The sequence below is a fragment of the Pseudomonas sp. OTU5201 genome (assembly GCF_038440135.1).
In the GTDB taxonomy this organism is placed as follows: domain Bacteria; phylum Pseudomonadota; class Gammaproteobacteria; order Pseudomonadales; family Pseudomonadaceae; genus Metapseudomonas; species Metapseudomonas resinovorans.
On sequence record NZ_JASATC010000009.1, the window covers coordinates 57,672 to 113,203 of the forward strand.

The window sequence follows — 55,532 nt, forward strand, 5'->3', positions numbered from 1 at the left end:
TCAGCAACTTCTCGTTGGGGATGGTGATCAGGGAGTCGACGCTTTCAGCCAGCGAACGGATGCCCTCGTCGGCGATCTGCATGCGCTTGCGGCCTTCGAACGGGAACGGACGGGTCACCACCGCAACGGTGAGGATGCCCATTTCCTTGGCCACTTCGGCGATGATCGGCGCCGCACCGGTACCCGTGCCGCCGCCCATGCCGGTGGTGATGAAGACCATGTCAGCGCCCTGCAGCACTTCGGCGATGCGCTCGCGATCTTCGATGGCAGCCTGACGACCGACTTCCGGATTGGCACCGGCGCCCAGGCCCTTGGTCACACCCGGGCCGAGCTGCAGAACGGTGCGCGCACCGATGTTCTTCAGCGCCTGGGCATCGGTGTTGGCGCAGATGAACTCGACGCCTTCAATGTTGCTCTTGGCCATGTGGTTCACGGCGTTGCCACCGCCACCACCGACACCTATTACCTTGATGACCGCTGTTTGCGGAACATTATCTACGAGTTCGAACATATCCCCTCTCCTTCCTTTTTTAGTTTTTTGCCTACTGCGTACCGCGGTTAAAAATTGCCCTGAACCCAGCGTTTGAGCCGTTCCAGTACAGGAGCCTTGGCGTCTTCGGAGTAGCCGAAGCTGCCTGTGGAAGCAGGCATGCCGTCGGACTGCTTCTGCAACCCGTACATCAGCAGGCCCACGCCCGTGGAATAGATGGGGTTGCGCACGACATCGGCGAGCCCCTTGACGCTGTGCGGCACGCCCAAGCGCACCGGCATGTGGAAAATCTCTTCGGCCAGCTCTACCGCGCCTTCCATCTTTGCGGTGCCACCAGTGAGGACGATGCCGGCTGGGATCAAGTCTTCGTAGCCGCTGCGGCGCAGTTCGGCCTGGATCAGGGTGAAGAGCTCGTCGTAACGGGGCTCGACCACCTCAGCCAGGGCCTGGCGCGACAGTTCGCGCGGCGGACGGTCGCCGACGCTAGGCACCTTGATGGTTTCTCCAGCACCAGCCAGCTTGGCCAGGGCGCAGGCGTAGCGGATCTTGATCTCTTCGGCGTACTGGGTCGGCGTACGCAGGGCCATGGCGATGTCGTTGGTCACCTGGTCGCCAGCAATCGGGATCACCGCGGTATGGCGGATGGCGCCCTCGGTGAAGATGGCGATGTCGGTGGTGCCACCACCGATATCCACCAGGCAGACACCCAGCTCCTTCTCGTCATCGGTAATCACCGAGTAGGCCGAAGCCAGCTGCTCGAGGATGATGTCGTCCACTTCCAGGCCGCAGCGGCGCACGCACTTCTCGATGTTCTGGGCGGCATTTACCGCGCAGGTCACCACATGCACCTTGGCTTCCAGGCGCACACCAGACATGCCCAGCGGCTCGCGCACGCCTTCCTGGTTGTCGATCACGTAGTCCTGGGCCAGGGTGTGCAGCACGCGCTGGTCGGCAGGAATGGCCACCGCCTGGGCGGCGTCCAGCACACGCTCGATATCGGCGCCGCTCACTTCTCGGTCGCGAATCGCCACGATGCCGTGGGAGTTCAGGCTGCGGATATGGTTGCCGGCGATGCCGACGAACGCCGAGTGGATGCGGCAACCCGCCATCAGCTGCGCCTCTTCCACGGCGCGCTGGATGGACTGCACGGTGGACTCGATGTTCACCACCACGCCCTTCTTCAGGCCGCGCGACGGATGGGTGCCAATGCCAACGATTTCCAGTTGGCCGTCGGCTGCGACCTCGCCCACCAGCGCCACCACTTTGGAGGTGCCGATGTCCAGGCCGACGATCATCTTGCCGCTCTGTACGCTTGCCATGGTTCTAACCTTCTCTCTCAATTCACTGCACGGCGACCGCTGCCGCCGCTGGGGCCTCGACCGGCGTCCGCCAGGCCACTGCAAGGCCGTTGGGGTAGCGCAGGTCGACGCGCTCGATGTTCGCTATCTGATCCTTCAGCGTTTTCTCGTAGATCGAGATGAAACGCCGCATCTTCTCCACCAGATGATCCCGCCCCAGCAGCAGCTCGACGCCCTGGCCGGTGGACAGGAACCAGCTACCGCGCTCACGCAGTTCCAGCCGGACGATGGAAAAGCCGAGCGGACGCAGCATCTGGCTGAGCATCTGGTATTGCTGCATCACTTGCTCCTGGGCCCGCTGCGGCCCCCAGAGCTGCGGCAGCTGTTCATAGTGGGCCAGCTCGCGCGGAGCAAAGGCCTGGCCCTGGTTGTTCAGGAGTGCCTCGTCGCCCCAACGAGCAATGGGCAGTTGTTCTTCCAGCCGGACCATCACCTGGTCCGGCCACACCCGGCGTACCTCTGCGTGGGCGATCCACGGCATCTGCTCCAGCTCGCGGCGCATGCCCGCCAGATCGATGCTGAAGAAACTCGCGGCGATGTACGGCGCGATTCGCTGCTGCACCGCCTGCTGGCTGATGTAGCTCAAGTCGCCCTGCACATTGACCTTGGCGATGGGCCGGTCGGCGTAAGGCAGCAGTCGCTGCGCCGCCTCATAGGCGCCGAAGCCGAGCACCGCCAGCATCACCGGCCAGACCAGTTTCCGCAGGAAGCCGAAGCTGGGCTTGGGTAGGCGCTGCGTCAGCGGTTCCTTCGCCACCATCCGACTGGCGCCACGCGGCATCGGCTTGCGCGGCGGAACGGCGCGACCGATTACGGGTTCCTGACGACGGATAGTGGCGCTTCGCATGGAATCAGCCCCTTGCCTCGACGCTGTCGGTCAGAATCGCCAGCACCAACTGCTGGAAATCCAGGCCCGCAGCGCGCGCGGCCATAGGCACCAGGCTGTGGTCAGTCATGCCGGGTGCGGTGTTGACTTCAAGGAGCCAGAAACGCCCTTCAGCGTCCTGCATCACATCGGCCCGGGCCCAGCCCTGGATGCCGAGGGTCTCGCAGGCGCGCGCGGTGAGCAGCTTCAGTTCCTCTTCCTTGTCCGCATCCAGGCCACAGGGGATCTGGTAGCGGGTATCACTGGCCAGGTACTTGGCGTCGTAGTCGTAGAAGGTGTGCGGAGTACCGAGACGGATGGGCGGCAGCACCTCGCCGCGCAGCCAGGCGATGGTGAACTCCGGCCCATGGATCCACTGCTCCACCAGCACCTGCGGGTCGTAAGCGCCAGCATCACGCCAAGCCTCGATGAGTGCCTCGACGTTCTCCACCTTGGCCATGCCGATGCTGGAGCCTTCGTGGGCGGGTTTGACGATCAGCGGGAAGCCCAACTCGGCGGCAGCCTGGCGGCAATCCTGCTCGCTGGCGAGTACGGCGTGGCGCGGCGTCGGGAGACCGAGGCTGACCCACAACTGCTTGGTGCGCAGCTTGTCCATCGCCAGGGCTGACGCCAGGATGCCGCTGCCGGTATAGGGAATGCCCAGGCACTCCAGCAGACCTTGCATGCTGCCGTCTTCGCCGCCACGGCCGTGGAGGATGATGAAGGCGCGGTCGATCTTCTCTGCCTGCAAGCGCTGCAGAAGGTCATCACCCACATCGATGCCGAAAGCATCCACACCCGCGGCCTGCAGAGCCTGCAGCACCATGGCGCCGGACTTCAGCGACACTTCGCGCTCAGCGCTCTTGCCGCCGTAGAGCACGGCAACCCGACCGAACGCAGCCGGTTCGAGGGTGGATTTCAATTGCGCGCTCATTTCGTCTTCCTCTTGGCGGCGTCAGCAGGCTGACCGCCAAACAACGGGTTCTGAATCAGTTGTGGCGCCAGCGCGCCGATGTCACCGGCACCCTGGCAGAGCAGAATGTCGCCGGGACGCAGCAGCGGCTTGACCAGCGGCGCCAGGTCAACGCCACGCTCGATATAGATCGGATCCAGTTGGCCGCGCTGACGGATGCTGTGGCAGAGCTGACGGCTGTCGGCGCCGGGGATCGGCTCTTCGCCGGCCGGGTAGACCTCCATCAGCAGCAGCACATTGGCTTCGCCCAGCACCTGTACGAAATCGTCGTACAAGTCGCGGGTACGGCTGAAGCGGTGCGGCTGGTAGACCATCACCAGGCGACGCTCCGGCCAGCCACCGCGAACGGCCTTGACCACCGCAGCCACTTCGCGCGGATGGTGGCCGTAGTCATCCACCAGCATCACGCTGCCGCCTTCCACTTCCAGCTCGCCGTAGACCTGGAAGCGCCGGCCCACCCCTTGGAAGCCGGACAGGCCCTGGACGATAGCTTCATCGCTGATGCCCTCGTCGGTAGCGATGGCAATGGTGGCCAGGGAATTGAGTACGTTGTGGTTGCCCGGCATGTTCACCGAGACATCCAGCGGCTCGCGGTCCTTGCGCAGGACGGTGAACCAGGTGCGCATGCCTTCCTGGCGCACGTTGATGGCGCGCACGTCTGCGTCCTCGGAGAAGCCGTAGGTCACAGTGGGGCGTGCCACCTGCGGCAGAATCTCGCGGACCACCGGGTCGTCTACGCAAAGCACGGCCAGGCCGTAGAACGGCAGGTTGTGGAGGAACTCGACGAAGGTTTTCTTCAGCTTGTTGAAGTCCCCCTCGTAGGTACTCATGTGATCGGCGTCGATATTGGTGACCACTGCCACCATCGGTTGCAGATGCAGGAAGCTGGCGTCGCTTTCGTCGGCCTCAGCCACGAGGTAACGACTGGTGCCGAGCTGGGCATTGGTACCCGCGGCGTTCAGTCGGCCACCGATGACGAATGTCGGGTCGAGGCCGCCAGCGGCGAAGACCGACGCAATCAGGCTGGTGGTGGTGGTTTTCCCGTGGGTGCCGGCGACGGCGATGCCATGGCGGTAGCGCATCAGCTCGGCGAGCATTTCGGCACGCGGCACGACCGGGATGCGGCGCTCCAGGGCAACCGCAACCTCGGGGTTGGACTTGTTGACGGCGCTGGAGACTACCAGCACGTCGGCGTGCTCGGCATTCTCGGCGCGGTGACCGATGAAGATCTGCGCCCCGAACTTTTCCAGGCGCTCGGTTACGGCCGAGGTCTTGAGGTCAGAACCGGATACCCGGTAGCCAAGGTTCAGCAACACCTCAGCGATCCCGCACATACCCACACCGCCAATACCGACGAAATGGATACGACGGATGCGACGCATCTCCGGCTGCGGCATGGCTTTCTGACTTTCAACCATTGGCCACCTCCAGGCAGATCTCGACCACAGTACGGGTGGCGGCAGGTTTGGCCAGACGGCGGGCGGTAGCGCCCATGGCCTTGAGTTTCTCGGGCTGCATCAGGACCTCGGTCAGCTGAGCGGCCAACTTGGCCGCGTCAGTGGAATGTTGCGGAAGAAGGACAGCCGCGCCCTCCTTCGCCAGATAATCGGCATTGCGCGACTGGTGATCGTCGATCGCATGGGGCAGCGGCACCAGGAACGATGGCAGTCCAGCGGCTGCCAGTTCGCTCACGGTCAGGGCACCCGCACGGCAGATGACCAGATCGGCCCAGGCATAGGCACGAGCCATATCCTTGATGAAGGGCGCGACCTCGGCTTCGACCGCAGCTTCGCGATAACGCTCCGCGGTGATCTCGTCATGTTTGCGCCCGGCCTGGTGGAACACCTCGGGACGCAAGTCCGCCGGTACTTTGGCCAAAGCTTCAGGCAGCAACTTGTTCAGCGGTTCGGCGCCCAGGCTACCGCCCAGCACCAACAGGCGCGGCTTGCGACCTGCCAGCGAATCACGCGGCGTCTCCAGGAACAGCTCCTCACGCACCGGGTTACCGGTGGTCCGCCGTTTGTCGCTTTTCCCGAAGGTTTCGGGGAAGGCTTCGCACACGCGGCTGGCAAATGGCGCCAGGCTGCGGTTGGCGGTGCCTGCCACGGCGTTCTGCTCGTGGATGATCAGTGGCACACCGGACAGGCGAGCGGCCAGACCACCTGGACCCGTGACATAGCCCCCCATGCCGAGCACGCAGATGGGTTTCAGTTCACGCACGATGCGACGTGCCTGGAACAGCGACTTCAGCAACTCGAACGGTGCCTTGAGCAGGGACTTCAGCCCCTTGCCACGCAAACCACTCACCTGAATGAGATGCAGCGGCAAACCGGCCTGGGGTACCAATTCGTTCTCGATACCTTTCGGCGTGCCCAGCCAATGCACCTTGAAGCCGCGCGCCTGAAACTCACGGGCGCAGGCCAGGGCCGGGAACACGTGGCCGCCGGTGCCGCCGGCCATGATCAGTACATTGCCGCTCATGGGCGCACCTCCTCGTCGAAGAAATCGCTCTCGACGAACTCCACTTCCTCATTGCCCAGTTGGGTACGCCGCTCCCACTCGATACGCAGCAGCAAGGCGAGGCTGACGCAGCAGATCACAAGGGAACTGCCGCCGTAGCTGAGGAACGGCAGTGTCAGCCCCTTGGTCGGCAGCAAACCGACGTTCACGCCGATGTTGATCAGCACCTGGCCGATCCAGAGGAAAGCCAGGCCATAGGCGACATAAGCGGAGAAGTACTGGCGCGCCTTCTCAGCCCAGAGACCTATATAGAGGGCGCGGACGCTTACGAAGACGAACAGGCCAACGGTGGCCAGGGCACCGATCATGCCCAGTTCTTCGGCCAATACCGCGAAGACAAAGTCGGTGTGGGCTTCCGGCAGGTAGAACTGCTTCTGGATGCTATTACCCAACCCCACGCCGAACCATTCCCCTCGACCAAAGGCGATCAGTGCCTGGCTAAGTTGATAGCCGGCACCGTACTGGTCAGCCCAGGGGTCGATGAAGTTGGTCAGACGCTGCATCCGGTAACTCTGACTGGTCATTACCAGCACGCCGGCGGCGAGTACCGCACCGACCAGAGGGATGAAGCGCAACAGGTTGATGCCACCAAGGAACAACATGGCGATGCAGGCGCCCACCAGCACCACGGTGGCACCGAAGTCCGGCTCGGCCAGCAGCAGCACCGCAATCGGACCCAGCACCAGCATCGGTTTGATGAAGCCGGTGAGCTTCTCGCGCACCTCATCCTGGCGACGCACCAGGTAACCCGCGATGAACATCACGGTGAACAACTTGGCCAGCTCAGACGGCTGCAGGTTGAACAGACCGAAGCCGATCCAGCGTTTCGCACCGTTGATCTCACGACCGATGCCAGGCAGCAGCACCAGGATCAGCAGAACGATGGCAGCCAGCATCAGCCGGGCGCCGTGACGCTGCCAGAAGGCCATGGGTATTTGCAGAGTGACCAAGCCCGCACTGAGGCCAATCGTCAGGTAAATCAGATGACGGATCATGTGGTACAGCGGGTTGCCGGACGAGGCCGCCGCGACCTCCGACGAGGCCGAGGTGATCATCACCAGGCCCAGGCCAAGTAGCGACAGGCAACCGGCCAGCAGCGGGAAGTCGATGTCGATGCCGCGGCGGCTGCGCAGCGGCGAGGGAGCGGCGAGTAGACGGGCCAGCATCAGGAGAGCCCCCCCACGGCTTGCGCGAACAGACGACCGCGTTCTTCGAAGTTCTTGAACATGTCCAGGCTGGCGCACGCCGGCGAGAGCAGCACGGCATCGCCGGCTTCGGCCAGCTCGGCGCAACGCTGCACGGCGTCCTCCAGGGTGCCGACCCGCACCAGAGGAACTGCGTCACCCAGAGCCTCGGCAATCAACTCGGCATCGCGCCCCAGCAGCACGACGGCGCGGCAGAAACGTGCCACCGGCGTCTTGAGTCCGGAGAAGTCCGCACCCTTGCCATCTCCACCGGCAATCAGCACCAGCTTGCCGTCGATGTCAGCTCCCAGGCCTTCGATCGCCGCCAGGGCCGCCCCGACGTTGGTGGCTTTGGAGTCGTCGTAGTAGGAAACGCCGTGCAGCTCACGTACCCACTGGCAACGATGGGCCAGACCGGCGAAGGTCCGCAGGGTGTCCAGCATGGGTTCGAACGGCAGGCCCACGGCATGTCCCAAGGCAAGGGCAGCCAGGGCATTGGACTGATTGTGGGCGCCGCGGACTTTCAGCTCGCGCACGGACATCAGCTTGTCGAATTGGTAGGCCAGGTACTTCTCGCCCTCTTCTTCGATAAGGCCGAAAGATTTGAAGTCAGGCTTGTTGAGGCCAAAGGTCCAGCAGGGCACCTGGTCAGCCACCAGCGGGCGCGACAGCGCATCGCCACGATTGACCACAACCTGGCGTGCGCCACGAAAGACACGGTGCTTGGCCAGATGATAGGCCTGCATGTCCGCGTATCGGTCCATGTGATCTTCACTGACGTTGAGCACCGTTGCCACCTCGGCGTTCAGCCGATCGGTGGTTTCCAGCTGGAAGCTCGACAGCTCCAGTACGTAGAGCTCGATGTCGTCGGCCAGCAAATCCAGTGCCGGCGTGCCGAGGTTGCCGCCCACGGCGACGCGCTTGCCGGCAGCCTTGGCCATGTCGCCCACCAGCGTGGTGACGGTGCTCTTGGCGTTGGAGCCGGTGATGGCAACAATCGGCGCCTGGGCATGTCGGGTGAACAGCTCAATATCGCCGGACAGTTTGGTGCCGCGTCGGGCGGCTTCCTGCAACGCCGGCGTGGCCAGCGCCAGGCCAGGGCTCACATAGAGCTCGCTGGCGCGACTGAGGAAGTCCGGATCAAGCTCGCCACAACGCACTTCCACCTGCGGGAATTGACTCTGGAGCGTCGCAAGTTCCGGCGGGTTCGCACGCGTATCGGCCACGGCAAACGGAACGCCTTGACGCGCCATGAAGCGCACCAGGGACATGCCGCTCTTGCCGAGGCCGACAACGATGCGGAACTGGTCGGAAGCGATCAGCGTCACTCTCGGTTACCTCAATTTCAGGGTGGCTAGGCCGATCAACACCAGAATCACAGTGATGATCCAGAACCGTACGATGACCCGGGGTTCGGGCCAGCCTTTCAGTTCGAAGTGGTGATGAATAGGAGCCATGCGGAAAACGCGACGACCGGTCAGCTTGAACGACGCGACCTGGATCATCACTGACAGGGTTTCCATGACGAACACGCCACCCATGATGAACAGCACCACTTCCTGGCGCACGATCACGGCGATAGTGCCCAGGGCCGCCCCCAGAGCCAGGGCTCCCACGTCGCCCATGAAGACCTGGGCCGGATAGGTGTTGAACCAGAGAAAGCCGAGGCCGGCACCCACCAGGGCGGCACAGAACACAATCAGTTCTCCCGCACCCGGTACATACGGGATGAGCAGGTACTCAGCGAATTTGATGTTGCCCGACAGGTAGCAGAAGATCCCAAGTGCGCCGCCGACCATGACGGTGGGCATGATGGCGAGCCCATCGAGACCGTCGGTCAGGTTCACCGCATTGCTGGAACCGACGATCACGAAGTACGTCAGCACCACGAAGCCGATGCCCAGCGGGATCTCGATGTTCTTCACCAACGGCAGGATCAGGGTGGTCTCGGCCGGAGTGCTGGCGGTCATATAGAGGAAGATCGCGGCGGCAATACCAAACACGGACTGCCAGAAGTACTTCCAGCGGCTCGGCAGGCCACGGGAGTTCTTCTCAATCACCTTGCGGTAGTCATCCACCCAACCGATGGCGCCGAAGGCCAGCGTCACGGCCAGCACCACCCATACATAGCGATTGGACAGGTCGGCCCAGAGCAGGGTACTGATGCCAATGGCAGTCAGAATCAGCGCGCCCCCCATGGTCGGCGTGCCGGATTTCGACAGATGCGATTGCGGGCCGTCGTTACGCACGGCCTGGCCGATCTGGCGAATCTGCAGGGTACGAATCATCCAGGGACCGAGCCAGAGCGACAGCGACAGGGCTGTCAGGACGCCGAGAATCCCGCGCAGGGTCAGGTACTGGAATACGCCGAACCCTTTATGAAACTGTTGCAGGTACTCAGCGAGCAGCAGCAGCATGATTAGTGAGCCTCCCCCGTCCCGCAAAGAGCCGCGACGACTTTGTCCATCGCTGCGCTGCGGGATCCTTTAATCAGAATTGTGGTGTTTGTGTCCTGCTCGCTGACCAGTGCCTGGATCAGGCTGGCCTGGTCGGCGAAGTGGCGCCCCAGGGCGCCGAAGGCAGTCACCGCATGCGCCATCAGCGGACCGACGGCGTACAAGGCGCTAACCTTGCCGCGCGCGTATTCGCCTACGTCACGGTGGCCCTGCTCGGCCCATTCGCCGAGCTCGCCCATATCTCCGAGCACCAGGATGGTGCGGCCGGAAAAGCCGGCGAGTATATCAACGGCGGCGAGCATCGACGCGGGGTTGGCGTTGTAGCTGTCGTCAATTACGCGCATGCCGCTGGTGGCGAGCTGCGCTGCGGCGCGGCCTTTGACAGGCTGCAGGTTTTCCAGGCCAGCCTTGATCCCGACCAACGGCACGCCCAGGGCATGGGCGGCTGCGGCAGCGGCCAGTGCGTTGGCGACGTTGTGCGCCCCCAACAGGTTGAGCTGGATGTCCGCTTCGCCGACCATGCCACGAAGGCTGAAGGCCATGCATCCGCGGGCATCCCGAGCCAGGTTCTCGGCACACACGTCGGCGCGCGGATCATCCAGACCGAAACTGATGACCTTCCGACCGGCAGCACGTGCGTACCAGATATCGAATGCACGGTCGTCGCGATTCAGAACAGCGATACCGTCAGACGGCAGCCCTTCGAGGATTTCACCCTTGGCCTCTACGATTTTCTCGGGCCCACCGAATTCCCCCACATGGGCAGTGCCGGCGTTGTTCAGGATCGCTACTTGGGGACGAGTCAGGCGTACCGTGTAGAGAATCTCGCCGACACGCGAAGCTCCGAGCTCGATGACCGCACTGTCGTGTTCGGCGCCCAGCTCCAGCAAAGTCAGGGGCACGCCGAGATCGTTGTTCAAGTTGCCGCGAGTAGCCAGCACGGCCCCCTGGGTCCGCAGGATGCTGGCGAGCATTTCCTTGACCGTGGTCTTGCCGCTGGAACCGGTGACCGCCGCAACGCGGCCTGTGAAGCCATCGCGATTGTAGGCACCCAGACGGCCGAGACCTTCGCGGGTATCGGCCACCAGCAGTTGCGGAATTGGAGCGTCAGCCACCTTGCGCTGCACCAGCGCCGCGACAGCACCTTTGGCGGCGACGTCCGAAAGGTAGTCATGCCCATCAAAACGCGGGCCGACCAAGGCAACGAATAGTTGTCCGGCTTCAATCTTGCGACTGTCGCTGGAGACGCCGGTAAAGGCGACGTCGGCCCCCACCAGCTCTCCCTGGAGCGGCGCGAGCAGTTCAGACAACTGGAAGGGCTTAAGCATGCGGCACCTCCCAGGCATCCAGCGCCTTGGCAGCTTCGTCCAGGTCGGAGAAGGGATGACGCACGCCAGCGATCTCCTGGTAATCCTCATGCCCCTTGCCTGCTAACAGCACCACATCGTCAACATTGGCGGAGGCGATCAGTTGGGTAATCGCCATACCGCGGCCGGCAACGAACTCAACGTTGTCGGCGTCGGCAAAGCCTGGGCGGATGTCACCGAAGATCTGCGCGGGGTCTTCGGTGCGCGGATTGTCATCGGTCACCAGCACCCGGTCGGCGAGGCGCGCGGCGACGGCCGCCATCAGTGGGCGCTTGCCGCGATCCCGATCACCGCCACAGCCGAACAGACAGAGCAGGTGACCCTGGACATGAGGACGCAGGGCTTGGAGAACTTTTTCCAGCGCATCCGGCGTGTGGGCGTAATCCACAACCACCAGGGGCTTCTCACCTCCCCCCAGGCGCTGCATACGGCCAATCGGGCCTTGCAGCGACGGCAGGACATGCAGCACGTCGGCCAGTGGGTAATCCATGGCCAGCAGCGCGCCAACCACGGCAAGCAGGTTGCTCAGGTTGAAACGGCCCAGCAGCGGGCTGCGCAGAAGGCCTTCCCCCTGGTGGGTAACGATGTGGGCACTTACACCGTGATCGTCGAAACGGGCTTCGCGGCAGTAAAGGAAGGCGCTGGAGTCTTCCAGGCTATAGCTGAACAAGCGCGAATCGTGCTGCTCTTTAGCCAGTTGGCGACCAAACTCGTCATCCAGGTTGACCACCCGCGCACGCAGGTTGGGCCAGCTGAACAGCCTGGCTTTGGCGGCCGCATAGGCCTCCATGGAACCGTGGTAGTCCAGATGATCACGGGACAGGTTAGTGAACACTGCTACGTCGAAGTCCAGGGCGGCAACCCGGCCCTGCTCCAAACCATGGGAAGAGACTTCCATTGCCACGGCTCGGGCAGCGGCCTGTTTCAGGTTGGCCAGCGTAGCTTGCACGGCCAGCGGGTCGGGCGTGGTGTGACGGCCGCTTTCCAGCTCGCCGTAGAATCCGGTACCCAAGGTACCGACAATGCCGCAACGCTCGCCCAATTGGTCAAGGGCCTGGGCCAGCAGTTGGCTGACACTGGTCTTGCCGTTGGTACCGGTGACGCCAACCAGGCGCAGAGCACGGCTCGGCTCGCCATAGAAGCGGCCGGCAATGGCCGACAGCTGACTGGCCAGGCCTTTGATCGGAATCAGTTCCGCGCCGACGACCTCAGGCACCTCGGCACCAGCAGTTTCATAGGCCACGGCGACTGCACCGCGCGCCACGGCGTCGGCGATATGGGCACGACCGTCGTGCTGTGCGCCGGGCACAGCCAGAAACAGATCGCCCGGACGCACCTTACGGCTGTCCAGCGTCAGTTCGCGAATCAGGGTGGCGCATTGTGCTTGGGGCAGTAGTTGGTTCAGTGGCATGGGCATCAGATCCGCCCTCCTTTGCCGGTAACCGCGTTTGCGGTTTGTTGTTCCTCGGTGGGTAGGTTGTCTGGCGCGATGTTCATCAGTCGCAGCGCGCCGGCCATGACCTTGCCGAACACCGGGGCAGAAACCAGGCCACCGAAATAGCCTGCCTTGCTGGGCTCGTCGATCACCACCACCATCGCGATGCGCGGATTTGTGGAAGGACCGAAGCCCGCGAATAGCGAGCGATAGGCGTTCTGGGTGTAGCCTTTGGTTCCTACGCTGGCTTTACGTGCCGTGCCACTCTTGCCGGACACGTGGTAGCCCGGCACTTGCGCTCGGAACACGCCGCGCGGCGCCTCGACCACCTGCTGCAGCATGACCTGCATGGTCCTGGCGACATCTTCGGGAATGACCTGGACGCCATCGGGGACGTTGTCCACCCGAGTCATCGACAGCGGCACCGCCTGGCCGTTGTTGGCCAAGGTGGCGTAGGCGTGGACCAGTTGGATCGCGGTGGTCGACAGGCCATAGCCATAGGACAGGGTCGCAGTTTCCGCCTTGCGCCATTCGCGGTGGTTGGGCAGATTGCCCACGCGCTCACCCGGGAAGCCAAGGCCGGTGTCCTGGCCCAAGCCGAGCTTGCGCATAGTGTCGTAGATAGCCTCGCCGCCGATGTCGAAGGCGATCTTGCTCATACCGACGTTACTGGAGTTGATCAGGATGCCGGTCAGGTCGAGGATCGGACCTTCGCTCCTGGAAACGTCCTTGATGGTGTAGCGGCCTATCTGCAGAGAGCCGGGGTAGACCTCAACCTTGTCCTCAGGCTTCCAGCGGCCGCTCTGTAGAGCAGCAGACATGGAAATCGGCTTCACGGTCGAGCCCGGCTCGAAGACGTCGATCATGGCGCGGTTGCGCATGGCCGCCGGCTGCAGGTTACGACGGTTGTTCGGGTTGTAGGTGGGCTGGTTGGCCATTGCCAGCACCTCGCCAGTCTTCACATCGACGATCACGAGGCTGCCCGCCTTGGCACCATTTTCTACCAGGGCGTTGCGCAGCTCCCGGTGGGCCAGGTATTGCAGGCGCAGGTCAATGGAGAGAGCCAGGGTCTTGCCAGGCTTGGCGTTGCGGGCAACCTGGACGTCCTTGATCAGACGACCACGGCGGTCCTTGAGCACCTGGCGCTTGCCAGGCACACCCGCCAACCACTCTTCGAAGGACAGCTCGACACCTTCACGACCGCGGTCATCGACATCCGTAAAGCCCACCACATGAGCGGTGACTTCACCCGCCGGATAGAAGCGGCGAAACTCTTCGATGCCGTAAACCCCCGGCAGCTTGTTGGCGATGATGGCCTGCCCCTGCTCCGGTGTAAGACCACGCACCAGGTACATGAACTCGCGGTTGGCGTTCTGCTCGATGCGCTGGGCAAAGCCCTTCGGATCCTGCCCCAGTGCCTGGGCGATCTTCGGCCACTCGCCGCGCAGCGCCATCAAATCCTTGGGATTGGTCCAGAGGGTAGTAACCGGCGTACTAACCGCCAGGGGCTCACCATTGCGGTCGGTGATCAGACCGCGGTGAGCGGGAATCGGGATATGCCGCACGCTACGTGCATCGCCATGCGCCTTGAGGAAGTCATGGTCAATCACGTGCAGGTCAACGATACGCCAGGAGATGGCACCGATCATGATGGCGAGCAAACCCAGGACGACCCGGAAGCGCCAGGGATAGAGCGCGCCTTCGAGTTTCATCATGGCGCCACCATCCGCACTTCAGCCGGATCGGGGATTCGCATCTTCAGCTGTTCGCTGGCCAGGGACTCGATGCGGTTGTGTGCAGTCCAAGTGCTCTGCTCGAGAACCAGGCGCCCCCATTCGGCCTGTGCCTTGTCACGCACACTGAGCTCCGAATAGAGCTCATTGAGTAGCTTGCGGTTCCAGTGGGCGCTGTACGACACCGCGATGGCGGACAACAGGACGCCCACGAACAGCATCAACATCAGCACGCTGCCGCCGGGCAATGGCTTGGCGTAGATGCGGCTCATCGCACCTTCTCCGCCACACGCATGACTGCGCTACGCGAGCGCGGGTTGGCCTTGAGCTCTTCGTCCGACGCATACTGCGGCTTGCCCAGCAGCTTCAAGCGCGGCTCGAAGACAGCCTGGCGAACCGGCAGGTCGCGGGGCAGCTTGTCGGCTTCGCCCTTGGCGTGTTTGCGCATGAACAGCTTGACGATGCGATCTTCCAGCGAGTGGAAGCTGATCACCACCAAACGGCCACCGACAGCAAGGGAATCGAGCGCGGCATCCAGCCCCTGTTCCAGGTCACCAAGTTCATTGTTGACATGAATGCGAATGCCCTGGAACGCGCGGGTTGCAGGATTCTTGCCCTTCTCCCAGGCGGGATTGGCGGCGGTCAACACAGCAGCCAGATCGGCGGTGCGTTCGAATGGTTTTTCGGCACGGCGCTGCACCACGGCGCGGGCCATTCGCTTGGCGAAGCGCTCTTCCCCGTATTCCTTGAAGACGCGGGCGATTTCGTCCTCGCCTGCGCTGGCAATCCACTGCGCGGCGCTCTGGCCACGACCAGGGTTCATGCGCATGTCCAGCGGACCATCGTTCAGGAAACTGAAGCCACGCTCCGGATCGTCGAGCTGCGGCGAGGACACGCCAAGGTCGAGCAGTACGCCGTCCACCTTGCCGCCCAAGGCACGCGCCCGCACCTCGTCACCCAGCTCGGCAAAGCTCCTTTGCACAATGACAAAGCGGCCGTCATCGGCCGCCAGAGCTTGCCCCGCTGCAATCGCTTGCGGGTCTTTGTCGAACCCCAACAAGCGCCCGCCGGGCCCGAGCCGCTCCAGAATGAGCCGACTATGCCCACCTCGCCCGAAGGTGCCATCCAGGTAGCAGCCGTCTGCGCGCAAGGCGAGCCCTTCCACTGCCTCTTCGAGCAGTACGGTGATATGGCGGAAGCTGCTGGTTGCGCTCACAGGATTAGGTCACGTAGTTCGTCCGGCAGACCGCCGGGTTGTTTGATTGCCATGAGATCCGCCTCGGAAATCGCGTTCCAGGCATCTTCATCCCACAGTTGAAATTTGTTCAGTTGGCCGACCAGCATGGCCCGCTTGTCCAGACTGGCGTGCTCACGCAGGCGCGGCGGAACAAGGAAACGCCCGGCGCTATCCAGTTCCAGGTCCACGGCATTACCGATCAGCAGACGTTGCAGGCGGCGAGTTTCCTCGCGCAGGGAAGGCAGCTCTCGCAGCTTGGTTTCGATGAGCTCCCATTCAGGCAGGGGATAGACAGTCAAACAGGGATCGACGGCGTCGATTGTCACGATGAGCTGCCCACCACAACGCGAAACGAGCTCATCACGATACCGACTTGGCATCGCGAGTCGCCCTTTGGCGTCGAGACTGATGGCGTTAGCTCCGCGAAACAAGGCTGCGCTCCCCCTTTGATTGGCTTTCCGTGCCAGTGAATCCCACTTCTACCCACTTCGCTCCACTTCCGCACACTATAGAAATGCGCAAGCCCCACCGTCAAGGCGCGCAAAAGCGGAAAATTCCTTACAGGACGGCAATTTAGCGAGGGTTCGGAAGGGATTGGGATGGTTATACCGGGGCAAAGACGGAGCAAAATCCAACACTTACAAGAGGCTGAACTTCGAACTTAAAGTAAATTGTTAAGAGTAAGATCTTTTCGGTATTTGTAAGGAGGGTAAGAGAACGCGAAAGAGCTAACGCGGAGGAGAAAGGAGAAAAAGCAGAGAGTCGATCTGTAAGCCGGGTTCTGTCGAGGACAGTCATTCATCTACGGCTGCCATCACTGACAGCCTTTAGCAACCTACCCGAATCCGACGCGGGCCACGCCATGGATTCCTATTTGGTCTTGCTCCGAGTGGGGTTTACCTAGCCACGAACTGTTGCCAGTCGTGCGGTGCGCTCTTACCGCACCTTTTCACCCTTACCGGCGCTTGCGCGCTTAGGCGGTTATTTTCTGCGGCACTTTCCGTAGGCTTGCGCCTCCCAGGCGTTACCTGGCACTCCGCCCTGTGGAGCCCGGACTTTCCTCCCTCTCAAAATCGCAGAACGAAATGAGACAGCGACTGTCCGATCGACTCTCCACCGCCAAGATTAACGGCAGGCGCTCCCAAGAACAAGCTCAGGAATCGCCCTGCCGCTCCAAGGCCGCCTGGTAGAGCAGATTCTTGCGCACGCCCGTGATCTCCGCCGCCAGCGCGGCAGCCCGCTTCACCGGCATTTCTGCGAGCAACAGGTCCAGAACTCGCAGCGCTTCTGCACTCAGAGCCCCCTCACCCTCCGGCGCCTGCCACCCCTGTACCAGCACGACGCACTCGCCGCGCTGCTGGTTTGAGTCCGCCGCCACCCAGCCACACAATTCATCCAGCGGTGCGCCCTTCAGCGTTTCGAAGGTCTTGGTCAATTCCCGCGCCAGTACCGCTGGGCGATCGCCACCGAATACGCCACGCATATCCTCCAAAGACTCCAGAAGTCGATGAGGCGCCTCATAGAAGATCAGCGTACGCGACTCTTCCTTTAACTCGTCCAACCGCCCACGGCGAGCATTGGCTTTGGCTGGCAGGAATCCCTCGAAAATGAATCGGTCCGACGGCAGACCGGCGGTCGACAGCGCTGCGATCAGTGCGCAGGCCCCGGGCACAGGCACCACTGCAATTCCCGCAGCACGCGCTTGTCGTACCAGGTGAAAACCCGGATCGGAGATGAGCGGCGTGCCCGCATCGGAAATCAGCGCCACGTCGTCCCCTGCCTGCAATCGCGCAAGGAAGCGCCCACCCTGATCCCGCTCGTTGTGTTCGTGACAGGCAGCCAGCGGTGTTTCGATGCCGAAGTGCTGCAGTAGACGGGCCGAGTGACGGGTGTCCTCGGCGGCGATCAACGCAACCTCTCGCAGTACCCGCAGTGCGCGGGCAGTGATGTCGTCGAGGTTACCGATAGGCGTTGCGACCACGTACAGCGTGCCGGAAGCGCCGCCACTGGCAGGGGAAAGAGTCACAAGCCACCTCGGAAAAGACTTAAAGCGCGCATTGTATCCCGATTCGCCGGCCCGACATCGCGCCTCAACCGGGGCTTGGGTACAATCGCGTCTTTCTTCAACGAGTATCGGGACCGATAAATGATCGCTTGCCTGCGTCCGCTCTCCGCCCTCTGCCTCGCCGGCCTGCTGGCTGCCTGCGCCAGTTCGCCCTCGTCCAGCCTTGGCGAACTGCCCCGCACCCCTCAGGCCAGCATCGAGCAACTGCTGCAGCAAGCCAGCGAAGCAAAGCCGGAAGAAGCCGCACTGCTGCGCCTGTCCGCCGCCGACCTCGCCTACAAACAGCAGGATATCGGTCGTTCGGCACGCATCCTGGAGCAGATCCCACTGGAGAGCCTGAAGCCCGCCCAGCAGATATTCGCCAGCACCCTGGCTGCCGAACTGGCCATGGCCCGCAACCAACCCAAGAGCGCCCTCAAGGCACTGAGCCATACCAGCCTCGACCACCTTGCCCAGCTACCCGTTGACCAGCAGGTGCGCACTCAACTAGTTCGTGCCCGCGCCCTGGAGGCCGACGGCCAGACACTCGCCGCCGCCCGCGAACGCGTGTTCATCGCTCCACTGCTTAGCGGCGAAGCCGCCAGCAACAACCATGAAGCAATCTGGGCACTGGTTTCCAGCCTGCCACTGGACCAATTGCAAGGCGGCGCCGACAAGGACCTTGCCGGCTGGCTGGAACTGGCGAGCCTGACCAAGACCTCGTCCACCCTGGAACAGCAGCAAGCCGCCATCGATAACTGGCGCGCCCTGAATCCGGACCACCCGGCCGCCAAGCAACTGCCGCAGGCCCTGACCAAACTCAAGGAAATTGCCGGCCAGCCGCTGACCAAGATTGCCCTCCTGCTGCCCCAGGAAGGCCAACTGGCCTCCGTGTCCCGCGCCTTGCGCGATGGCTTCCTGGCCGCCCATTACCAGGCGAAGCAGTCCGACCAGCAGCAACCGACCATTGAGCTCTACGACAGCTCCAAGCTGACGTCTATCGACGACTTCTACCGCCAAGCCCAGGCCGACGGCGTACAACTGGTAGTCGGTCCACTGGAGAAACCGCTGGTCAAGCAGCTGAGCACCCGAGAGCAACTACCCATCACCACCTTGGCACTGAACTACAGTGACTCGGGCCAGGAAGCTCCAGCCCAACTCTTCCAGTTTGGCCTTGCCGCCGAAGATGAAGCCCGGGAAGTGGCCCGTCGCGCCTGGGCTGACGGCATGCGTAGCGCCGTGGCCCTGGTGCCTCGCGGCGAGTGGGGGGATCGCGTACTGCGCGCCTTCCAGCAGAGCTGGCAAGCCGAAGGTGGTCGCCTTATCGCCGCCGAGCACGTCGACCAGCCGGTGGCGCTGGCCCAGCAGATCGCCGATCTGTTCCAGCTCCGCCAGAGCGAAGCCCGCGCCAAGCGCCTGCAGGGGACCCTGGGCGTACCGGTAGCCGCCCAACCGGCGCGCCGCCAGGACGTCGACTTCATCTTCCTCGCCGCTACTCCACAGCAAGCCCAACAGATCAAACCGACCCTGGCCTTCCAGTACGCTGGCGATGTACCGGTCTACGCCACTTCCCACCTCTATTCGGCAAGCAACGATCAGGCCCAGTACCAGGACCTGAACGGCATCCGCTTCTGCGAAACCCCCTGGCTGCTGAACGGCGACGATCCACTGCGCCAGCAGGTCGGCAACCAATGGCCACAAGCCGGCGGCAGCCTGGGACGCCTCTATGCCATGGGCGCAGACGCCTATCGCCTGGCACCGCGCCTAACGCAACTAAAAGTACTGCCGGAAACCCAAGTGGATGGCCTTTCCGGCCGACTGAGCCTCAACCCAGCCCGCCGTATCGAACGCCAGCTCCCCTGGGCTGAGTTCCGAAACGGCCAGGTCCAGCGCCTGAAAGACAGCGACTCTTGAGTGACAAACGCGCCCGCGGACAAGCGGCCGAAGCCCTTGCCCGCGCCCACCTCGAAGCAAACGGACTGCGCTTGCTGTCCCAGAACTGGCTGTGCCGTCGCGGCGAGCTCGATCTGGTCATGCTCGACGGCGATACAGTAGTATTCGCCGAAGTCCGCTACCGGCGTCATGCCGGCTGGGGTGGCGCCCTCGAGAGCGTCGATGCCCGCAAGCGCGAAAAACTGGCATACGCCGCCCAGCAGTTCCTCCAGCAGGAATCCCGCTGGGCCAAACACCCTTGTCGATTTGATGTGATTGCCGTCAATGCAATGGACGGTGATTCACCCCCGCGACTGACCTGGCTGAAGAATGCCTTCGACACCTGATCGGTCGCCCCACTGAAGGTCTTACCCGATGGACATGCAACCCCGTATTCGCCAACTCTTCCAAGCCAGCATCGACACCAAGCTGCAGGCCATGGAACTGCTGGCCCCGCACATCGAGCACGGCAGCATGGTGATGGTCCACGCGCTGCTCAATGAGGGCAAGATCCTGTCCTGCGGCAACGGCGGCTCGGCCGGCGACGCCCAGCACTTCTCCTCGGAATTGCTCAACCGTTTCGAGCGCGAACGCCCGAGCCTGCCCGCGATCGCACTGACCACAGACAGCTCGACCATCACCTCAATCGCCAACGACTACAGCTACAACGAAGTTTTCTCCAAGCAGATCCGCGCACTCGGCCAACCCGGCGACGTACTGCTGGCCATTTCTACCAGCGGCAATTCGGCCAATGTGATCCAGGCCATCCAGGCCGCCCACGACCGCGAAATGGTGGTAGTTGCCCTGACCGGGCGAGACGGTGGCGGCATGGCCTCATTGCTACTGCCCGAAGATGTGGAAATCCGCGTTCCCTCCAAGGTCACCGCGCGTGTCCAGGAAGTGCACCTGCTGACCATCCACTGCCTCTGCGACCTGATCGACCGTCAACTGTTTGGGAGTGAAGAATGATCCGTTCCCCCCTGATTCTCGCTGGCCTCGCCCTCTGCCTCACGCTTTCCGGCTGCGGTGGCCGCACCATTGGCAAGACCATCGACGACCAGTCCACGCCATCCAAGGTGCGCGCGAAAGTCGAGGCCGCCAGCGCTGACCTGAAGACCAACTCGCACATCGTGGTCTCCAGCTACAACGGCGTAGTGCTGCTCGCAGGCCAGACGCCGCGCGCCGACCTCAAGGAACTGGCCGGACAGGCTGCCCAGAGCGCTCAGGGCGTACGCCGCGTGCACAACGAACTGCAAGTCCTGCCGCCCTCCTCCACCCTGGCGCGCATGAATGACAGCACCATCACCACCAAGATCACCACCCAACTACTGGCCGACGGCAAGGTTCCCAGTTCGCAGATCAAGGTGGTGACCGAGAACGGAATCGTCTATCTGCTAGGCCTGGTCACCCGTCAGGAAGCCCAACTGGCCACCAGCATCGTTCAGAGTGTTTCCGGCGTACAGAAGATCGTTCGACTCTTCGAATACACCAACTGACCCCTGCGGCAGGCATAAAAAAGGCGATCCGAGGATCGCCTTTTTTCTTACTTGACCACTTTCAGACTGGGCCGGCCGCTTGGGCGCGAGGAGTCACCTCCCGAACTTGGCGGCTCATTACCGGAGGGGCCGTCATCGTCAGGCTCCGGATCGTCCCCGGGAAGCGGCGACTCAAGGTCGAAGACCATACCCTGTCCATTCTCTCGGGCATAGATGGCCATGACCGCAGCCGAAGGGATGTAGAGGCTGTGGGCAACCCCACCGAAGCGACCCTCGAAGCTTACCGCGTCGTTGTCCATATGAAGATGGCGCACGGCACTGGGAGAAACATTGAGCACGATCTGGCCATCATTGGCGTAGCCCGGTGGCACCTGCACACCCACATGCTCGGCGTTGACCAGCAAGTGCGGCGTGCAGTTGTTATCAACGATCCACTCGTAGAGAGCACGGACCAGGTAGGGACGACTGGAATTCATCTTGGTCTCCTCAGCGCATATCGCGCTCGGCGGCGGACAAGCTGGCCAGGAAGGAGTCTCGAGAGAAGGCCCGCTCCATGTAGTCCAGAAGCGGCTTGGCCGGCCGTGGCAGCTCGATACCCAGCACGGGAAGGCGCCACAGAATCGGCAGCAAGCAGCAATCCACCAGGCTGAAATCTTCGCTCAGAAAATAGGGTTTGTCGGCAAATAGCGGCGATACGCCAGTCAGGCTCTCGCGAAGCTCTTTGCGCGCCAGCGCCTTCTCGGCGTCCTTGCTGCGCGGATCAAGGATGCGATCCACCAGTGAGCACCAGTCGCGCTGTACTCGATGGATGAGCAGGCGAGTATTGGCTCGAGCCACCGGATAGACGGGTAACAATGGTGGATGGGGATAGCGCTCTTCGAGGTACTCCATCACCACAGTGGACTCATAGAGCGCCAGATCGCGATCTACCAGGGTTGGCACGCTGCCGTAGGGATTGACCTCGGCCAACTTGGGCGGGCAACGGCCCGGCTCGACATTGATGATCTCGGCAGCGACCCCCTTCTCGGCGAGCACAATGCGCACACGATGGGAGTAGTGGTCGGCAGGGTCGGAATAACAGGCCAGCCTATTGGTGACGGCCATTGCGCCCTCCTCACTAGGGATTATTCAGGGGCAGAAAGACGCGCGCGCCCGATAAGGGCGCGCGGTTGTGAAACAGTCCAGCAGTGTATCAGTGCACGTCCTTCCAGTACTCGCGCTTGAGCAGATAGGCGAATACGAAGAAGAACGCCAGGTACAGCAGGACATAGGTCCCGACGCGCTGGCTTTCCAGCTTGACCGGATTGGCCGAGTAAGCAAGGAAGGTCACCAGATTCTGGACCTTCTCGTCAAACTCGGCTTCGGTCAGCTTGCCGGTCTTCGGCACCACGGTCAGCTGATCACAGGCTTCATGGGTGATTGGCGCACCAGTCAGCGGATCGAACTGCTTCTTGCCGTCCTCTACCACCTGAACCTGCTTGCAACCAATGACCTGACGGCCCTGCAGGCTGACCAGGACGTTCGGCATACCGACGTTCGGGAAGACCTTGTTATTCACGCCCCAAGGACGCGCAGGATCCTCATAGAAGGCACGCAGGTAGCTGTACAGCCAGTCAGTACCACGCACGCGGGCAACCAGGGTCAAGTCAGGGGGAGCCGCGCCGAACCATACCTTGGCGTCGTTGGGCTGCATGCCGATCTTCATGTGGTCGCCGATCTTGGCGCCCGTGAAGACCAGGTTCTGCAGCATCAGCTCTTCGGAAATGCCGAGATCCTTGCCTACGCGCTCGTAGCGCTGGAACTTGGCACTGTGGCAGCCCATGCAGTAGTTCGCGAAAGTACGCGCGCCATCCTGCATCGCAGCCTTGTCGGTCAGGTCGATGTCGACCTTGTCCAGATGCACATCATTACCGCCGGCAGCGAAGGAAAGAGCCGGCAGCGCAGCAAATACAAATGCAGCAAATAGCTTTTTCATTAGCCCGTCACCCTTTCCGGAACCGGTTTGGTTTTTTCCATCCTGGTGTAGAACGGCATCAGGATGAAGTACGCGAAGTACAGGATGGTGCACACCTGCGACAACAACGTACGGCCCGGAGTCGGCGCGAGAACGCCCAGCACGCCAAGGATGATGAAGGAGACGCAGAACACCAGCAGCCAGATCTTGCTCAGCCAGCCCTTGTAGCGCATCGACTTGACGGGGCTACGATCCAGCCACGGCAGCACGAACAGTACAGCGATGGCAGCACCCATGGCGATTACGCCGAGGAGCTTGTCTGGTACCGCACGAAGAATCGCGTAGAACGGGGTGAAGTACCATACCGGCGCGATGTGTTCAGGAGTCTTGAACGGGTTCGCCTGTTCGAAGTTCGGCTTCTCGAGGAAGTAACCGCCCATTTCCGGGAAGAAGAACACTACGAAGCAGAACACGAAGAGGAACACCACGACACCGACGATGTCTTTCACGGTGTAGTAGGGGTGGAACGCGATGCCATCAATCGGCACTCCGTTCTCGTCCTTCTTCTTCTTGATGTCCACGCCATCCGGGTTGTTCGAACCCACTTCGTGCAGGGCCAGGATGTGCAGCACAACCAGGCCGAGCAGGACGATCGGCAGAGCGATCACGTGCAAGGCGAAGAAACGGTTCAGAGTGATACCGGAGATCAGGTAGTCACCTCGGATCCACTGGGTAAGGTCATCACCCACCACCGGGATAGCGCCGAACAGGGAGATGATCACCTGAGCACCCCAGTAGGACATCTGGCCCCAGGGCAGCAGGTAACCCATGAAGGCCTCGGCCATCAGGGCGAGGTAGATCAGCATGCCGAAGATCCACACCAGCTCACGCGGCTTCTGGTAGGAGCCGTAGAGCAGGCCGCGGAACATGTGCAGGTAGACAACGACGAAGAATGCCGATGCACCGGTGGAGTGCAGGTAGCGGATGATCCAGCCGTACTCCACGTCGCGCATGATGTACTCGACCGACGCGAAGGCCTCTTCGGCGGACGGAGTGAAGCTCATGGTCAGCCAGATACCGGTAAGGATCTGGTTGACCAATACCAGCAGTGCCAGCGAACCGAAGAAGTAGAAGAAGTTGAAGTTCTTCGGGGCGTAGTACTTGCTCAGATGGTCTTCCCACATCTTGGTCGCGGGGAAGCGCGCATCGACCCATTCCATGAATTTGCTCATCAGGCCTTCTCCTGGTCCACACCGACGACGATGACGTCATCCGACTCGTACGAGTACGGCGGCACCGGCAGGTTCAGAGGCGCGGGCTGCGCCTTGTAGACACGACCGGCGAGGTCGTAGCGGGAGCCGTGGCAGGGGCAGAAATAGCCGCCGACCCATTCGGCACCCAGGTCAGCCGGCGCGACTTCCGGACGGAAGGACGGCGAGCAGCCGAGGTGGGTACAGATACCGACCAGCACCAGGATTTCCGGCTTGATCGAGCGGCTGACTGGATCCACGTAGGTCGGCTGCACCGAAGCCTTGGAGTCCGGGTCGGCCATGCTACCGCTGAGCTTGCCCAGATTGGCCAGGATCTCTTCGGTACGACGCACAATGAACACCGGCTGACCGCGCCATTCGGCGATGATCTGCTGGCCTGCCTCGACCTTGCTTATATTCACCTTGACCGGTGCACCCGCGGCCTTGGCCTTGGCACTGGGCAGCCATGACCCCACGAACGGGACCGCAGCCCCCACCGCTCCCGCCGCACCGACCACGGACGTGGCCGCTACGAGGAAGCGACGCCGGCCTGCATTCACGCCGTCATTGCTCATTCAGTCGTCTCCCATCAGCTTCTGTGGCCTGTTGTTCAGGCCTCTACTAAGTAAAAAATCGAGCCGCGCAAAAAATTCGCCAAATGGTAAAGAAAACCCCCTTTGCTGACAAGGTAATAGCCGGATACAAATAGGCCGAAAGCCTTGAATGACGCGGGATTCGCACGTGCGACAAGCTGTCGCACGCCATAACTTTTAGCGCATAAAAAAACGCCCAGCTCCGAAGAAACTGGGCGTTCTTTGCAAGCGCTGAATTAACGCTTGGAGTACTGCGGACGCTTACGCGCTTTGCGCAGACCGACTTTCTTACGTTCAACTTCGCGAGCGTCGCGAGTCACGTAGCCGGCTTTACGCAGCGAGCTGCGCAGGGTTTCGTCGTATTCGATCAGAGCGCGGGTGATGCCGTGGCGAATAGCACCGGCCTGACCGCTTACACCACCGCCAACGACGGTAACGTAGATATCGAATTTCTCGACAGTCTCGGTCAGCTCCAGCGGCTGACGCACGACCATGCGAGCGGTTTCGCGACCGAAGAAGGTATCCAGGGTGCGATTGTTGATGGAGATCTTGCCAGTACCCGGACGCAGGAAGACGCGCGCGGTAGCAGTCTTACGACGGCCAGTGCCGTAGTTTTGAGTCGCCGACATAATGAACTATCCCGTTAAATCTTCAGTTCTTGGGGCTGCTGAGCGGTGTGCGGGTGAACAGCACCCTTGTACACCTTCAGCTTGCGATACATGTCGCGACCCAGCGGGTTCTTCGGCAGCATGCCTTTCACCGCGGTCTCGATCACGCGCTCAGGGGCTTTGGCAATCAACTTCTCGAAGTTGATTTCCTTGATGCCGCCCGGGAAACCGGAGTGCGAGTAGTACATCTTGTCGGTAGTCTTGGCACCGGTAACACGAACCTGCTCGGCATTGATCACGACGATGTAGTCGCCGGTATCAACGTGAGGGGTGTACTCCGGCTTGTGCTTGCCACGCAGACGGCTGGCAATTTCGGTGGCCAGACGACCCAGGGTCTGACCTGCAGCGTCGACGACGTACCAGTCGCGCTTAACAGTTTCCGGTTTTGCAGTAAAAGTCTTCATTCGCTATAGCCTCAGGGGCCGCCCTGAAAATAAGACGGCGGATCTTACTGAATAGTGCTCGCCCTGACAAGGTCAGAGACAGCCGGAAACAGACGCTATCGGGGGCTCGGGTCAGCGCGTCCGCTACGGCATAGGGTTTTCGGCAGGCTAGGCATCCCCGCCTTCCTTCTCTGCAGGCTAGGCATCCCCGCAAAGAAAGCCGCGAAATTATGCCGATTGCAGGAAAAATTTCAACCTGATTTCATTCAACCTTTATGAAAACGCTGGAGGCAGCGATGGAATACCGCCAACTCGGCCGCACTGACCTCAAGGTCAGCAGCCTATGCCTGGGCACTATGACCTGGGGTGAGCAGAACACAGAGTCAGAAGCCTTCGCTCAGATCGAGCGCGCCAAGTCGTATGGCATCAACTTCATGGACACGGCGGAGATGTACCCCGTACCGCCGCGTGCCGAAACCTACAGCGCCACCGAAACCATCATCGGTAACTGGTTCGCCAAGCGCGGCGACCGTGCGGAGTGGGTCCTGGCAAGCAAGGTAGCCGGCCCCGGCAACGGCATCAGCCATATCCGCGACGGCAACCTGAAGCACAACCGCCAGCACATCACCGCCGCACTGGACGCCAGCCTGAAGCGCCTGCGTACCGACTGGATCGACCTCTATCAGTTGCACTGGCCCGAACGCAGCACCAACTTCTTCGGTCAGCTCGGCTATCAGCACAAAGAGGACGACTTCACCCCGCTGCAGGAAACCCTGGAAGTGCTGAGCGAGCAGGTCAAGGCTGGCAAGATTCGCCATATCGGCCTGTCCAACGAAACACCCTGGGGCACCATGAAGTTCCTCCAGCTCGCCGACCAGCTCGGGCTGCCGCGCGCCGCGTCCATTCAGAACCCCTACAACCTGCTCAACCGCAGCTTCGAAGTGGGCCTGGCGGAAGTGGCGATTCGCGAGCAGTGCGGGCTGCTGGCGTATTCACCAATGGCCTTCGGCATGCTGTCCGGCAAGTACGAGAACAGGGCGCGCCCGGCCAATGCGCGGATCACGCTCTTCAGCCGCTTCACTCGCTACACCAACCCGCAGTCCCAGGCGGCTTGCTCGTGCTACGTGCAACTGGCTCGCGAACACGGACTGGATCCAGCGCAAATGGCCCTGGCATTCGTCACAGCCCAGCCTTTCGTGACCAGCAATATCATTGGCGCCACCTCGCTGGAACAGCTGGAAGCGAACCTGCACAGCAGCGAGCTGAAACTGTCCGAAGCCGTGCTGGAGGGCATTGCCGCCATCCATAAAGGCCAGCCAAACCCAGCCCCCTGAAAACGCAGAAGCCCGGCACGTGCCGGGCTCCTCGTATCCACCGCCGCCTTACACCAGGGATCGGGCAATGATTTCCTTCATGATTTCGTTGGTGCCGGCGTAAATCCGCTGCACGCGCGCGTCCGCCCAGGCCCGCGCTACCGCGTATTCCCACATGAAACCGTAGCCGCCGTGCAACTGCACGCACTCGTCCAGCACTTTGCACTGCAGGTCGGTTCCCCAGTACTTGAGCATCGCCGCGGTGGGCACATCCAGCTTGCCATCCAGATGCAACTCCAGGCACCGATCGACGAATACACGACCGACCTGGATTTCAGTGGCCATCTCGGCCAGCTTGAAGCGGGTATTCTGGAACTCTGCGATGGATTTGCCGAAGGCCTTGCGCTCACGGGTGTAGTCCAGGGTCCAGTTCAGCGCCGCTTCCGCCGAGGCCAGTGCGCCGATGCCCACGGTCAGACGCTCCTGGGGCAGCTCCTGCATCAGATAAGCGAACCCCATACCGGCTTGACCCAGCAGGTTCTCCTTTGGCACACGGACGTCCTGGAAGAACAGCTCGGCAGTGTCCTGGGCCTTCATGCCGACCTTCTCCAGGCGCTTGCCCTTCGCGAAGCCGGGGGTACCCGCTTCGACCAGGAACAGGCTGGTGCCCTTGGCGCCCGCCTTGGGGTCGGTCTTGGCCACCACAATCACCAGGTCGGCAAGAATGCCGTTAGTGATAAAGGTCTTGGAGCCATTGATAACATAGTCGTCGCCATCCAGTACCGCAGTGGTCTTCACTCCTTGGAGGTCCGAGCCAGCGCCAGGCTCGGTCATGGCGATGGCAGTCACCATTTCACCGCTGACCAGCTTGGGCAGGTACTTCTTCTTCTGCGCCTCGGAGCCGTAATGCAGGATGTAGGGTGCAACGATATCGGAATGCAGCGAGAAGCCGATGCCGGTCAGCCCCAGGCGGCCGATCTCCTCAATCACCACCGCGCTGTACAGGAAGTCGGCAGCCATGCCGCCATACTCCTCCGGAATGTGCGAGCAGAGCATGCCGGCCTCACCCGCCTTGTTCCACAGGGTGCGATCGATGTGGCCGTCTTTCTCCCACTGATGGTGATAGGGCACCGCCTCCTGTTCGAGGAACTTGCGCACGCTGTCGCGGAAGAGTTCGTGGTCAGAGCTGAACAGGGTTCTCGGGATCATGGCATCACCTTGGAATGACACTGTGGTCATGTGGGTTCGGAGGCCACCGACTCTAGGTCAGTCCCCTCCCCCGCCACACTGGACACTTAGGACAAAAAATAAGACGATCCAGCCGGAGAATGACCGCTTTCCCCTAATAAGAACAACACCATGAGTAATTCGCAGTCCCCTAACCTTCGGCAGGTCAGCATCCTGGCCATCGATGGTGTCTTCGCCTCCACCTTGATGCAGGCCAAGGACTTCTTCCACATGGCCAGCCTGCGCTTCGGCAAACTGCAGGGCAAGGGCCTCACCCCCGCGTTCCAGATCCACTTGGTCAGCCCTGATGGCCGGCCAGCGGATAGCTTCAGTGAAGTACAACTTCCGGTAGACGGGCCTCTGGACGACGCGGAAATCATCATCATCCCAGCCTTCTGGGGCGACTTCGACGCCCTGCTCGCGCGTTATCCACAGGTCTGCGGTTGGCTGCGAGAACGCCATGCCGCCGGTAGTGCAATCTGCGGCGAGGCCACCGGGGTATTCTGGATGGCCCAGGCCGGCCTGCTGGACGGCAAGGAGGCAACGACCTACTGGCGCTTCTTCGGAGAGTTCGCCGAGCGCTTCCCCAAGGTTCTGCTGAACCAGGACAAGCACCTCTCCGACGCTGACAACCTCTACTGCGCGGGTGGTGTCACCTCGGCCTGCGACCTCTACATCTACCTGATCGAACGCTTCTGCGGCGCCGGCATCGCCCAGGCGGTCGCCCGCGACATCCTCTACGAAGTACAGCGCAGCTACACCCCGGGCCGCATCGGCTTCGGCGGGCAGAAGCTGCACCACGACATGACCATCCTGCAGATCCAGCAATGGCTGGAAGATCACTTCGCCGACAAGTTCCGTTTCGAGGATGTGGCCCGCGACCATGGCATGAGCATTCGCAACTTCATGCGGCGCTTCCAGGCGGCTACCGGCGACAAGCCCCTGCACTATCTGCAGCGGTTACGCATCGAAACGGCGAAAGGGCTGCTCTCGGCTACGCGCAAGAGCATCAAGACCATCAGTTACGAAGTGGGCTACGACGACGCCAGTTTCTTCGCCAGGCTGTTTCGCCAGCACACCCAGCTTTCTCCGAATCAGTACCGCCGTCAGTACCAGCAAAAAGGAGAATGACGCCGCCATTCCAAGGATAGGTTGGCCACCAGCGCCACCGCCCTATGATCGGCCCATGCCCGAACGGGATGCCCCGAACCCGCGCCAGCCTCGGCACGGGAGGACAACAACAAGAAAAGGTCCATCGCCATGCGCCGCTACCTGCTTGCCCTGCTAGCCGCCTGCAGCCTTACCGCTGCGGCGGACGACACCTGGAAACCCTTCCCCTATGACCAGTCCGCCTACGACTACTCCGGCGACAAGCTGCGTGAGGCCTGGCCGCGCCTGACTCGAGGGTTCGGCCCGAACTACCCCTACCCGGATGCCGACTGGGTGGTGACCATGGCCAGCAAGTACCCGAAGGCCCTGGAACTGACTGTGACTGGCAATACCGGCTTTACCGGCAAGCCCGAGGAAGCCGAGGCTTATGCAGCCAAGCTGCAGGACGTCTGGCGCCTGATGTTCCGGGGGGAATTCGCCAAAGCCAAGAAGCAGGGTCTGGCGCTGGGCGTCGGCGGCCAGGTGCCAGCCATGTTCGCCCAAGTGGTTTATGCCATGTTCCTGGTGCCCGATCAGACGGAGAAGCATCAACTGTTGGAAGAGGTGATCCGATACACCGACGAAGCCGGCGACCTGGTCAAGGCAGATGTGGTCGCCCAGTTCGGCCGGGCCTACGCCAAGGCCCGCTTGGGTGAAGAGCTGCCGGTACCGGTAGTGCTCAAGCGCGGCTATACCAGCCAGATTCCAGATGAGCTCGATGCCCTGCTGAAAACGCAACCACAGCAGCCTTTCGCTCTCGCCCTATATGGCGGCTACGAGGCTGGCGTGATCCGCAAGGTGGGCAAGCTGGTGGGCAAGATGACCTACGGGGTCAGCTCGGACAAGATGGAGCAGTACTTTGCCCGCTCCTTCAAAGCCACCGACGACCTGCCCATTGGCCACTACGAGTACGCCAACGCACTGGAATACGTGTACGGCGAGGACGAGGAAGCCAAGGCGCTGGAACACCTGAGGAAGGCGGTGGCAATCAAGCCGATCAACGCCATGGAAGCGCTGGAAGTCGCCCATGCGCAACGGCTGCTGAAACAGCAGGAGCAGAAGCTGGCGCAGAACTGAAATACCCAGGCGAAAATGAGAAAGGCTGCCTTCGGGCAGCCTTTTTCTTGCGCGTGTTCCTCAGGGCTTGTGCGGCCTGGAAAGGAACTCGTGGGACTGCATCTCGAGCAGGCGGCTGAGGGTACGCTGGAACTCGAAGTTCAGGCGGCCACCGGAATAAAGATCCTTCAGCTCCACTTCAGCGGAGATGATCAGCTTCACGTTGCGGTCGTAGAATTCGTCCACCAGGTTGATGAAGCGCCGCGCCATGTCGTCCTTGGCCACGCCCATCTGTTCGACGTTGGCAAGGATCACCGCGTGGAAGATCTTGCCCAGTTCGATGTAGTCGTTCTGGCTGCGCGGGCCATCGCAAAGCTCACGGAACTCGAACCAGGCGACGTCTTCGCAGACGCGCACGGTGCGGATTTCGCGATTCTCGATCATCAGGACTTCGTTTTCCTGAGCCATCGTGCAGTCCGGCAGCAGGCTCTTGAAGCTGCGACTCAGGCTGGCCTCGGCCTCGGTGTCCAGCGGGAAGTGGAACAATTCCGCCTGCTCGAGGGCGCGCAACCGATAGTCCACGCCACTGTCAACGTTGACGATATCGGTGTGCTCCTTGAGCAGCGCGATGGCAGGCAGGAACCGCGCCCGCTGCAGGCCGTCCTTGTAGAGGCCATCAGGGACAATGTTCGAGGTCGCCACCAGGCTGACGCCGTTCTTGAACAGCTCCTCGAGGAGCGTGGCCAGAATCATGGCGTCGGTGATATCGGAGACGAAGAACTCGTCGAAGCAGATCACTCGGGCTTCATCGGCGAAACGCTTGCCAATGATGGTCAGCGGGTTCTTTTCGCCCTTGAGGGTCTTCATCTCCTCATGAACGCGCTTCATGAAGCGGTGGAAGTGGGTACGCATCTTCTGCTTGAACGGAAGTGCATCGTAGAAGGTATCCACCAGGTAGGTCTTACCGCGACCCACTCCACCCCAGAAGTACAGGCCCTTCACCGGGCCCTGTCGCTTCTTGCCGAACAGGCCACCCAGCAGGCCGGGCTTGCTGCGCCCGTCGGCGATCAGGTCGTCATACAGCCGCTGCAAGTGGCGAACAGCCGTTTCCTGCGCAGCATCGTGGAAGAAATCCGGCCGTTTGAGATCGGCCTGGTAGCGCTCGAGGGGGGTCATGATCGGTAGCAAGGCAACGAAAAACGGGGCGAGTACTTTAGAGCCTGCCCCGTGGATTGGCAATTGGCCGGCAAAGCCGGCCGCTGGAAAGGCCGTTATTCCTGGGACGCGAGAGCCGCATAGAGGCGCTGGATAGCTGCATCGCAGGCCGCTGCGTCGGCAAAAGCCGGGCTGGAAGCCACCTGCTCGTCATCCAGCCAGATACCGAAGGCTTCGCCTTCAACACGCAGGTCCAGTTCATCGCTTGACTGCAGGCGCTTGCTGACCTGGCCGGCGGTCTTGCCGTCGGCGAAGGAGCGAGACAGCAGCAGTTGCTCCCCATCGGCATCCAGCAGACGGAAACGGAAGCTGCCGTCCTCGTCGCGGAAACTCACGAAGCGCGCGCTCTTGGCCGCTTTCTTCTTCGTCTCGCCACCAGCTTGTACGTTGGTGCGGAACGATCGCAAGCCGACAGCCTCGCGCAGCTCGTTGAGGAAGGGTGTGGCGATCTTGCGGGCCTTGGCAGCGCCGGCCAGAAGGATGTCCTCCAGATCGGACGGTCGCTCGATCAGTGCATGGTAGTGCTCGCGCGCCTCGCCCAGTTCGTTGTCGAGCAACTGGAACAGACGCTGCTTGGCTTCACCCCAGGCCAGGCCAGCCAGCAGGTCAGCACGGAACTCGGCGAGCTGCGCCGAGGTGGCGAAGGCCTGGTAGAGGGTGAAAAGGTGGGAGTTGTCCGGGTCTTTCGGCTCGCCGGGGGCGCGGGAGTCGGTGACGATGCGCGCGATGGCGTCCTTCAGCTGCTTGGCGCTACCAAACAGTGGAATCGTGTTGTCGTAGCTCTTGGACATCTTGCGGCCGTCGAGGCCGGGCAAGGTCGCTACCTCTTCCTCGATCACTGCTTCCGGCAGGGTGAAGTACTCGCGACCGGCACCAAACAGGTGGTTGAAGCGCTGGCCGATGTCGCGGGCCATCTCCACATGCTGGATCTGGTCGCGGCCAACCGGCACTTTGTGTGCGTTGAACATCAGAATGTCCGCGGCCATCAGCACGGGGTAGCTGTACAGGCCCATGGTGACGCCGGCATCAGGGTCCTCGCCGTTCTCCAGGTTCTTGTCCACGGAAGCCTTGTAAGCGTGCGCCCGATTGAGCAGCCCCTTGGCGCTGACGCAAGTCAGCAGCCAAGTGAGCTCGGGGATCTCGGGAATGTCAGACTGGCGGTAGAAGGTCGCTTTATTGGTATCCAGGCCACAGGCCAGCCAGGTGGCGGCGATTTCCAGGCGCGAACGCTGGATGCGGACCGGATCGTCGCACTTGATCAGGGCATGGTAGTCGGCCAGGAAGTAGAAGGAATCGACGTCGCTGGCGCGACTGGCAACGATGGCCGGGCGGATGGCGCCTGCGTAGTTGCCGAGGTGCGGGGTGCCGGTGGTGGTGATGCCGGTAAGGATACGAGTGGTCATGGTGTTCGCTTGTCAGACTTCGTTCGGAATCAGAGACGCGGCAGGACCAGATCCTTGAGATCGGTCAGCTTGCCGTGGAAGAAGTGCCCGCATTCTGCCACTTTCAGCAGCTCATGGGGGCGCGTGAGGCCAGCAGACCAGTCATACACCACTTGGGGCGGCACGACCTCATCGGCTTCAGGCTGGATCACTGTCACCTCGCCGCCTTCAGGCAGTGGGTTATCCGCCGTCAGGCGCATGACCGCCGGTGCCACCATGAACAGGCGTGGAACCAAGATACCCTGACGCTCGAGGCGACCGGCAAGGCTGGCAGCAACGAAGCCACCAAAGGAGAAGCCGAACAGGGTCAGAGGCAACTCCGGTCGCTGGGTGTGGAACCAGTGGGCGACGGCTTCGGCGTCGTCCACCTCGCCAGTGCCCATGTCATGACTACCGGTACTGGCGCCGACGCCTCGATAGTTGAAGCGCAATGTGCTGTATCCCGCGTCACGGGCGGTGCGTTGCAGGGTGGAAACCACCTTGTTGAGCATGGTGCCGCCTTGCATCGGATTGGGATGACAGATTAGCGCCAGGCCCTTGGCCTCGGGTAAATCAAGATGCAGCGCCTCGATCTGGCCACAGGGGCCATCGAGCAGGAGAGGGTTTTCGCGGCTCAACTAGGGAAACTCCGTGACCCCGTGACGGGTCGACTCGTCTTGGATTAGCACAACAGGGCTTGCGTCGCGGTATACAGCGCGGATTCGAGCCGTTAACGTAAAGCAAAGCCGTTTATAGAGGAAGGACTCGTGGAACAGTCGCTCACCGTCTGGTTGTTACCAGCCTTCGCCCTGCTCGCCGGTATCGGCATCGGATTCCTGATCGCCCGCCTGGTGCCCAATGCCGCTCCGAGCCGGACGCAGCGCCAGCTGGATGATCTGCAGGAACGTTTCGATACCTACCAGAGTGAGGTGGTCACTCACTTCAACACCACCGCCAGCCTGGTGAAAAAACTCACCCAGAGCTACCAGGAAGTGCAGGAGCATCTGTCCGAGGGCGCTAGCCGCCTGGCCCTGGATGAGCTGACTCGCCAACGCTTACTGGCCGCACTACACGCCGATGAGGCTGCCAGTCCGCGAGAGCGCCTGACACCACCGAAGAGCAATGAAGCGCCCAAAGACTATGCGCCCAAAGCCCCGGACGCCCCTGGCACCCTGGACGAGACATTCGGCCTGAAAGGCAAGTACTGATTCCGACAGGTCTGGACCTCCGATCGGCCAGCCGATCCAGAGGCCAACAAAAAGCCCCGCAATGCGGGGCTTTTTGTTGTTCGGTCGCTTAGATCGCACCGCGAGAGCGGAGCAACTCCAGGACTTGCTTGACGCCCTCTTCTACCGTGACGGACTGGGTGTCGATCACCAGATCGGCATCCAGCGGCACGTCGTAGGGGAAGGACTCTCCCGGGATATTGTCCTGACCAGCAGCGTAGAGGCCTTGCGGGTCACGCTCGCGGCACGCCAGAGGCGAAGCCTGGACGTAGACGGTGATCAGCCGCTCGGCGCCGATCAGCGCCTTGGCCTGCTCGCGACCTTCGGCGTCCGGCGCAACGAAGGCAGCCAAAGTGAGCAGGCCGGCTTCGTTGAACTGACGCGCAACGTGAGCGGCACGTCGCCAGTTCTCGGTACGACCGGCGCGATCCTGCGGCAAACCCTTGTTCAGGTCATGACGCAGGTTCTGGCCATCCAGCACGTAGACGGCCCGCCCCATGTCGAAGAGCTTGCGCTCCACGGCGTAGGCCAAGGTGCTCTTTCCTGCGCCTGAGAGGCCGCTGAACAGCACGGTAGCCGGTTGCTGGCCGAAGCGCGCGGCACGCTCCTCGGGGGATACGTGGGCCTGCCGGCCGTGGTGGCCGTCGACGTTACGCCCGGCCTGCGGGTCGGCGATGATCATGCCGGCGCCGACGGTGCCATTGGTCAGGCGGTCGATGACGATGAAGGCGCCAGTGGTGCGGTTCTGCTCATACCCGTCGAGAGCGATGGGCGCATCCAGGCTGACCTTGACCTTGGCGATCTCGTTCAGCTGCAGGCTGCTGCCGGCGGTTTCCTCGAGGGTGTTCACATCCACCTTGTGGGTGACGCTCGGGATGGAACCCGGCACATAGCTGGTGGCGCGCTTGATGTCGTATTTCTTGCCCGGAAGCATCGGCTCCTCGGACATCCACACCAGCATGGCGTCGAAGCTGTCGGTGATCTGCGGACTGTTGTCGGCATGCACCAGCATGTCGCCGCGGGAGACGTCGATCTCGTCTTCAAGGGTCAGGGTGACGGCCTGGCCGGGGCCGGCCTGCTCCAACTCGCCCTCGAAAGTGACGATGGACTTGACCCGGCTGCCCTTGCCCGACGGCAGGGCCACCACGTCGTCGCCCTTGCGCACTATGCCGCTCGCCAGGGTGCCGGCGAAACCGCGGAAGTTGAGGTTCGGGCGGTTCACGTACTGCACTGGGAAGCGCATGTCGGAGACGTTGCGGTCGCCGGCGATTTCCACGGTTTCAAGGATTTCCATCAGCGACTGCCCGGTGTACCAGGGCGAGCGTTCACTCTTGTTCACCACGTTGTCGCCCTTCAGGGCCGACATCGGCACGAAGTGGATCGATGTGGGGTTGAGCTTGATGCGCTCGGCGAACTGCAGGTAGTCGGCCTTGATCGCCTCGAAGACGCCTTGGTCGAAGTCTTTCAGGTCCATCTTGTTGATGGCGACGACGATATGCTTGATACCCAGCAAGGAGGCGATGTAGCTGTGCCGGCGGGTCTGGGTCTGCACACCGTAGCGGGCGTCAACCAGGATAATGGCAAGGTCGCAGGTGGAGGCGCCGGTCGCCATATTGCGGGTGTACTGCTCATGGCCGGGGGTATCGGCAATGATGAACTTGCGCTTGGCGGTACTGAAGTAACGGTACGCCACGTCAATGGTGATGCCCTGCTCGCGCTCGGCCTGCAGGCCGTCGACCAGCAGCGCCAGGTCAACGTCGTCACCGGTGGTGCCGACTTTCTTCGAATCACGGGTGATGGCTTCCAGATGGTCTTCGTAGATCATCTTGGAGTCGTGCAGCAGGCGCCCGATCAGGGTGCTCTTGCCGTCATCGACGTTGCCGCAAGTGAGGAAGCGCAGCAGTTCCTTGCGTTCGTGCTGGGCCAGGTAGGCGAGGATGTCCTCGCTGATCAGATCGGATTGGTGGCTCATGATGCGGAATCCTTAGAAATAGCCCTGACGTTTCTTCTCTTCCATCGAGCCGGCGGCGTCGTGGTCGATGACCCGTCCCTGGCGTTCGGAAGTGCGGGTCAGGAGCATTTCCTGGATGATTTCCGGCAACGTGGTCGCCGTGGACTCCACCGCGCCAGTCAGCGGGTAGCAGCCCAAGGTGCGGAAACGCACCATGCGCTTCTCGATTCGCGCTTTCTCTTCGTCGGAGAGATGCTCGAGGATACGCTCGTCGTCGATCATGATCAGCGTGCCGTTCTTCTCGATGACTTCACGCTCGGCGGCGAAGTACAGCGGAACGATCGGAATCTGTTCCAGGTAGATGTACTGCCAGATGTCCAGCTCAGTCCAGTTGGACAGCGGGAAGACGCGAATCGACTCGCCCTTCTTCACCTTGCCGTTGTAGACGTTCCAGAGTTCGGGGCGCTGGTTTTTCGGATCCCAGCGATGCTTGCTGTCGCGGAAGGAGTAGACGCGCTCCTTGGCGCGAGACTTCTCCTCGTCGCGGCGAGCGCCGCCGAATGCCGCATCGAAGCCGTACTTGTCGAGTGCCTGCTTCAGACCCTCGGTCTTCATCACGTCAGTGTGCTTTGCACTGCCATGGGTGAAGGGGTTGATGCCCTGGGCTACGCCTTCCGGGTTGACGTGGGTGATCAGGTCCAGGCCCATCTCGGCGACCATCTTGTCGCGGAAGCGGTACATCTCCTGGAACTTCCACCGGGTGTCGACATGCATGACCGGGAACGGCAGCTTGCCGGGGAAGAACGCCTTGCGCGCGAGGTGCAGCATGACGGCGGAGTCTTTACCGATGGAGTAGAGCATCACCGGGTTGTCGAATTCGGCGGCCACTTCACGAATGATGTGGATGCTCTCCGCCTCCAGCTGTTTCAGGTGCGTCAGTTTATCGAGCATGGCTACTCACGAAGGTCTTTCTGATACGACGGCCGGCGGGCCGTGGACGAGCGGGCACTCTAACACAGCCCCTCCCTTCTATTGAGGGGCCTGTTTAGAACGAAACAATCTAGCGATATGCCCACCGGGCAGATGCCGCGCAGCGCCCTCAAACGGGATTCGGGCAATCGATAAAGAGATGTTCCAGGGCGAAACGCCGCGCCAGATAGTCGCCCAGCGCCTGCACGCCGTAGCGCTCGGTCGCATGATGGCCGGCGGCGATGAAGCTGATACCGTTTTCCCGTGCACTATGGAAGGTCTGCTCAGAGGCTTCGCCAGTCAGATAGAGATCGACGCCCGCTGCTATCGCGGTATCGATGTAGCCCTGGCCGCCACCAGTGCACCAGCCGACCCGACTGATCATCCGGTCGCCCTCAACCAGCAGCGGCTCACGCCCCAGGACCTCGTGCACACGACGAGCGAAGTCGATGGCAGTCATGGGCTCGACCAAGGAACCGATCAGGCCAACAGTACGCGGATTATCCGGTTCAAGCGGGCCCTCAACGATGATGTCCAACTGGCACGCGAGCTGAACGTTGTTGCCCACCTCGGCATGCAGATCCAGTGGCAGGTGATAGGCCAACAGGCTGATGTCGTTGGCCAGTAGGGTCTTCAGACGACGCTGCTTCATGCCGACCACGCATGGATTTTCACCCTTCCAGAAGTAACCGTGGTGAACCAGCACCACATCCGCCTCGGCCTCCACCGCGGCGTCCAGCAGGGCCTGGCTGGCGGTGACGCCGGTGACGATCCGACTGACCTGGGGACGCCCCTCGACCTGCAGGCCGTTGGGGCAGTAATCCTGGATGCGCGAGGCGTTCAGGTAGCGCTCCGCTTCTTCCACCAGAGTGTTCAAGGCAATGGCCATGGCGTTCCTCACAAGCTGTTGCGGACGGCTCGTTTTTAACGGGCGCCCTCGTATAATGGCGCCACCTTAAGGGGCACCCCTGCCCCTCGCAACCCTCAGGATTCTCCCTCGATGCTCAAGGCCCTGCGATATCTCGGCTGGCCCCTGATTGTCGGCGTGCTCGTGGCACTGCTGATCATCCAGCAATACCCTGAATGGGTCGGTCTGCCTCGCCAGGAAGTGCATCTGCAGGAAGCACCCAAGTTCAACTTCACCCGCCAAGGTCCTGACTCCTATGCGGACGCGGTCACCAGCGCCTCGCCGGCAGTAGCCAACCTCTACACCACCAAGATGGTGAGCAAGCCCGCCCACCCGCTGTTCGAGGACCCGCAGTTCCGCCGCTTTTTCGGCGACAACCTGCCGCGTCAACGGCGCATGGAGTCCAGCCTGGGTTCAGCGGTGATCATGAGCCCCGAAGGCTACCTGTTGACCAACAACCACGTAACCGCCGGCGCCGACCAGATCGTGGTAGCCCTCAAGGACGGCCGTGAGACCCTGGCACGCCTGGTGGGCAGCGACCCGGAAACGGACCTGGCGGTGCTGAAGATCGACCTCAAGGACTTGCCACCCATCACTCTCGGCCGCTCGGACAACATCCGCATCGGCGATGTCGCCCTGGCCATCGGCAACCCCTTCGGTGTCGGCCAGACCGTGACCATGGGCATTATCAGCGCCACCGGCCGCAACCAGCTCGGCCTGAACACCTACGAAGACTTCATCCAGACCGATGCCGCAATCAACCCCGGCAACTCCGGCGGCGCGCTAGTGGACGCCAACGGCAACTTGATCGGCATCAACACCGCGATCTTTTCCAAGTCCGGCGGCTCCCAGGGCATCGGCTTCGCCATCCCCACCAAGCTGGCACTGGAGGTGATGAAGGCGATCATCGAGCACGGTTCGGTGATTCGCGGCTGGCTTGGGATCGAGGTTCAGCCGCTGACCCCAGAGCTGGCCGAGTCCTTTGGCCTGGAAGGTCGACCCGGTATCGTCGTCGCCGGCATCTACCGCGACAGCCCGGCGCAACGCGCGGCACTGCAGCCCGGCGACATCATCCTGAGTATCGAGGGCGAACCCGCAGGCGACGGCCGTCGCTCGATGAACCAGGTAGCCCGCGCCCGCCCGGGAGAGAAGGTCAGCATCCAGGTCATGCGCAACGGCAAGGAGCTGGAGCTGATCGCCGAAGTCGGCGTTCGTCCACCACCCAGCAGCAACGGCGGAAACTGACCCCACAATAACGGCGCCTTCGGGCGCCGTTTTAGTTTCTGCAATCGAGCACACGCATCCTCCAACACTGGACAAGAACAATTCCTATCTTGCAGAATGTTATGTTATTACATTTATAGCGAGATCATCCGATGCCCTCCCGCCACCTTGCACCTGCCACAGGACTGGTCTTGAGCCTCCTTGGCGAAGCCGCAGCGGCCGACCCCGCCCTCCCACTGCTGCTTGACGACATACAGATAGAAAGCCATAGCCATGAAAGTGCCGACGGCCCGGTGCAGGGTTACCGCGCCACTCGCTCGGCCAGTGCCACCCGCACCGATACCGATATCCGCGACATTCCCCAGGCCGTCAGCGTGGTTCCGGCGCAGGTACTGGACGATCTCGGCAGCACTCGCCTCGACCGCGCCCTGGATTTCGCTGGCGGCGTGTCGCGACAGAACAACTTTGGCGGACTGACCTTCCTCTCCTACAGCATTCGCGGCTTCACTACCGGCGAGCTGTACAAGAACGGCTTCGCCATCAACCGTGGCAGTTATAGCTCGCCCGACAGTTCTGGGATCGAGCGCATCGAAGTGCTCAAGGGCCCCGCCGCAAGCCTCTATGGCCGTGGTGATCCAGGCGGCACCGTGAATATCGTGACCAAGAAGCCCCAGACCGAAGCGTTTTCCCGCTTCAAGGCCAGCGCCGGTAGCTGGGACCGCTATCGCACGAGTCTGGACGTCAACGCACCGCTCGACGATAGCGCGCGGTTGCTCTCGCGCATCAACCTGGCCACTGAGGACAACGGCAGCTTCCGCGACCACGTCGGCAACCAGCGCCTGGTGATCAGCCCGTCGTTAAGCTGGCAACTGAGCCCTGACACTCGCCTGCTGCTGGAAACCGAATTCGTGCAGCACGACTCGGTGTTCGATCGTGGCCTCCCGGCGGTAAACGGCGAGCTGGGCTCGGTGAAGCGCTCCACTTTCCTGGGCGAGCCCAACGACGGCGATATCCGCAACCGCAACCAGATGCTCCAAGCCAGCCTTGAGCACAATCTCAATGACAGCTGGAAGCTGCGCGTGGCCAACCACTACGCCCAGGGCCACCTGCATGGCGACGCCTCGGAGAGCTCACGACTGATCGGCAACGAAGTCAGCCGCTTCTACCGCCAGCGCAATTTCGAGTGGAACGACAGCATCACCCAGCTGGAGCTGCACGGCCATGTCGAAACCGGCGACTGGCTTCACCAGCCTCTCTTCGGCCTGGAGGTCGAGAACTACCGTAGCAGCCAGAAATACCCGCAAAGCCTCGCTTCGCTCGAATACGGTCAGGACATCTACAACCCGGTCTATGGCAAACCCAAGCCAGCGCTGACCAACCCCAACGACTTCTTCGAGCAAGTGGAAAGCCATGCCCTGAACCTGCAAGACCAGATCGACTTCGGAGGCAACTGGAAGGGGCTGATCGGCGCACGCTTCGAGCACTTTGAGCAGACCGCACTGAACCGCGCCACCGCCGTGCGCAACGCCCAGGACAAAGACAATCTGACCCTGCGCAGCGGGCTGCTCTATCAATTGGCGCCGGAGCTCGGTCTGTTCGCCAACGCCGCGACCTCCGTCAAGCCCAACACCATCAGCAGCCAGGGCACGGTGTTCGAGCCAGAGAAAGGGTTGGGCAAGGAAGCCGGCGTCAAGCTCAACCTTCTGGACGGCCGCCTCGGCGCCACAGTCGCCTTCTTCCACATCGACAAGGAAAACGTGCTCACTGCCGACCCGAGCAATCCCTCGCAGAATATTGCCGCCGGACGTGCGCGCAGCCAGGGCCTGGACCTGCAGGTCAGCGGCCAACTGAACGAAGCAGTACGGGTTATCGGCGCCTATGCCTACATCGACGCCGAAATCACCAAGGACAACGTACTCCCCGAAGGCAGCCGACTGCTTGGCGTTCCCGAGCACAGCGGCAGCCTGCTGGCGGTCTACGAGTTCCAGGGCGGCAACCTGCGCGGATCGGATGTGGGCGCCGCTTTCAACTATGTCGGCGACCGATCCGGCCAGGCCGGCAGCCAGTTCGAGCTGCCCGCCTACACAACCTTCGACCTGCTCGCCCACTACAAGGCAAGCGAACGGGTAAGCCTCGGCGTGAACCTCAACAACCTCTTCGACCGCAAGTACTACGAACGCTCCTACAACAGCGTCTGGGTCATGCCTGGAGAGCCCCGCAACCTCAACTTCAACCTCACCCTCGACCTCTGAAAAGGCCCCCCATGCGACTGGACAAATGCTTACTCGTCACGCCCCTCATTGCCGCCCTCTTCGCCAGCAGCGTCCAGGCCCACGGCCTTTGGACCGAGCAACGTCGTGGCAACATCGAAGTGATCTATGGCCACGGTGCCGAGGACGACGCTTTCAAGGCGGATAAAGTCAGCGGCGCCTGGGCCTTCGATGGCCAGGGCAGAATGATTCCGGTAACGGTGGAACGACTGGCCGACCACGCCCGCCTCAAACCCTTGAAGGTCCCCGCGACCCTGGCAGTCGCCCTGGATAACGGCCCCTGGTCGCAGACTGCCGACAAGCAATGGATCAACCAGGGCCAGCGCCAGGTGCCCGACGCTATTGCCTCCATTCATACCTGGAAGTACAGCCTCGCCTTCTATCAGCCCGGCGCCCGACTGCCGGAGCTCCAGCGCATGCGCCTGGCGATCGTGCCTGAGGTCGACCCGCTGGAAGTCGGTCCGGGCAAACCGCTATCGGTGAGAGTCCTGCTCGATGGCAAACCCGCCGCCGGTGTCGAACTGATCGGCGACTATCGTGGTGAGCCCGACGCCATCAGTGCGAAAACCGATGCCGAGGGCCGCGCCAAGGTATTAGTGCGCAACGCCGGGCTGAACATCATCGCCACCCAGGTCACCCTCAATACGCCGAACGATCCGAACGTGAAGCAACAGGGCCTTTTCAGCTCACTGACGTTCCTCGGTGCGCCACACCACGAATAATGGCCCAAGAAAAAGCCGAGTGCGGAATTCCACACTCGGCTTTTTCTTTCGATCGCAGAAGGCTTAAAGCGTATTCAGAGCGTCCAGCAGTGTCTGGTTCTGCTCCGGCGTGCCGATGGTGATCCGCAGGAATTGGGCAATGCGTTCCTGCTTGAAGTGGCGAACGATCACGCCCTGCTCGCGCAGCCCTGCGGCGATGCCGGCAGCATCCTTCTGCGGGTGACGCGCAAAGACGAAATTGGCAGCCGACGGTAGTACGTCGAAGCCCAGCTTGCCCAGCTCGGCCACCAGGTGCTCACGGCTGTCGATTACCTTGCGGCAGGTATCCTCGAAGTAGGCCCTGTCTTCGAAGGCGACCGCTGCCCCCGCGATGGCCATGCGATCCAGCGGGTAGGAGTTGAAGCTGTTCTTGATCCGCTCCAACGCCTCGATCAGGTCCGGATGCCCCACAGCCAGCCCCACCCGCAGCCCTGCCAGGGAGCGGGACTTGGATAGGGTCTGAGTCACCAGCAGGTTCGGGTAGCGATCCACCAGACTGATGGCGGTCTGGCCACCGAAGTCGATATAGGCCTCATCCACCAGCACCACCGTATCTGGATTGGCCTGGAGCAGACGCTCGATTGCCTCAAGCGCCAGCAGGCAACCGGTCGGGGCATTGGGGTTGGGGAAGACGATGCCGCCGTTGGGGCGCGCGTAATCCTCGACGCGGATCTGGAACTGCTCGTCCAGCGGCAACGCCTCGAACGGAATGCCGTAAAGGCCACAGTAGACCGGGTAGAAGCTGTAGCTCACGTCCGGGAACAGCAGCGGCTTGCCGTGCTGGAACAGACCGTGGAAGGCGTGGGCCAGGACCTCATCCGAACCGTTTCCGACGAACACCTGGCTAGGCTGCACACCATAGTAATCGGCCACCGCATGCTTCAGGCGATCGCTGTTCGGGTCCGGATACAGGCGCAGGTTGTCGCCAACCTCGGCCTGCATGGCCGCCACTGCCTTGGGTGACGGGCCATAGGGATTCTCGTTGGTGTTCAGCTTCACCAGCTTGGCCAGCTTGGGCTGCTCACCCGGTACGTAGGGCACCAGCTCCTTGACGAAGGGACTCCAGAACTTGCTCATGTTCACTCCCCCTGCTCTTTGTTAGGAGCAATTCGGTACTCAGCGCTGCGCGCGTGGGCGGTCAGCGACTCGCCACGGGCCAGTACGGACGCGGTCTTGCCCAGTTCGGACGCGCCGCCGGCCGAGCAGAAGATGATCGAAGAGCGCTTCTGGAAATCGTATACGCCGAGCGGCGAGGAGAAGCGCGCGGTGCCGGAAGTCGGCAGCACGTGGTTCGGGCCGGCACAGTAGTCACCCAGCGCTTCAGCGGTGTAGCGACCCATGAAGATGGCGCCAGCGTGGCGGATCTGCGGCAGCCAGGCCTGTGGATCGGCAACGGACAATTCCAGGTGCTCGGGAGCAATACGATTGGCCACCTGACAGGCCTGAGCCTGGTCGGTCACCTGGATCAGCGCACCACGGTTCTGCAACGAAGTACGGATGATCTCGGCACGTTCCATGGTCGGCAGCAGCTTGTCGATGCTGGCGGCCACCTTGTCGAGGAAAGCAGCGTCGGAGCTGACCAGGATGGCCTGTGCATCCTCGTCGTGCTCGGCCTGGGAGAACAGGTCCATGGCAATCCAGTCCGGATCGGTTCCCCCGTCGCAGACCACCAGGATTTCCGAGGGGCCCGCAATCATGTCGATACCCACCTGTCCGAACACATGGCGCTTGGCGGTGGCAACGTAGATGTTGCCCGGACCGACAATCTTGTCTACCTGGGGCACGCTCTCGGTACCGTAGGCCAACGCGGCTACGGCCTGGGCGCCACCAATGGTGAAAACGCGATCCACACCGGCCACACAAGCGGCAGCGAGGACGATTTCATTGATCTCGCCACGGGGGGTGGGCACCACCATCACCACCTCGGTGACGCCGGCAACCTTGGCAGGAATCGCGTTCATCAGCACGGACGACGGGTAGGACGCCTTGCCACCCGGCACGTACAGGCCTGCTCGATCCAGCGGGGTGACTTGCTGGCCCAGCACGGTGCCGTCGGCCTCGGTGTAGGTCCAGGATTCCTGCTTTTGTTTCTCGTGGTAGCTGCGCACGCGCTCGGCGGCGGTTTCCAGCGCCTTACGCTGCTCGGCAGTAATGCGCGTCAGTGCCAACTCCAGGCGCTCGCGCGGCAGAATCAGCTCGGCCATGGAGGACGCCTGAACGCCATCGAAACGCTGGGTGAACTCGACTACTGCGGCATCGCCACGCTCGCGCACGGCCTTGATGATGTCGAGGACACGCTGATTGACCGCTTCGTCGGATACGCTTTCCCAGCTCAGCAGATGATCCAGGTGTCGCGCAAAGTCCGGATCAGCGGCATTGAGTCGGCGGATAGCGATTGGAGCGGTCATAGCGGGCCTCATGAATGGCAATAGCTCGGGCGCCGCTAGAGTAGCAAGCCCACCGTGCGGGCACCCGAGAATATTGGCTATGACACGGATAGGCGCGTGCGGCGCAGGGCCGCACTCAAGGTGTCAGCTTGGGTGTCGAGACTCGACGGCATTGCGGAGCACTTCGATCAGTGCCTGAATGCGTGCGTGCTGCATCTTCATCGATGCCTTGTTGACGATCAGCCGCGAGCTGATGGTGGCGATCAGTTCCTGGGGCTCCAGGCCATTGGCGCGCAGGGTGTTACCGGTGTCGACCACGTCGATGATCTTGTCGGCCAGCCCCACAAGTGGCGCCAGTTCCATGGAGCCATACAGTTTGATTACGTCGACCTGACGGCCCTGTTCAGCGTAATAGCGCTTGGCGACGTTGACGAACTTGGTGGCTACACGCAGGCGACCTTTGGGCTCAGGTGCGCCAATCGCACCGGCGGTCATCAACTTGCAGCAGGCGATTCTGAGGTCCAGAGGCTCATAAAGGCCCTGGCCACCATACTCCATCAGCACATCCTTGCCGGCAACGCCGAGGTCGGCGGCGCCGTGCTCGACGTAGGTAGGCACGTCGGTGGCACGCACAATGAGCAAGCGCACATCGTCCTGAGTAGTAGGGATGATCAGCTTGCGGCTCTTGTCCGGATTCTCAGTGGGCACAATGCCGGCTTCGGCGAGCAACGGCAGGGTGTCGTCGAGAATGCGGCCCTTGGACAGTGCGATGGTGAGCATGAAACTGGATTTCCTTGGCTACGGCCCGTTCAGGGCCTGTTGCGCGGTCGCTACTGGCCGGCCCAGTTCAGGGCCGGCCGGTAACACGACCTAACCCGGCACGCGACGGATCTTGGCGCCGAGCAACTGCAGTTTTTCTTCGATGCACTCGTAACCGCGATCAATGTGGTAGATGCGGTCGATCAGAGTGTCACCCTCAGCAACCAGGCCGGCGATCACCAGGCTGGCGGAAGCACGAAGATCGGTGGCCATGACCGGTGCACCCTTGAGCTTCGGTACGCCGGTGACGATGGCGGTGTTGCCTTCGACCAGGATCTGAGCGCCCATGCGATTCATTTCGTAGACGTGCATGAAGCGGTTTTCGAACACCGTCTCGATCACCGCACCGGTGCCTTCAGCCACGGCGTTCATGGAGATGAACTGGGCCTGCATGTCGGTGGGGAACGCTGGATAAGGGGCAGTACGGACGTTAACCGCTTTCGGGCGGTTGCCTTTCATGTCCAGCTCGATCCAGTTGTTGCCTGTGTTGATGTGGGCACCCGCCTCTTCAAGCTTTTGCAGCACGGCTTCGAGGATGGTCGGATCGGTGTCCTTGAGCTTGACGCGGCCGCCAGTGGCGGCGGCAGCCACCAGGTAGGTACCGGTTTCGATACGGTCGGGCATTACGTTGTAGCGCGCGCCGCCCAGACGTTTGACGCCATCAATGGTGATGGTATCGGTACCAGCGCCCTGGATCTGAGCGCCCATGGCGATCAGGCAGTTGGCCAGGTCAACCACTTCCGGTTCACGAGCGGCGTTCTGCAGCACAGTACGACCGTTGGCCAGGGCAGCAGCCATCATGATGTTTTCGGTGCCGGTCACGCTGACGGTATCGAAGAAGAAATTGGCGCCGCGCAGGCCGCCGGCCGGGGCCTTGGCCTTGATGTAACCACCCTCGACATCGATCTTCGCCCCCATGGCCTCAAGACCACGGATGTGCAGGTCGACCGGCCGCGAACCAATGGCGCAGCCACCAGGCAGAGCCACTTCGGCCTCGCCGAAGCGGGCAACCATGGGGCCAAGCACCAGGATGGAAGCACGCATGGTCTTGACCAGCTCGTAGGGAGCGACCAAGGTCTTGATGCTGCTGGCGTCAACTTCTACGGCCAGCTTCTCGTCGATCACTGGCTGCACGCCCATACGACCGAAGAGCTCGATCATGGTGGTGATGTCGTGCAGGTGTGGCAGGTTGGCCACAGTGACCGGTGTGTCGGCCAGCAGGGTAGCGGCCAGGATCGGCAGCGCGGAGTTCTTTGCGCCGGAAATGCGGATCTCGCCATCGAGGCGTTGACCGCCGGTAATAATCAGTTTGTCCATAGTTCTCTCGGCAGCGGAGCTCAGGAGCGCTCGGCCCAGGCGGCCCGGCTGAAGAATTTCATGGTGACAGCATGGATGCTGCCGTCAGCAATCCAGGGATTCAGGTGGGCGTATACCTGCTGCTGACGCTTTACCGGGCTCAGGCCGGCCAGCTCATCGCTGATCAGGTTCAACTGGAAGTTGCAGCCTTCCCCTTCAACTTCCACCTGAGTACCTGGCAGTTTCGCCTCCAGGAGGCTTTTCACTTCTACGGCCTGCATGCTCAACCTCAATCGGCGCCCAACGCGCGCGGGTCGGCCATGATACAAAAAAGCCCTCCGCCTGCGAACCCCGCGTGCGCGGGGCCTGACGGAGGGCCGTCGGACCGGTCAAGCCTCTAGCGGCAGCAGTTCGGTCACTCCGGATACTTCGGCGATCTGCCGCATATCCTCCGGCATTCCACGCACCGTCACCGCCTTTCCGGCAGCCTCGGCATCCCGCATGAAAGCCAGTAGCAGGGCGAGGCCGACACTGCTGGTCTTCTCTACTGCGGAGCAGTCCAGCAGCAGACCAGTGCCTTTACTGGCACGGATCATCTGCCTGCCCGCCTCACGCAGCTGCGGTCCAGTGCTGTAATCGAGCACGCCGACCAGACGCAACTCGCCCGGAGCCGCCTGTTCGATACGGGCCTCACTCATTGTCCGCCCGCCTGTTTGGCCTCATCGGACTGCTTAGCCTTGGCGACCACCTCGGCCCAACCGTTGATGGTTTTGTCGAGGTCATTGCCATTACGCTGCATGGTATCGGCGAACTGATCACGGAACAGCTTGCCGATGTTGATGCCATTGATGATCACGTTACGTAGCATCCACTGCCCATTGACGTTCACCATGGTGTAGGAGACCGGGTAGACCGTGCCCTTGCTGTCCTTGACCTCCATTCCCACACTGGTGCGTTCGGGGTCTTCCTTCTTGGTCGGCAGCACCCGGATTTCCTGGTTGTCGTACTCCAGCAAGGCGTTTCCGTAGAACTGGATCAGGCTGCGCTTGAAGTTCTCCTGGAAGCGGGTCATCTGCTCGGGCGTGGCCTTGCGCGAATACTTGACGGTCATGATGCTGCGAGAGATGCCATCGGCATCCACGACCGGACCGAGAATGCCGTTCAGGGCCTCATAGAATGCGTTCGGGTCACTGCGATACTGCTGCTTGTTTGCCTTGAGGTCGGCCAGCAATTGGTCAGTGGTCTGCTGCACCACATCGCGCGCACTCGGCGCAGCCGTGGCCAGCAGGGGCAGAGCCGCCAGCAGCACCAACAGGCCGTTTCGCAGAGCTTTAATCATGTTTCGAATCCTCATTTGCTCTCTTTATTGACCGTGTTCAGCAAGAACTTTCCGATCAGATCTTCCAGCACCAGGGCCGACTGGGTGTCGCGGATGGTGCCGCCATCTGCGAGCAGCTCCTCATCACCACCGACACTGATGCCAATGTACTTCTCACCCAGCAGGCCGGCAGTGAGGATGGAAGCCGTGGAGTCGGCGGGCAGATTATCCACACGCTTCTCCACTTCCATTGTGACGCGGCCGGTGTAGCTGTCGCGATCCAGATCGATAGCGGTAACTTTGCCTATGGTGACACCAGCCATGGTTACCTTTGCTCTGACAGTCAAACCGGCAATATTGTCGAAATGCGCGTAAAGCTTGTAGGTGTCGCCATTGGCGCCATAAGACAGACCGCTGACCCGCAGGGCTAGAAGCAGCAAGGCCAACATACCGGCCAGGAGGAACAGGCCGACACCAATTTCCAAGGTGCGGATTTGCATCAGAAATCTCCAAACATCAAGGCGGTCAGGATGAAGTCAAGCCCCAGCACGGCCAGCGAGGCGTAGACCACGGTTTTAGTCGTTGCGCGGCTGATCCCTTCCGAGGTCGGCTCGCAGTCATAGCCCTGGAACACAGCGATCCAGGTCACCACGAAGGCGAATACGACGCTCTTGACCACGCCGTTCAGCACATCCTCGGTGAATTGCACACTGTTCTGCATGTTGGACCAGAAAGAGCCCTCATAGACTCCCAGCCAGTCCACGGCAACCATAGCGCCGCCCCAGATGCCCACCACGCTGAAGATGATCGCCAGCAGCGGCATCGAGATGAAGCCCGCCCAAAGACGCGGTGCAATGATGTACTTGAGCGGATCGACACCGATCATCTCCAGGCTGGAGAGTTGTTCGGTGGACTTCATATTGCCGATCTCGGCCGTCAGCGCCGAGCCAGCGCGTCCCGCAAAGAGCAGACCGGTCACCACTGGCCCAAGCTCACGCAGCAAAGTCAGTGCAACCATCTGGCCCACAGCCTGCTCGGATCCGTAGTCGACCAGGATGTTATAGCCTTGGAGGGCCAGCACCATGCCGATGAAAACGCCGGAGACCACTATGATCGCCAACGACAGTACACCAACGGCGTAGAGCTGCTTGACCAGCAACTGAAAGCCGTTGCCCACGCCGGTACGGCCAAACAGGGCGTGGATCAGGAACAGGGTGGAGCGCCCCAACGCTTCCAGCACATCCAGACCGGAACGCCCGAGCAGGCGAATGCGCTCGAGCAAGGATTTCTTGCGCATCAGCGCCCCCCCAGCAAGTCTTTGCGGTAATCCGGCGCCGGGAAATGGAAGGGCACCGGACCGTCCGGGATGCCTTTCATGAACTGGCGGATACGCGGGTTATCGGAATTCATCAGCTCATCCGGGGTTCCCTGCCCCAGTACCTGGGAATCGCCCACCACGTAGAGATAGTCCGCGATGCTCGCGGTTTCTGCCAGGTCGTGGGAAACCACGATGCTGGTGATACCCAGCGCATCGTTGAGCAGGCGAATCAAGCGCACCAGTACGCCCATGGCAATGGGGTCCTGACCGACGAACGGTTCGTCATACATCAATATCTGCGGATCGAGCGCAATCGCCCGAGCAAGCGCCACACGGCGCTTCATGCCACCGGAGAGTTCATCAGGCATCAGCTCGATGGCGCCACGCAAGCCAACGGCCTGGAGCTTCATCAAAACTATGTCACGAATCATTTCCTCAGGGAGCCTGGTGTGCACCCGCAGCGGAAAGGCGACGTTCTCGAAGACATCCAAATCAGTGAACAGCGCACCACTCTGGAACAGCACGCCAAACTGCTTACGCATGTCGAACAGGTCGGCACGGGAGAGTTTGGGTAGATTCTGGCCATTGACCCAGACCTCGCCACTGGCAGGCTTGAGCTGGGCGGCGATCAGGCGCAGCAACGTGGTCTTGCCGCAGCCGGAAGGCCCCATGATGCCGGTTACCTTGCCCCGCGGAATGCGGATATCGACATCTTGAAAAATGCTGCGCGTGCCGCGATTGAAGGTCACTCCCTTCAACTCGACGGCATAGGCGTTTTCGGCGCTCATCTAAACTCCTTGCGATACAGCCTCCCTGAAAGACGACGCATCCCAACGCAAGGACACCCCGCCCAGGACGGGCCGAACAAGGCGCGGACTATATCACCGCGCCACTGCTGCTCCCAAGGCCACACCAGCGTCTGTTCAGCTTTGCGACAGCCTCCACGGCATTGGCGCGTGAGCTAAATCACCTTTATCGCTATAATCGCCGCCTTTTCCCTCGGCAACTGCACGCCCTCCATGAGCCAATCCAGCGATCTCATCAAGTCCGCACAACGTACTATCCGACTCGAACGCGAGGCCATCGACGCCCTTCTGCCGCGCATCGACGCCGATTTCGTTCGCGCCTGCGAACTGATTCTGGCGTGCAAGGGACGCGTAGTCGTAGTCGGGATGGGCAAGTCAGGCCACGTCGGCAAAAAGGTCGCCGCCACCCTGGCCAGTACCGGTACCCCCTCGTTCTTCGTCCACCCGGCCGAAGCCAGCCACGGAGACATGGGCATGATCACCCGCGACGACGTGGTCCTGGCGCTTTCAAACTCCGGGTCGACTGCCGAGATCGTCACCCTGTTGCCGCTGATCAAACGCCTGGGCATCACCCTGATCAGCCTCACGGGCAATCCGGATTCCCCACTGGCCAAGACCGCTGCGGCAAACCTGGACGCTCGCGTTGCCCAGGAAGCCTGCCCGCTGAACCTCGCGCCCACCTCCTCCACCACCGCCTCCCTGGTACTGGGCGATGCCCTGGCAATCGCCCTGCTGGAAGCTCGTGGCTTCACCGCCGAAGACTTCGCCTTCTCCCATCCGGGCGGCGCGCTGGGCCGACGCCTCCTGCTCAAGGTGGAGAACATCATGCATGGCGGCGAAAGCTTGCCCAGCGTCGCGCGTGGCACGCCGCTGCGCGAAGCACTTCTGGAAATGACCCGCAAGGGCCTGGGCATGACCGCGGTATACGAGAACGATGGCCGTCTAGCCGGCATCTTCACCGACGGCGACCTGCGCCGCACCCTGGATAAAGGCATCGATGTGCGCCAGGCCAGCATCGACGACGTCATGACCGTCCATGGCAAGACTGTACGCCCGGACATGCTTGCCGCTGAGGCCCTGAAGATCATGGATGACCACAAGATCAACGTGCTGGTCGTGGTCGACGAAGACGACCACCCCATCGGCGCCCTGCATATTCATGACATGACCCGAGCCGGAGTGATCTGATGAGCAACGACCTCCTCACCCGTGCCAAGGCCGTTCGTCTGGCGGTATTCGACGTGGATGGCGTACTAACCGACGGCCGCCTCTATTTCCTCCCCGGAGGCGGCGAGTTCAAGACCTTCAACACCCTGGACGGCCAAGGCATCAAGATGCTGATGAACGCGGGAGTACGTACCGCGATCATCAGCGGCCGCCAATCCGAAGTCGTCGAGCGCCGCGCGCAGAACCTCGGCATCCAGCACCTGTTCCAGGGACGCGAGGACAAGCTGATTGTGCTGGATGGCCTGCTCGCGGAACTCGAACTGACCCACGATCAGGTCGCCTACTTAGGCGATGACCTGCCAGACCTTCCTGTAATGCGTCGAGTCGGCCTGGGTATGGCCGTGGCTAATGCGGACGCCTTCGTGAGGCAGTACGCCCATGGCGTCACGCAGGCACGTGGCGGCGAGGGGGCGGCCCGTGAGTTCTGCGAACTCATCCTGCGCGCCCAGGGCAACCTGGAAGCGGCACAAGCCGCCTATCTCTGAGGCCTGACATGTCCAAGAACATCCGACTGGCACTGGTCCTGGTTCCCATCGCAGCACTGCTCGTCGCCCTCGGCTACTGGAACATCAGCCCTGAAAGCTTCATGGACCGGTCTCCGGTAGCGGGAAATGAAAACGCCATCGACTTCTTTGTGGAAAATGGGAAGAGCACCCAGTTCCAGGAAGACGGGAAGCTTCACTACGAGCTGACCGCTACACACCTCGAACATATCAAGGCCACTGATGTCACACTGCTGACCAGTCCCGACCTGCTCCTGCATCGCGGTACGGCTTTTCCCTGGCACGTGCAGAGCGAGCGTGGCGAAGTGGGCCCCGAAGGCAAGCAAGTTGAATTGATCGATAAGGTCCGAGTGGCCCGCACTGATGCCAAGGGCCGTCCGACCCTCCTGACCACCAGCCGACTGACCGTATTCCCCGACGAGGAATATGCGCAGACCCAGCAAGCCGTTAGAATCGAGGCGGCCAATGGGGTGACCACGGCACAAGGAATGAAAGCGTACTTGAATGACAGCAGGATGATCCTGCAGTCCAACGTAAGAGGCCAGCATGAGGTTCGTTAATACCCTCCCCCTGTTGCTCAGCCTGGGCACCGCACTCGGAAGTGCTGCCGCCTGGGCACTGCCTACGGACCGCGAGCAACCGATTCGCGTCCAGGCCGACAGCGCCGAGCTTGATGACAAGCAAGGTGTCGCGGTCTACCGCGGCAACGTGGTGATTACCCAGGGCACCCTGAAGATCACCGGCGACACTGTCACCATTACCCAAGACTCCAACGGCGACGTCGAGGTATTCACCTCGGTGGGCAAACCCGCGTACTACGAACAGAAGCCCGCGGTGGACAAGGAAATAGTCAAGGCCTACGGCCTGACCATTCAATACTTCGCCGCCAACGAGCGCATCATCCTGCTCGACCAGGCCAAGGTGATTCAGGAAGGCAACACCTTCGAAGGCGAGAAGATCGTCTATGACACCCAACGCCAGATCGTCAACGCAGGCCGCGCCACCGGCAGCAACGTGACCACGCCGCGCCCGCGGATCGACATGGTCATCCAGCCGAAGAAGAAAGAGCAGAAAGCACAGTAATGGCGACTCTCAAAGCCCAGCACCTGGCCAAGAGCTACAAGAGCCGTCAGGTGGTCCGCGACGTCAGCCTGTCAATCGACAGCGGCCAGATCGTCGGCCTCCTCGGCCCCAACGGCGCGGGCAAGACTACCTGCTTCTATATGATCGTCGGCCTGGTCAAGGCAGACCAGGGACGCGTCCTGATCGACCAGCAGGACGTCACTCACCAACCCATGCATGGCCGTGCTCGCGCCGGCATCGGCTATCTGCCGCAGGAAGCCTCGATCTTCCGCAAGCTCAGCGTGGCGGACAACATCATGGCGATTCTAGAGACCCGCAAGGAACTCGACCGCGCCGCACGCCGCAAGGAACTGGAGAGCCTGCTGCAGGAATTTCATATCAGCCATATCCGCGATAGCCTCGGCATGAGCCTGTCAGGTGGCGAACGTCGTCGCGTGGAAATCGCCCGCGCACTGGCCACTGCCCCCAAATTCATTCTGTTGGACGAGCCCTTCGCCGGTGTGGACCCAATTTCCGTGGGGGACATCAAGCAGATCATCCATCACCTCAAGGCCAAGGGGATCGGCGTACTGATCACCGACCACAATGTCCGCGAGACACTCGATATCTGCGAGACCGCCTACATTGTCAGTGACGGACAACTGATCGCCGAGGGGGATGCGGAAGCAATCCTGGCCAACCAGTTGGTGAAGGAAGTCTATCTGGGCCACGAGTTCCGCCTGTAGCGTCCCGCGACCTTGCCTACAAGGCCGGTTGCGTAAGCTAGGAAAATCCTTCAAGGTCAGGCATATAATTTGCTTCCTGGTGGCGCTACGGCGCCCTGTAGTGGATGGCGCGCAAGCGCCGGCGAATAAGGTGCTAAGCCCTCTGCCATGAAACCATCGCTAGTCCTAAAGATGGGCCAGCAGCTGACGATGACCCCGCAGCTGCAACAGGCCATCCGCCTACTTCAACTCTCCACCCTGGATCTCCAGCAGGAGATCCAGGAAGCGCTGGAGTCAAACCCGATGCTCGAACGGCAGGAGGATGGCGACGATTTCGACACCTCCGACCCGATGGCCGAAGGCGACCAGTTGCCCAACTCCGGCAATCAGGAGACCAGCTTTAAAGAGTCCAGCGTCGAGACCAATTCCGAAGCCATGGAAGACGGCGAATGGCACGAACGCATCCCCAGCGAACTCCCGGTCGACACCGCGTGGGAAGACGTCTACCAGACCAGTGCCAGCAGCCTGCCGAGCAATGACGACGACGAGTGGGATTTCACCTCGCGCACCTCGGTTGGCGAGAGTCTGCAGAGCCATCTGCTCTGGCAGCTCAACCTGGCGCCCATGTCCGATACCGACCGCTTGATCGCGGTCACCCTGATCGACTGCATCAACAACGATGGTTACCTCGAAGAGTCACTGGCCGAGGTCGTCGAGGCATTCGACCCTGAACTTGGCATCGAACTGGATGAAGTCGAAGTCGTTCTCCACCGCATCCAGCAGTTCGAGCCCGCCGGCGTCGGCGCCCGCGACCTGCGTGAATGCCTGATCCTGCAGTTGCGTCAGTTACCTCCCAGCACCCCCTGGCTGGCTGAAGCCCAGCGCCTGGTCAGCGATCTCCTCGACCTGCTCGGCAGCCGCGATTACAGCCAGCTGATGCGACGCATGAAGGTCAAGGAAGATGAACTTCGCCAGATCATCGAACTGATCCAATGCCTGAATCCGCGGCCCGGTTCGCAAATCGAAGCCAGCGAACCCGAGTACGTGGTACCGGATGTCATCGTTCGCAAGCACAACGAACGCTGGTTGGTGGAGCTGAACCAGGAAGCCGTGCCGCGCCTGCGGGTCAACCCGCAGTACGCCGGCTTCGTTCGCCGCGCCGACTCCAGCGCCGACAACACCTTCATGCGCAACCAGCTTCAGGAAGCGCGCTGGTTCATCAAGAGCCTGCAGAGTCGCAACGAAACCCTGATGAAGGTCGCCACACAGATCGTCGAGCACCAGCGCGGCTTCCTGGAGTACGGCGATGAGGCGATGAAGCCCCTGGTCCTGCACGACATCGCCGAAGCCGTGGGCATGCACGAGTCCACCATCTCGCGCGTAACTACCCAGAAATACATGCACACTCCCCGCGGAATCTACGAGCTGAAGTACTTCTTCTCCA

At 61.8% G+C, this 55,532-nt stretch carries 57 protein-coding genes and 1 other RNA gene (2 of these 58 cut by a window edge); 17 read left to right on the forward strand and 41 right to left on the reverse strand.

The features are described 5' to 3' along the window. From ftsZ to rsmI, 17 genes are all read right to left on the reverse strand, one after another. A protein-coding gene (gene ftsZ, locus AAHM40_RS07815; protein ID WP_028628443.1) for a cell division protein FtsZ crosses the window boundary here: on the reverse strand, positions 1-511 show its 5' end (the start). 677 nt of this gene lie to the left of the window's left edge; only the first 511 of its 1,188 coding nucleotides appear in the window; it begins with the start codon at positions 509-511; the stop codon falls past the left edge of the window. Positions 512-558: 47 nt separating this feature from the next. Then, on the reverse strand, positions 559-1,809 hold the full coding sequence (ftsA, locus tag AAHM40_RS07820) for a cell division protein FtsA (RefSeq protein WP_028628444.1): 1,251 nt from the start codon (positions 1,807-1,809) through the stop codon (positions 559-561). Between the two features lie 22 nt (positions 1,810-1,831). Then, positions 1,832-2,695, reverse strand: coding sequence for a cell division protein FtsQ/DivIB (locus AAHM40_RS07825; RefSeq protein ID WP_342244141.1), 864 nt, complete (start codon positions 2,693-2,695; stop codon positions 1,832-1,834). Between the two features lie 4 nt (positions 2,696-2,699). Next, a complete protein-coding gene (locus AAHM40_RS07830; RefSeq protein WP_280285739.1) occupies positions 2,700-3,647 on the reverse strand; it encodes a D-alanine--D-alanine ligase in 948 nt (315 codons plus the stop codon). Then, positions 3,644-5,104: a UDP-N-acetylmuramate--L-alanine ligase gene (murC, locus tag AAHM40_RS07835; RefSeq protein WP_028628447.1), complete on the reverse strand. Its 1,461-nt coding sequence runs from the start codon at positions 5,102-5,104 to the stop codon at positions 3,644-3,646. The genes AAHM40_RS07830 and murC overlap by 4 nt, the downstream gene beginning before the upstream one ends. Continuing rightward, entirely contained in the window at positions 5,097-6,167 is a 1,071-nt protein-coding gene (gene murG, locus AAHM40_RS07840) for an undecaprenyldiphospho-muramoylpentapeptide beta-N-acetylglucosaminyltransferase (RefSeq protein WP_342244142.1), read from the reverse strand. Before murG ends, murC begins: the two co-directional genes overlap by 8 nt. Continuing rightward, positions 6,164-7,372 carry a putative lipid II flippase FtsW gene (ftsW, locus tag AAHM40_RS07845; protein WP_342244143.1) on the reverse strand — a complete coding sequence of 403 codons (1,209 nt, stop codon included), beginning with the start codon at positions 7,370-7,372 and terminating at the stop codon, positions 6,164-6,166. Before ftsW ends, murG begins: the two co-directional genes overlap by 4 nt. Then, a complete protein-coding gene (gene murD / locus AAHM40_RS07850; RefSeq protein WP_342244144.1) occupies positions 7,372-8,718 on the reverse strand; it encodes a UDP-N-acetylmuramoyl-L-alanine--D-glutamate ligase in 1,347 nt (448 codons plus the stop codon). Before murD ends, ftsW begins: the two co-directional genes overlap by 1 nt. A gap of 6 nt (positions 8,719-8,724) precedes the next feature. Further along, positions 8,725-9,807, reverse strand: a complete 1,083-nt coding sequence (gene mraY / locus AAHM40_RS07855; RefSeq protein WP_028628451.1) for a phospho-N-acetylmuramoyl-pentapeptide-transferase — start codon at positions 9,805-9,807, stop codon at positions 8,725-8,727. 2 nt (positions 9,808-9,809) lie between these two features. Then, positions 9,810-11,174, reverse strand: coding sequence for a UDP-N-acetylmuramoyl-tripeptide--D-alanyl-D-alanine ligase (locus AAHM40_RS07860; RefSeq protein ID WP_342244145.1), 1,365 nt, complete (start codon positions 11,172-11,174; stop codon positions 9,810-9,812). Further along, the gene (gene murE, locus AAHM40_RS07865; RefSeq protein WP_342244146.1) at positions 11,167-12,630 is read right to left on the reverse strand and encodes a UDP-N-acetylmuramoyl-L-alanyl-D-glutamate--2,6-diaminopimelate ligase; all 1,464 of its coding nucleotides are present in this window, start codon (positions 12,628-12,630) and stop codon (positions 11,167-11,169) included. The genes AAHM40_RS07860 and murE overlap by 8 nt, the downstream gene beginning before the upstream one ends. Continuing rightward, positions 12,630-14,363 carry a peptidoglycan D,D-transpeptidase FtsI family protein gene (locus AAHM40_RS07870; RefSeq protein WP_446731544.1) on the reverse strand — a complete coding sequence of 578 codons (1,734 nt, stop codon included), beginning with the start codon at positions 14,361-14,363 and terminating at the stop codon, positions 12,630-12,632. Before AAHM40_RS07870 ends, murE begins: the two co-directional genes overlap by 1 nt. After that, positions 14,360-14,653, reverse strand: a complete 294-nt coding sequence (gene ftsL / locus AAHM40_RS07875; protein WP_342244147.1) for a cell division protein FtsL — start codon at positions 14,651-14,653, stop codon at positions 14,360-14,362. Before ftsL ends, AAHM40_RS07870 begins: the two co-directional genes overlap by 4 nt. Further along, on the reverse strand, positions 14,650-15,597 hold the full coding sequence (rsmH, locus tag AAHM40_RS07880; RefSeq protein ID WP_342244148.1) for a 16S rRNA (cytosine(1402)-N(4))-methyltransferase RsmH: 948 nt from the start codon (positions 15,595-15,597) through the stop codon (positions 14,650-14,652). The genes ftsL and rsmH overlap by 4 nt, the downstream gene beginning before the upstream one ends. After that, positions 15,594-16,049, reverse strand: a complete 456-nt coding sequence (gene mraZ, locus AAHM40_RS07885; protein ID WP_342244149.1) for a division/cell wall cluster transcriptional repressor MraZ — start codon at positions 16,047-16,049, stop codon at positions 15,594-15,596. The genes rsmH and mraZ overlap by 4 nt, the downstream gene beginning before the upstream one ends. 323 nt (positions 16,050-16,372) lie before the next feature. Continuing rightward, positions 16,373-16,731, reverse strand: an RNA gene (gene rnpB / locus AAHM40_RS07890) — RNase P RNA component class A. A 40-nt stretch (positions 16,732-16,771) separates the two neighbouring features. Next, the gene (gene rsmI / locus AAHM40_RS07895; RefSeq protein WP_342244150.1) at positions 16,772-17,644 is read right to left on the reverse strand and encodes a 16S rRNA (cytidine(1402)-2'-O)-methyltransferase; all 873 of its coding nucleotides are present in this window, start codon (positions 17,642-17,644) and stop codon (positions 16,772-16,774) included. A 120-nt stretch (positions 17,645-17,764) separates the two neighbouring features. Here rsmI and AAHM40_RS07900 point away from each other — a divergent pair, with 120 nt between their 5' ends. The 4 genes from AAHM40_RS07900 to AAHM40_RS07915 are packed head-to-tail and all read left to right on the forward strand — an operon-like array spanning position 17,765 to position 21,090. Further along, positions 17,765-19,576 (forward strand): penicillin-binding protein activator, encoded by a 1,812-nt coding sequence (locus AAHM40_RS07900; RefSeq protein ID WP_342244151.1) that lies wholly within the window; start codon positions 17,765-17,767, stop codon positions 19,574-19,576. Continuing rightward, complete coding sequence (locus AAHM40_RS07905) at positions 19,573-19,941, forward strand: YraN family protein (protein ID WP_028628460.1); 369 nt, start codon at positions 19,573-19,575, stop codon at positions 19,939-19,941. Before AAHM40_RS07900 ends, AAHM40_RS07905 begins: the two co-directional genes overlap by 4 nt. 28 nt (positions 19,942-19,969) lie before the next feature. After that, complete coding sequence (locus AAHM40_RS07910; protein ID WP_028628461.1) at positions 19,970-20,563, forward strand: phosphoheptose isomerase; 594 nt, start codon at positions 19,970-19,972, stop codon at positions 20,561-20,563. Beyond that, positions 20,560-21,090 (forward strand): BON domain-containing protein, encoded by a 531-nt coding sequence (locus tag AAHM40_RS07915; RefSeq protein ID WP_342244152.1) that lies wholly within the window; start codon positions 20,560-20,562, stop codon positions 21,088-21,090. The genes AAHM40_RS07910 and AAHM40_RS07915 overlap by 4 nt, the downstream gene beginning before the upstream one ends. A gap of 47 nt (positions 21,091-21,137) precedes the next feature. Here the strand turns inward: AAHM40_RS07915 and AAHM40_RS07920 are convergent, their stop codons facing one another. The 7 genes from AAHM40_RS07920 to rplM all read right to left on the reverse strand — a co-directional run bounded on the left by AAHM40_RS07920 (position 21,138) and on the right by rplM (position 25,959). Beyond that, entirely contained in the window at positions 21,138-21,566 is a 429-nt protein-coding gene (locus AAHM40_RS07920; RefSeq protein WP_342244153.1) for a ClpXP protease specificity-enhancing factor, read from the reverse strand. A gap of 10 nt (positions 21,567-21,576) precedes the next feature. Continuing rightward, the gene (locus tag AAHM40_RS07925; protein ID WP_342244154.1) at positions 21,577-22,194 is read right to left on the reverse strand and encodes a glutathione S-transferase N-terminal domain-containing protein; all 618 of its coding nucleotides are present in this window, start codon (positions 22,192-22,194) and stop codon (positions 21,577-21,579) included. A gap of 88 nt (positions 22,195-22,282) precedes the next feature. Continuing rightward, positions 22,283-23,065, reverse strand: a complete 783-nt coding sequence (locus AAHM40_RS07930) for a cytochrome c1 (RefSeq protein ID WP_342244155.1) — start codon at positions 23,063-23,065, stop codon at positions 22,283-22,285. After that, positions 23,065-24,276, reverse strand: coding sequence for a cytochrome b (locus AAHM40_RS07935; RefSeq protein ID WP_342244156.1), 1,212 nt, complete (start codon positions 24,274-24,276; stop codon positions 23,065-23,067). The genes AAHM40_RS07930 and AAHM40_RS07935 overlap by 1 nt, the downstream gene beginning before the upstream one ends. Continuing rightward, positions 24,276-24,869 carry a ubiquinol-cytochrome c reductase iron-sulfur subunit gene (gene petA, locus AAHM40_RS07940; protein ID WP_342244157.1) on the reverse strand — a complete coding sequence of 198 codons (594 nt, stop codon included), beginning with the start codon at positions 24,867-24,869 and terminating at the stop codon, positions 24,276-24,278. Before petA ends, AAHM40_RS07935 begins: the two co-directional genes overlap by 1 nt. 254 nt (positions 24,870-25,123) lie before the next feature. Then, a complete protein-coding gene (gene rpsI, locus AAHM40_RS07945; protein WP_028628468.1) occupies positions 25,124-25,516 on the reverse strand; it encodes a 30S ribosomal protein S9 in 393 nt (130 codons plus the stop codon). Between the two features lie 14 nt (positions 25,517-25,530). Then, positions 25,531-25,959, reverse strand: coding sequence for a 50S ribosomal protein L13 (gene rplM, locus AAHM40_RS07950; protein ID WP_016490991.1), 429 nt, complete (start codon positions 25,957-25,959; stop codon positions 25,531-25,533). A 275-nt stretch (positions 25,960-26,234) separates the two neighbouring features. On the opposite strand from rplM, the gene AAHM40_RS07955 reads away from it, so the two are divergent. Beyond that, positions 26,235-27,272, forward strand: coding sequence for an NADP(H)-dependent aldo-keto reductase (locus AAHM40_RS07955; RefSeq protein ID WP_342244158.1), 1,038 nt, complete (start codon positions 26,235-26,237; stop codon positions 27,270-27,272). Between the two features lie 48 nt (positions 27,273-27,320). On the opposite strand, the gene AAHM40_RS07960 is transcribed toward AAHM40_RS07955, so the two are convergent. Continuing rightward, positions 27,321-28,460, reverse strand: coding sequence for an acyl-CoA dehydrogenase family protein (locus tag AAHM40_RS07960; RefSeq protein WP_342244159.1), 1,140 nt, complete (start codon positions 28,458-28,460; stop codon positions 27,321-27,323). Positions 28,461-28,709: 249 nt separating this feature from the next. Here AAHM40_RS07960 and AAHM40_RS07965 point away from each other — a divergent pair, with 249 nt between their 5' ends. Together AAHM40_RS07965 and AAHM40_RS07970 are read left to right on the forward strand one after the other, a co-directional pair. Then, a complete protein-coding gene (locus AAHM40_RS07965; RefSeq protein ID WP_162144818.1) occupies positions 28,710-29,609 on the forward strand; it encodes a GlxA family transcriptional regulator in 900 nt (299 codons plus the stop codon). Between the two features lie 129 nt (positions 29,610-29,738). Next, positions 29,739-30,704 (forward strand): hypothetical protein, encoded by a 966-nt coding sequence (locus tag AAHM40_RS07970; RefSeq protein ID WP_342244160.1) that lies wholly within the window; start codon positions 29,739-29,741, stop codon positions 30,702-30,704. Between the two features lie 60 nt (positions 30,705-30,764). Here AAHM40_RS07970 and zapE read toward each other — a convergent pair whose 3' ends face one another. The 3 genes from zapE to AAHM40_RS07985 all read right to left on the reverse strand — a co-directional run bounded on the left by zapE (position 30,765) and on the right by AAHM40_RS07985 (position 33,957). After that, positions 30,765-31,859, reverse strand: coding sequence for a cell division protein ZapE (gene zapE, locus AAHM40_RS07975; RefSeq protein ID WP_342244161.1), 1,095 nt, complete (start codon positions 31,857-31,859; stop codon positions 30,765-30,767). A gap of 95 nt (positions 31,860-31,954) precedes the next feature. Beyond that, positions 31,955-33,301, reverse strand: coding sequence for a tryptophan--tRNA ligase (locus AAHM40_RS07980; RefSeq protein ID WP_342244162.1), 1,347 nt, complete (start codon positions 33,299-33,301; stop codon positions 31,955-31,957). 29 nt (positions 33,302-33,330) lie between these two features. Beyond that, the gene (locus AAHM40_RS07985) at positions 33,331-33,957 is read right to left on the reverse strand and encodes an alpha/beta hydrolase (protein WP_342244163.1); all 627 of its coding nucleotides are present in this window, start codon (positions 33,955-33,957) and stop codon (positions 33,331-33,333) included. A 129-nt stretch (positions 33,958-34,086) separates the two neighbouring features. On the opposite strand from AAHM40_RS07985, the gene AAHM40_RS07990 reads away from it, so the two are divergent. Beyond that, the gene (locus AAHM40_RS07990) at positions 34,087-34,527 is read left to right on the forward strand and encodes a YhcB family protein (RefSeq protein ID WP_028628476.1); all 441 of its coding nucleotides are present in this window, start codon (positions 34,087-34,089) and stop codon (positions 34,525-34,527) included. A gap of 88 nt (positions 34,528-34,615) precedes the next feature. On the opposite strand, the gene cysN is transcribed toward AAHM40_RS07990, so the two are convergent. The 3 genes from cysN to AAHM40_RS08005 all read right to left on the reverse strand — a co-directional run bounded on the left by cysN (position 34,616) and on the right by AAHM40_RS08005 (position 38,354). Beyond that, positions 34,616-36,517, reverse strand: coding sequence for a sulfate adenylyltransferase subunit CysN (gene cysN / locus AAHM40_RS07995; protein WP_342244164.1), 1,902 nt, complete (start codon positions 36,515-36,517; stop codon positions 34,616-34,618). 12 nt (positions 36,518-36,529) lie between these two features. Next, positions 36,530-37,447 (reverse strand): sulfate adenylyltransferase subunit CysD, encoded by a 918-nt coding sequence (gene cysD / locus AAHM40_RS08000; RefSeq protein ID WP_028628478.1) that lies wholly within the window; start codon positions 37,445-37,447, stop codon positions 36,530-36,532. Between the two features lie 148 nt (positions 37,448-37,595). Continuing rightward, a complete protein-coding gene (locus tag AAHM40_RS08005; protein ID WP_342244165.1) occupies positions 37,596-38,354 on the reverse strand; it encodes a Nif3-like dinuclear metal center hexameric protein in 759 nt (252 codons plus the stop codon). A gap of 111 nt (positions 38,355-38,465) precedes the next feature. On the opposite strand from AAHM40_RS08005, the gene algW reads away from it, so the two are divergent. The 3 genes from algW to AAHM40_RS08020 all read left to right on the forward strand — a co-directional run bounded on the left by algW (position 38,466) and on the right by AAHM40_RS08020 (position 42,588). Then, positions 38,466-39,617: a Do family serine endopeptidase AlgW gene (gene algW / locus AAHM40_RS08010; protein WP_342244166.1), complete on the forward strand. Its 1,152-nt coding sequence runs from the start codon at positions 38,466-38,468 to the stop codon at positions 39,615-39,617. 131 nt (positions 39,618-39,748) lie between these two features. Then, positions 39,749-41,848: a TonB-dependent siderophore receptor gene (locus AAHM40_RS08015; RefSeq protein ID WP_342244167.1), complete on the forward strand. Its 2,100-nt coding sequence runs from the start codon at positions 39,749-39,751 to the stop codon at positions 41,846-41,848. Positions 41,849-41,859: 11 nt separating this feature from the next. Further along, positions 41,860-42,588: a DUF4198 domain-containing protein gene (locus tag AAHM40_RS08020; protein WP_342244168.1), complete on the forward strand. Its 729-nt coding sequence runs from the start codon at positions 41,860-41,862 to the stop codon at positions 42,586-42,588. 63 nt (positions 42,589-42,651) lie between these two features. Here the strand turns inward: AAHM40_RS08020 and hisC are convergent, their stop codons facing one another. The 10 genes from hisC to AAHM40_RS08070 all read right to left on the reverse strand — a co-directional run bounded on the left by hisC (position 42,652) and on the right by AAHM40_RS08070 (position 50,553). Beyond that, positions 42,652-43,704 carry a histidinol-phosphate transaminase gene (hisC, locus tag AAHM40_RS08025; RefSeq protein WP_342244169.1) on the reverse strand — a complete coding sequence of 351 codons (1,053 nt, stop codon included), beginning with the start codon at positions 43,702-43,704 and terminating at the stop codon, positions 42,652-42,654. Positions 43,705-43,706: 2 nt separating this feature from the next. Beyond that, positions 43,707-45,035 (reverse strand): histidinol dehydrogenase, encoded by a 1,329-nt coding sequence (gene hisD, locus AAHM40_RS08030; RefSeq protein ID WP_342244170.1) that lies wholly within the window; start codon positions 45,033-45,035, stop codon positions 43,707-43,709. 123 nt (positions 45,036-45,158) lie between these two features. Then, on the reverse strand, positions 45,159-45,794 hold the full coding sequence (gene hisG, locus AAHM40_RS08035; protein WP_028628483.1) for an ATP phosphoribosyltransferase: 636 nt from the start codon (positions 45,792-45,794) through the stop codon (positions 45,159-45,161). Positions 45,795-45,884: 90 nt separating this feature from the next. Continuing rightward, a complete protein-coding gene (murA, locus tag AAHM40_RS08040; protein WP_028628484.1) occupies positions 45,885-47,150 on the reverse strand; it encodes a UDP-N-acetylglucosamine 1-carboxyvinyltransferase in 1,266 nt (421 codons plus the stop codon). 20 nt (positions 47,151-47,170) lie between these two features. Continuing rightward, the gene (locus AAHM40_RS08045) at positions 47,171-47,410 is read right to left on the reverse strand and encodes a BolA family protein (RefSeq protein ID WP_028628485.1); all 240 of its coding nucleotides are present in this window, start codon (positions 47,408-47,410) and stop codon (positions 47,171-47,173) included. Positions 47,411-47,518: 108 nt separating this feature from the next. Then, on the reverse strand, positions 47,519-47,827 hold the full coding sequence (locus AAHM40_RS08050) for an STAS domain-containing protein (RefSeq protein ID WP_342244171.1): 309 nt from the start codon (positions 47,825-47,827) through the stop codon (positions 47,519-47,521). Beyond that, positions 47,824-48,468, reverse strand: a complete 645-nt coding sequence (locus AAHM40_RS08055) for an MlaC/ttg2D family ABC transporter substrate-binding protein (RefSeq protein ID WP_028628487.1) — start codon at positions 48,466-48,468, stop codon at positions 47,824-47,826. The genes AAHM40_RS08050 and AAHM40_RS08055 overlap by 4 nt, the downstream gene beginning before the upstream one ends. An 11-nt stretch (positions 48,469-48,479) precedes the next feature. Beyond that, positions 48,480-48,947: an outer membrane lipid asymmetry maintenance protein MlaD gene (gene mlaD / locus AAHM40_RS08060; RefSeq protein WP_342244172.1), complete on the reverse strand. Its 468-nt coding sequence runs from the start codon at positions 48,945-48,947 to the stop codon at positions 48,480-48,482. After that, positions 48,947-49,744 (reverse strand): lipid asymmetry maintenance ABC transporter permease subunit MlaE, encoded by a 798-nt coding sequence (mlaE, locus tag AAHM40_RS08065; RefSeq protein ID WP_028628489.1) that lies wholly within the window; start codon positions 49,742-49,744, stop codon positions 48,947-48,949. The genes mlaD and mlaE overlap by 1 nt, the downstream gene beginning before the upstream one ends. Then, the gene (locus tag AAHM40_RS08070; RefSeq protein WP_028628490.1) at positions 49,744-50,553 is read right to left on the reverse strand and encodes an ATP-binding cassette domain-containing protein; all 810 of its coding nucleotides are present in this window, start codon (positions 50,551-50,553) and stop codon (positions 49,744-49,746) included. The genes mlaE and AAHM40_RS08070 overlap by 1 nt, the downstream gene beginning before the upstream one ends. Before the next feature lie 231 nt (positions 50,554-50,784). On the opposite strand from AAHM40_RS08070, the gene AAHM40_RS08075 reads away from it, so the two are divergent. From AAHM40_RS08075 to AAHM40_RS08100, 6 genes are all read left to right on the forward strand, one after another. Next, a complete protein-coding gene (locus AAHM40_RS08075; protein WP_280285705.1) occupies positions 50,785-51,759 on the forward strand; it encodes a KpsF/GutQ family sugar-phosphate isomerase in 975 nt (324 codons plus the stop codon). Further along, on the forward strand, positions 51,759-52,283 hold the full coding sequence (locus tag AAHM40_RS08080; protein WP_342244173.1) for a KdsC family phosphatase: 525 nt from the start codon (positions 51,759-51,761) through the stop codon (positions 52,281-52,283). The genes AAHM40_RS08075 and AAHM40_RS08080 overlap by 1 nt, the downstream gene beginning before the upstream one ends. A gap of 8 nt (positions 52,284-52,291) precedes the next feature. Further along, on the forward strand, positions 52,292-52,861 hold the full coding sequence (gene lptC, locus AAHM40_RS08085) for an LPS export ABC transporter periplasmic protein LptC (protein ID WP_342244174.1): 570 nt from the start codon (positions 52,292-52,294) through the stop codon (positions 52,859-52,861). Further along, positions 52,848-53,384: a lipopolysaccharide transport periplasmic protein LptA gene (gene lptA, locus AAHM40_RS08090; RefSeq protein WP_028628494.1), complete on the forward strand. Its 537-nt coding sequence runs from the start codon at positions 52,848-52,850 to the stop codon at positions 53,382-53,384. The genes lptC and lptA overlap by 14 nt, the downstream gene beginning before the upstream one ends. Beyond that, on the forward strand, positions 53,384-54,109 hold the full coding sequence (lptB, locus tag AAHM40_RS08095) for an LPS export ABC transporter ATP-binding protein (RefSeq protein ID WP_016490964.1): 726 nt from the start codon (positions 53,384-53,386) through the stop codon (positions 54,107-54,109). Before lptA ends, lptB begins: the two co-directional genes overlap by 1 nt. A 147-nt stretch (positions 54,110-54,256) precedes the next feature. Further along, a protein-coding gene (locus tag AAHM40_RS08100; RefSeq protein ID WP_342244175.1) for an RNA polymerase factor sigma-54 crosses the window boundary here: on the forward strand, positions 54,257-55,532 show its 5' portion. It continues 221 nt past the right edge of the window; the window shows 1,276 of its 1,497 coding nt (coding positions 1-1,276); the start codon lies at positions 54,257-54,259; its stop codon lies beyond the right edge, outside the window.

Coding starts and splice junctions, on each gene's coding strand:
- ftsA (WP_028628444.1), bottom strand. CDS start 1,809: ATGGCAAGCGTACAGAGCGGCAAGATGATCGTCGGCCTGGACATCGGC.
- AAHM40_RS07825 (WP_342244141.1), bottom strand. CDS start 2,695: ATGCGAAGCGCCACTATCCGTCGTCAGGAACCCGTAATCGGTCGCGCC.
- AAHM40_RS07830 (WP_280285739.1), bottom strand. CDS start 3,647: ATGAGCGCGCAATTGAAATCCACCCTCGAACCGGCTGCGTTCGGTCGG.
- murC (WP_028628447.1), bottom strand. CDS start 5,104: ATGGTTGAAAGTCAGAAAGCCATGCCGCAGCCGGAGATGCGTCGCATC.
- murG (WP_342244142.1), bottom strand. CDS start 6,167: ATGAGCGGCAATGTACTGATCATGGCCGGCGGCACCGGCGGCCACGTG.
- ftsW (WP_342244143.1), bottom strand. CDS start 7,372: ATGCTGGCCCGTCTACTCGCCGCTCCCTCGCCGCTGCGCAGCCGCCGC.
- mraY (WP_028628451.1), bottom strand. CDS start 9,807: ATGCTGCTGCTGCTCGCTGAGTACCTGCAACAGTTTCATAAAGGGTTC.
- AAHM40_RS07860 (WP_342244145.1), bottom strand. CDS start 11,174: ATGCTTAAGCCCTTCCAGTTGTCTGAACTGCTCGCGCCGCTCCAGGGA.
- murE (WP_342244146.1), bottom strand. CDS start 12,630: ATGCCCATGCCACTGAACCAACTACTGCCCCAAGCACAATGCGCCACC.
- AAHM40_RS07870 (WP_446731544.1), bottom strand. CDS start 14,363: ATGATGAAACTCGAAGGCGCGCTCTATCCCTGGCGCTTCCGGGTCGTC.
- ftsL (WP_342244147.1), bottom strand. CDS start 14,653: ATGAGCCGCATCTACGCCAAGCCATTGCCCGGCGGCAGCGTGCTGATG.
- AAHM40_RS07900 (WP_342244151.1), top strand. CDS start 17,765: ATGATCGCTTGCCTGCGTCCGCTCTCCGCCCTCTGCCTCGCCGGCCTG.
- AAHM40_RS07910 (WP_028628461.1), top strand. CDS start 19,970: ATGGACATGCAACCCCGTATTCGCCAACTCTTCCAAGCCAGCATCGAC.
- AAHM40_RS07915 (WP_342244152.1), top strand. CDS start 20,560: ATGATCCGTTCCCCCCTGATTCTCGCTGGCCTCGCCCTCTGCCTCACG.
- AAHM40_RS07920 (WP_342244153.1), bottom strand. CDS start 21,566: ATGAATTCCAGTCGTCCCTACCTGGTCCGTGCTCTCTACGAGTGGATC.
- AAHM40_RS07925 (WP_342244154.1), bottom strand. CDS start 22,194: ATGGCCGTCACCAATAGGCTGGCCTGTTATTCCGACCCTGCCGACCAC.
- AAHM40_RS07930 (WP_342244155.1), bottom strand. CDS start 23,065: ATGAAAAAGCTATTTGCTGCATTTGTATTTGCTGCGCTGCCGGCTCTT.
- AAHM40_RS07935 (WP_342244156.1), bottom strand. CDS start 24,276: ATGAGCAAATTCATGGAATGGGTCGATGCGCGCTTCCCCGCGACCAAG.
- petA (WP_342244157.1), bottom strand. CDS start 24,869: ATGAGCAATGACGGCGTGAATGCAGGCCGGCGTCGCTTCCTCGTAGCG.
- rpsI (WP_028628468.1), bottom strand. CDS start 25,516: ATGTCGGCGACTCAAAACTACGGCACTGGCCGTCGTAAGACTGCTACC.
- rplM (WP_016490991.1), bottom strand. CDS start 25,959: ATGAAGACTTTTACTGCAAAACCGGAAACTGTTAAGCGCGACTGGTAC.
- AAHM40_RS07955 (WP_342244158.1), top strand. CDS start 26,235: ATGGAATACCGCCAACTCGGCCGCACTGACCTCAAGGTCAGCAGCCTA.
- AAHM40_RS07960 (WP_342244159.1), bottom strand. CDS start 28,460: ATGATCCCGAGAACCCTGTTCAGCTCTGACCACGAACTCTTCCGCGAC.
- AAHM40_RS07965 (WP_162144818.1), top strand. CDS start 28,710: ATGGCCAGCCTGCGCTTCGGCAAACTGCAGGGCAAGGGCCTCACCCCC.
- AAHM40_RS07970 (WP_342244160.1), top strand. CDS start 29,739: ATGCGCCGCTACCTGCTTGCCCTGCTAGCCGCCTGCAGCCTTACCGCT.
- zapE (WP_342244161.1), bottom strand. CDS start 31,859: ATGACCCCCCTCGAGCGCTACCAGGCCGATCTCAAACGGCCGGATTTC.
- AAHM40_RS07980 (WP_342244162.1), bottom strand. CDS start 33,301: ATGACCACTCGTATCCTTACCGGCATCACCACCACCGGCACCCCGCAC.
- cysN (WP_342244164.1), bottom strand. CDS start 36,517: ATGAGCCACCAATCCGATCTGATCAGCGAGGACATCCTCGCCTACCTG.
- cysD (WP_028628478.1), bottom strand. CDS start 37,447: ATGCTCGATAAACTGACGCACCTGAAACAGCTGGAGGCGGAGAGCATC.
- AAHM40_RS08005 (WP_342244165.1), bottom strand. CDS start 38,354: ATGGCCATTGCCTTGAACACTCTGGTGGAAGAAGCGGAGCGCTACCTG.
- algW (WP_342244166.1), top strand. CDS start 38,466: ATGCTCAAGGCCCTGCGATATCTCGGCTGGCCCCTGATTGTCGGCGTG.
- AAHM40_RS08015 (WP_342244167.1), top strand. CDS start 39,749: ATGCCCTCCCGCCACCTTGCACCTGCCACAGGACTGGTCTTGAGCCTC.
- AAHM40_RS08020 (WP_342244168.1), top strand. CDS start 41,860: ATGCGACTGGACAAATGCTTACTCGTCACGCCCCTCATTGCCGCCCTC.
- hisC (WP_342244169.1), bottom strand. CDS start 43,704: ATGAGCAAGTTCTGGAGTCCCTTCGTCAAGGAGCTGGTGCCCTACGTA.
- hisD (WP_342244170.1), bottom strand. CDS start 45,035: ATGACCGCTCCAATCGCTATCCGCCGACTCAATGCCGCTGATCCGGAC.
- hisG (WP_028628483.1), bottom strand. CDS start 45,794: ATGCTCACCATCGCACTGTCCAAGGGCCGCATTCTCGACGACACCCTG.
- murA (WP_028628484.1), bottom strand. CDS start 47,150: ATGGACAAACTGATTATTACCGGCGGTCAACGCCTCGATGGCGAGATC.
- AAHM40_RS08045 (WP_028628485.1), bottom strand. CDS start 47,410: ATGCAGGCCGTAGAAGTGAAAAGCCTCCTGGAGGCGAAACTGCCAGGT.
- AAHM40_RS08050 (WP_342244171.1), bottom strand. CDS start 47,827: ATGAGTGAGGCCCGTATCGAACAGGCGGCTCCGGGCGAGTTGCGTCTG.
- AAHM40_RS08055 (WP_028628487.1), bottom strand. CDS start 48,468: ATGATTAAAGCTCTGCGAAACGGCCTGTTGGTGCTGCTGGCGGCTCTG.
- mlaD (WP_342244172.1), bottom strand. CDS start 48,947: ATGCAAATCCGCACCTTGGAAATTGGTGTCGGCCTGTTCCTCCTGGCC.
- mlaE (WP_028628489.1), bottom strand. CDS start 49,744: ATGCGCAAGAAATCCTTGCTCGAGCGCATTCGCCTGCTCGGGCGTTCC.
- AAHM40_RS08070 (WP_028628490.1), bottom strand. CDS start 50,553: ATGAGCGCCGAAAACGCCTATGCCGTCGAGTTGAAGGGAGTGACCTTC.
- AAHM40_RS08075 (WP_280285705.1), top strand. CDS start 50,785: ATGAGCCAATCCAGCGATCTCATCAAGTCCGCACAACGTACTATCCGA.
- AAHM40_RS08080 (WP_342244173.1), top strand. CDS start 51,759: ATGAGCAACGACCTCCTCACCCGTGCCAAGGCCGTTCGTCTGGCGGTA.
- lptC (WP_342244174.1), top strand. CDS start 52,292: ATGTCCAAGAACATCCGACTGGCACTGGTCCTGGTTCCCATCGCAGCA.
- lptA (WP_028628494.1), top strand. CDS start 52,848: ATGAGGTTCGTTAATACCCTCCCCCTGTTGCTCAGCCTGGGCACCGCA.
- lptB (WP_016490964.1), top strand. CDS start 53,384: ATGGCGACTCTCAAAGCCCAGCACCTGGCCAAGAGCTACAAGAGCCGT.